This is a genomic window from Chryseobacterium oryctis (assembly GCF_025971925.1).
Lineage (GTDB): Bacteria > Bacteroidota > Bacteroidia > Flavobacteriales > Weeksellaceae > Chryseobacterium > Chryseobacterium oryctis.
In genome coordinates this window covers 1-57671 of sequence record NZ_JAPDHV010000004.1, presented here as the reverse complement: position 1 = coordinate 57671, position 57671 = coordinate 1, and the positions used below count along the sequence as shown (strand labels likewise).

Below are 57671 nucleotides of genomic sequence, written 5' to 3'. Positions count from 1 at the left end.
CGGTAGCCCCGCTTCCACCGACATTAAGTTCATTAGTAATTTGTAATGATCCGTTGACATGAAGAGTTTTTTGAGGAGTTGAAGTATTAACTCCTACTTGGGCATTGAAAAATAGAGGAAACATAAATATTCCTAATAATAAATTTCGTTTCATTTGTTATTTTATTTTTGTTAAATTATTTATATAAACATTCTTAACTATAATCTATTCAAGATTAAAATTTGTATCTTAAGAAAGAAAATTCAGCTATTATTTCGTAATTAATTATTAGAGTAAATATTCCAATTATATTTACTCTAATCTTAAGCTCAATGTATTATTTCCTTAAAGCAATTGAGATATAAAATAGATAAATCCTACTGTAATAAATCTTATTTAATCTACTTTTGTATATATCAAAAATTATTTCAGTCGCTTAATTGAAACTTGAGTCACAGGTCCTGAACCTGTAGTACCACTACTTAAATGTTTTATGATAAAATTTTCAGTATTTGAAGCTCTAAAAGAATATGTGTTTGAGGCTAACATTGGTACTGAGGTAATCAGACTATATGTCTGTAGTCCTCCGGTAGGCGCTGTATATACATCATTTACACGGGCGACCCATTTTCCTGCAGTATTATCCCAAACTCCTACAACAGGTACAGAAACATTTACTGTAGATATTTGTACGTTCATCAAAATCTGATATACTCCATCTTGTGATACTGTAAATGAGTTGGAAGTACTTGTTCCGGTATAGCGATTTTCATTATCTATGATCTCATTGGTCAAATTACCCAAAACATTAGGAGTTGTAGCACCAGCAGCACCTGTACCTGAGAAATCGGCAGACATTTGAAGCATTAGTTCCTGTGCAACCATAAGTTCACCATCTACAATAATAACTGTACCAGTAGATGTTGGCAAACCCGCCATATTTTCCCAAGTTGGAGGCAAACCCGGACCATTAGATTTCAATACCTGCCCCGCCAAACCGGCATTACCTGCGGTAGCCCCGTTTCCACCAACATTAAGTTCATTAGTAATTTGTAATGATCCATTGACATGAAGAGTTTTTTGAGGAGTTGAAGTATCTACACCTACTTGGGCATTGAGAAATAGAGGAAATGCAAATATTCCAAATAATAAATTTCGTTTCATGTGTTATTTTTTTAATTTTTATATTTTATACTAAATGTTTTCTCCAAATCAACAAATTATATGAAATTAATTATATAAAATCTATCGATTTAACAGATAGCATGCCACAAAAATATAAAAATTAAAACAATCACACAAATTCAAGCAAATAATAGATAAAATTCTATAAAACCCCAATAAAAACAAAAAAACAGGCAATAAAATCACCTGTTTTAACATTTATTCATCAAAAAGAGAATTAATATTCAAACAAAACACTTCCCCAGGTAAACCCGCTTCCGAAAGCTGAAAGAAGAACCAAATCCCCTCTTTTGATTTTGCCCTCTTCTATCGCTTCACTTAAAGCAATCGGAATAGATGCCGCAGTCGTATTACCGTACTTCTGGATGTTATTATGAATCTTTTCATCAGGTAAACCAAATTTTTGCTGTACAAACTGAGCAATTCTCAAATTCGCCTGATGCGGAATAAACATATCTAAATCTTCAATTGTTTTTCCTGCTTTATTTAAAGCTTCCTGCATGGTTTCAGGGAATCTTGTTACTGCGTGTTTGAATACGAAATTCCCATTCATGATAGGATAAACCTCTTTGTTGGTAACATTTTCTGGCTCTTTTCTCATTCTGTCACTCCATCCGTATTTAGAACCAGGGAATTGTGTGCACAATTCATCTGCATATTTACCTTCAGAATGCATATTTACAGCTAAAACATCTCCTGCATTTTCATCTTCAGTAGCAGAAAGAACAATAGCTCCTGCTCCATCTCCAAAAATTACAGAAACACCTCTGCCTTCATCAGAAAAATCAAGCCCGAAAGAATGAACTTCTGCACCTACAACCAAAATATTCTTATAAGTTCCCGATTTAATGAAAGCATTAGCAACACTCATTGCATACACAAATCCTGAACACTGATTTCTTACATCTAAAGCTCCGATTGTATCACAACCCAACATTTCCTGAAGAAGAACTCCACATCCTGGAAAATAATAATCTGGAGAAAGTGTAGCGAAAACAATATAATCAATATCCTGAGCAGTCATTCCTGCTTTTTCAATGGCTTTTTCAGCAGCTTTAAAACCTAGATAAGCTGTGGTTTCCTGAGAATCATTTCTATTTTTTCTGTGATGTCTTTCTTTGATACCTGTTCTTTCCGTAATCCATTCATCATTAGTAGTCATCAATTTAGAAAGGTCATCATTGGTAACAATATTGTCCGGAACATGAAATCCTATCCCTTTTATAGTACTTTTAATCATATAGTTTTTTAATTTTGGCAAATATAAAACTTATTTAAAACATAGTATTTCAAAATATTACTATTTTTACTTTATGCCAATTAATACAATATACGAAGCCCCAAAATGCGAATGGGTAGATGTTGAGGCTCCTACTCAGGATGACCTGAAATTTCTTCACGAGAAATATAAAATCAATAATCTTCTTTTGGAAGATACTCTGGATCCTAATCACTTGCCAAAATACGAGGAAGACGGAAATGTAAAATTTTTCCTGCTTCGTGAAAGTACCGAATTGGAAAGAAAAAGTCTCAACACCATTAGTGATATCAGTACCAAAATAGGAATTTTCATTCTGGGTAATACCATTATTACGGTTCATAGGATGAAAACAAGAAGTATCGCTGAAACAAAAAAAATATTCTCAGCTCCACAAAAAGAGGCAAGTCCACAGAAAATTGCGTTACAGATTGCTTTATTAATCATGAAAAGTTTTGATGATGAATCGGTAAGCCTCTTGGAAACTATGGATAATATCGAAAACGAAATTTTCCTTAAAAACACCAATCACACCAACCAAATCCGAAGATTGTATAAATTAAAAAGAAAATCGGGATTAAATTCAAGGGTTTTAACGATTTCTACGGATGCAATTGATAAATTCAGGCTACTTGATTTACAGGATTCTGAAGTGGTAGATTTAAAAGACAAGCATAAAGATGTTGTTGCCGATTTTGACCATTTAAATGCACAAATTACTAACTTAATCGGAATGTTTTTAGCTTTATCTGACCAAAAAGCTAATCAGGTAATGAAAGTTTTGGCTGTTTATTCAGTATATTTTTTACCAATCACCTTTATTGCAGGAGTTTACGGAATGAATTTCGACAACATGCCGGAACTCCATCACAAATATGGCTATTATATAACAATGGGAATAATGGCTTTGGTTGTAATCTGTACTTTTATCTATGCCAGAAGAAAACAATGGTGATTTTACGTAGCAATTTATGGTAAAAACCCTATGATTTTAAATTTTAATAATAACTAACTTTAAATATTAAAATCAGTTACCAATCGTTGTAATTATAGACGACAGCTCATAATTGCAAACAAAAACACCCAAAAAGCCATGAAAACTAATACCCTCAACAAAATTCTTGGAGAAGACATACTTTCTCCGGAATCTAAAGAAAAACTCAAAGTTTTACATGAAAATATCTCAACAAAAGAATTTTCGGATCTTTTGGACGCCGAAGATAACCAATATGTAGAGTTTGTACAGGAAGGAGGCGGAGTTTGGGGAAGCGCACTTGTCGGCTACCTTTACGGATTGGAAATTTTTGGAATTCGGTTTTTAAAAATTGCAGGAACAAGTGCAGGAGCAATCAATACAATGCTTATTGCAGCCTGTAAAACCAAAGAAGAATCTAAAAGTGAAGTCATTAAAGACATTCTTTTTAATTGGAATTTTGCAGATTTTATGGATGGAAAAAACTATGTAAAAACTACCATTCATGCGATGCTGAATAACAAAAATTTCATCAAAATAAATACGATTTTGGCGATTATCATCATGGTAATTCTCATCATCATTCCTTTTGCCTTTTCTTCCGAAACAATTTTAAAAGCCAAACTTTTATTTTTGATTCCGTTAATTCCTATTATTATTTTTCTGTTTGTTTTCAAAAAATTTTACAACGATTTCAGAAAACACAACAGCGGACTAAATCCTGGTAATACTTTCTTACAACAAATGACAGATGTGATGAAAGGCTTCGGAATAAAAACGGTTGCTGAGCTCAATGCAAAGTTTATTCAAAAAGAAAAAGACCTTAATCTGAATTATCGCTACGGAAACGGAACTGAATATTATGACATTACCCTAAAAAGCATTCAGGAAATTAAACACATAAATGCTGAACATATCGACGAAACCCGTTATAGAATCTTCTACGAAAGTGCATTAAATAACGAATATTACAAAAATAATCCTTTCTATAAACTTAAATCAGAATATATTGTCATCACAACCGATATCAATGCAAAAATAAAGGTAGAGCTTCCCACAATGGCAAATTTATACTGGTCGGAAGATGAATTGAAAAACATAAGTCCTGCCGAATTTGTAAGGGCTTCGATGTCTGTTCCGTTCTTTTTTGAGCCTTTTCAAAAGTCTATCAACAAAAATGATGACTCTGTAAAATACGCTTGGAAATTTTGGATGAACACGAAACCTGAAGACATCTACCCTGTCGGAATTTTCATTGATGGCGGAAGTATTTCTAATTTTCCGATAGATTTATTTCATGCAAGTGACATTTTTTATCCGAGAATGCCTTTATTTGGAGTAGAATTGACCAATGATTCTGATATTGCCTCGGAAAAAGGAAAAACAAGCGAAGAAATTATGAAATCTCCGTTTTCTTTTTCAGGAAATATATTGAGTACGTTGAAAGGGTTTAACGACAAATCTTTTCTTACCAAACATACATTTTACCATCAATTCAGCATTCAGTCTGTTAATTGCGGAAAGAGTAATTGGCTGAACTTTTTTATGAAAAAAGAAGAAAAAGAAGAACTTTTCAATCGCGGATTTCAGGCTGCCCTTGATTTTCTCAATCAATTTGATTGGAAAAAATACAAATACGAAAGAATGCTGCTCTCCATGAAAGAGAAAAAAGTTTTAAAACAGGAGGATACACCAACGGTGGGGTAAGGATTTTTGAGTATTTTTGGAAATACTAAAGAATATCACAAAATATGAAATACTTCTATCTTTTGATTTTGTTGTTTGTTTTAAGTTGTTCTAAAACAGAGAAAAAAATGATTTCAGAAAAAGAACTTCAACAGCAAAATGTCGCTTTTATAATTGATAATTCCATCACTATGATTTCTAAGGATTTTGAGCCTGACAAAATTACTGTCGTAAAAAAATTCATGGAAAATATTGTCAATAATAAAAAAGAAAATCAAGCATTTTCAATAGTTGTTTTTGCAGAGAACTCTTATATTTTGTGCCCCTTAACTAAAGATAAAGATGTATTATTATCAGCAATTAATAAACTAAATTTAGGTATATTCAAATTAAAACCGGGTACTAACTTTTCAAATGCATTATTAAACGGAATATCTTCTTTAAAAGCTGAAACAGATAACAAATCAATGGTTCTAATTACAGATGGAAATGAAAATAGAAAATCTTTTCCTCTTCATATTCCTGTTGAAGATGCTATTAAAAACAATATTGCCATCAATTCAATCATAATAACTCCAAAAGATTATCAAATATTACCAGAATCAGTAGACTCAAAAGGAAACTGGACTTTCCAAAAATTAAAAACAGAGCCTATTGACATTGCTAAAGTACAAGATATTTCTTCTAAAACAGGAGGAAAGTTTAATATTTTCTACACAAAAGAAGAGTTTTTAAAACTTGACTTTCAAAAACTTATTAATGAAACTCTACCCGCTAAAAACATAAAAATAGTACCTCAAACAAATGATGAACAACTAAACAAAATATATGAAAAAATTAAAATATCAAATGATAGTTTAGCTATAAAATTTATTCAAAACTAAAATAGCTAAACACCTGCTTTATTTTTCCAGAACTCGACTTCTTTTTTAAGTTCCATAATACGTTCTTCGTACTGTTCTATAAGCTTTTCAGAAGTGTTATAATTGTTCGTCTGGTTTTGAATTATACCACTTGATCTATCATTCGTCTGTTCATTATCACTATTTATTTGTACACTTCCTTCTTCTGGTTTTAAAATCTCGTCCATGCTTACTTCCAAAGAAGAACAAATATTTTCAATATGATTTACCCATGAATTGGTTTCTCCATTTTCTATTCGTTGATAAGTTGATCGTGAAATATGAAGTTTCTCCGCCAATTCTTCCTGAGAAAATCCTTTATTTTCTCTATATTTTCTTATTCTTTTTCCTATAGTTGTATTCATGGCTACCCATCTAATTATATAAAGCAAATATAAATTATTTTCAAAAATAATCAGGCATCAAAAATAATCAGGCATCAAAAATAGGGCATCATAATTAAATATTTATTCACACATTTGTAGAGTAATAAAAAAAGTATATATTTAACAATCAAAAAACAAATGTCTATGAAGAAAAATTTATTTCTCAGGCTATTGCTAATGTCAGCATTTGCCTTTATGCTACACTCCTGTGTACACGATGAGATTACTACCTCTGTAAATCCCCAATCTAAAGAATACCATTCTAAAAGTCTCTGGAAAGAAGATGAAAGGTACATCGAAAACGTGATGAAAGTTTTCGAAAAGTATGGTGACGAAAATTATTTTACAGCCAATTTCGGAAACATCTATTGGGATTATGCAATAACAATGGGAACAAAAGAAACCTTTCTGGAAGCTCCCGTTATAAAGAATGGCAAAGTAAATTTTATACTTGTTGTAGAGAAAGAGGGTGACAGAGTATTTTTCAGAAGAAAAAATAATGAAGAATCTAAAAAATTCTTTAATGCTTTGGTTTTCAACGACAGGAGCCGACACAAAATAACCGCAACAGACGGAGCGGCAAATACTTCACCAACCAACAAAGGATGTATTGTAATTGAAACAACATGGACATGGACTAATGATGACGGAAGCGCAGGACCAACATATACCTACATTGACATGTATTGCTCTGGTCCTTTATTGCCTTGTGAAAGCATATATCAAGGTGATGGTTGTGGGGGAGGCTCAACTGGAGGAGGAGGAACAGGAAGTGGTAGTAGTTCAGGAGGAGGAGGATTTCCTTATACTCCAGAAATCCAAAATTTTACAGATAATTGCTCAAAAGTAAAAACCTTAACTAATAATACTACTTTTAAAAGCAATATTACAAATTTAGAAGGGAAAACAAATCTAAAAGGAGAAACAGGCTACATCCAAAGAACTGATGGAAATTATACTTACCAAGATACAGCAGGACAAAACGAAACATCAAACACTTTATCTCTCCCTAAAGCTGATTTTCCTGAAAATAAAAACATTATGGGCTATATTCATACTCATGTTAATGATTATACTTATACAGACGAAGATGGCACCGAAATAACAAGAAAAGGAATTAAAATGTTTTCACCAGCAGATATAAAATATTTTATGGATATGCTTAAAAATGCTCAGGAAGCTGGAAGGCCTTTATCTGATGTATATGCTGTAATGGTAACCAGCAATGGTAATTACCAAATTAGGTTTACGGGAAATCAATATCAGATTAAAAGCTTTACACAACAGCAAATTAGTGACTTCACTAGAGATTTTCCCACATTTATGGAGAAATATTCAAATGATTTAGAGTCTGGTTTTTTAAACTTCATAAGCGAAAAAATGAATGTGAAAGCGACCAATCTTTATAAAATGGATTCTAATGGCACAAATTATGAAATAAAATTAACTGCCGAAAAAACTAAAATGACTTCCGGTTGCCCGGGTTAATAATTAAAATAAAAAATTATGAATAAAAAATTAAGTATTATTTGTCTTGCTATCTTCACTAATTGCTTTGCGCAGACTGTATCACTTGAAACAATGGCTCAATGTGAATTTGGAGCTTGCCCCCCAGCAACATATGTTAAGGATGTAAATAATTTATTGAATAAATATGTGGGAACATGGAAAGGTATGCTTGATGATAAAAATTATGAATTTAATTTTATAAAAAGAGAAAATTTTGGTTTTGAAGATAGTTTGAAAAAAGATAGATTAATTGGAAGATTAAAAATTACTAGCTCAAATGGAGTTATAGAATATGATAATTTTTCTCAACCAGATGATAAAACAAGTTTTTATGGACATAACCTTCAACCAGATTTAAAAGCATATATGGCTCGTTTTTCAGGTGGAAAATTAGGATGTATAGATTATGGATATGTTTATTTAAGAATTAAACCTGAAACGCCTAATAATATGACTGTAATATTTTTACCGGATAATGATATAGCGACAGAAGATTGTACTAATTTTAAAACGACCATACCAACTAAGAAAAATATTTATTTAACGAAACAATAATGATGAACAATAAAATCTTACTTATTATATGCGTGTCAATTAGTAATTTTATGCTCAGCCAGAAAATGAGCTTAAATAATATCGCATATTATGAGTTCGCTTTTTGTAATTCTCCACTTACAGTAGGCCTCCAGGAAAAGAAAAATAATAGATTCTCTGGTTCTATTTATGTTCATCTGGAAAAAAAGAAAAATAACAATATTAAAGAAATTAATAGAAACAAGAAAATACCTCCTAAACAAGCAAAAAGAATTATCTCAAAATTAAAAGAACTGGAAATTGATTTAGTTAATGAAAATTATGATGATGATTCTCTTGTTTATTTAGATGGTGATTATTTAACAATTAAAATTCTAAGAAAAGGAAATCTTGAAAAACTTTCTTTTGATGAAATTTACCCTGAAAGTAAACTCAAAATTGAAAAAACACCTTTAAGAAGTAAAATTCAAAATTGGCTTACTATTATTGATGATGAACTAAATTTAAGAGAACAATACTCAAAGATTAAATATAAACTAAACAAAGGAACATATTGTTACGATAGTGGAATAAGAAGCGTATGCTTTGAAAAAATAAAGCCTACTAAAAAATCAAAGCAATAAGACAAAAGCCTCATTTCAGAGGCTTTTCTCAAATGATAGTTTAGCTATAAAATTTAATCAAAACTAAACCTCCATCCACTTCGGGTTTTGTTTCAAAACCTCATTATAAACAGGGCAACTTTCATCATGGCAACCTTTCAAAAAACCTATACTCATCAGAAATTCATTAACGATTTCCCCGCCTGTAAATTTGAAAGTTTTTTTGAAAATCTTCATCCATTCTTGTAAAGTCTTAGGATGATGATATTCCAGCCATTTTTCGAATGAACCAAATTCTTTCTGTAATTCTACAATAGTTTTGGCATTTTCGATAGCTGCATTTACTTTCAATTTATTTCTAATAATTCCTGCATCATTTAAGAGCCTTTCTCTGTCTTTTTCTGTGTAATTTGCTACTTTCTGAATATTAAAATTATCATAAGCCTTCCTGAAACTTTCTTCTTTCTTAAGAATAGTTTCCCAGCTCAATCCCGCCTGATTGATTTCCATAATCAATCTTCCGAACAGCTCATTATCATCATGAATAGGAAAGCCATAATGATTATCATGGTAATTTTTATGAAGTTCTTTTCTACTTTCAGGCTGCATACCTTCAATTGCGGTGCAATAGCTCATTTATTTTCATTTTGTCTGTAAATATAAGTGAGTTTGCTGACAACTGTTTGTCAGTAGGTTTATTTTTTATATTATTTTAATTAAAGTCTATCAATAAAATCCAAATACATGGGTACACTTCTCTCAATCCATTCTTTAGAAGGATTCTGCTCAATTCCGTAAAAAACAAACGGTTCTTTATAATTTGCTTTTATATAATCAAAAGTAAGCTCAAAAGGTCTTGTAAGTTCTTTTATTGTGTATTTATATTTCCCCGTTACCTGAAATTCTTGTTCATCAATTCCTGCCGATATTGCCAAGGCAACTTTCTTTCCTCCTACTTTATAACCACTTTTACTTCCATAAGCCCAGCCATACAAAAGCACTTCATCAAACCATTTCTTCAAAAAAGGTGGACTGCTAAACCAATATAAAGGAAACTGAAAAATTATTTTATCATAAGATTCTATAAGTTCCTGTTCTTTTACAACATCAATTTTCTCATCCGGATAAGTTTCATATAATTGATGAACTACATATTTTTCAGGAAATTTATTTAATTCTTCAACCCATCTTTTATTGATTAAAGATTCTTCCATTTTGGGGTGAATTACAATTATTAATGTTTTCATATTTTAAATTTCTAATACAAAAATAATATGTGTAACTTTCATCTTATATATTGGCAACCAATTGTATGGTACTATAAAAAATGTAAGTAATGACTAAAATAAAAGAAACCTCCACAAATTTTTCAAATAAAAAAGCTCTTGCCGAAGAATGTCCTGAAGTCTACGCATCAAACATGATTGGCGGACAATGGTCTTTGGCAATTTGCTGTTATCTTATCAACGGGAAACTGAGATTTGGTGAACTGAAAAAGAAATTAGAAAACATTACAGAACGTATGCTTACCCTTCAGCTACGAAGATTGGAACGGGACAAAATTATTACAAGAACTGTTTATGCAGAAGTTCCTCCACGAGTTGAATATGAACTGACAGAAATAGGATATAAATTGAAGCCCATCATCGAAGAATTAGAAAAATGGGGAAAACTTCATAAAAAGATTCTTTAAATTAATCATTATTTAAAATAAAAAAACTCCAATTTTTGGAGTTTTTTATTGATTAACTTTAGTGCATTGCTTCACTTAAATCTATTTTTTCTTTACCTTTTCGTTCTTTTATGAACAAAATAAACGGAATACATATCAAAAATATTACTCCTAAATAAAGGAAAACATCCATATAAGATAAAACTGTTGCCTGTTTGGTTACCGATAAATCCAGCACTTTGTAAGCTGCATTTATGGCTGCATCGGGAGTCATGCCTTTTGAAATAAAACCAGCTTTCAGAGCATCAATTCTTTGCTGAACCTGAAAATCTGAAGAATCTAAATGAGAAATTAAATTCAATCTATGTTCCTGAGTTTCGTTGGCAATGAATGTTGTAATTGCTGCTATACCAAATGAACCACCAAGCTGTCTCATCATTCCCGTAAATGCTGCTCCCTGACCAATTTCCTGCCCTTTTAATGTACTTAATGATAATGACGTAATTGGAATAAACAATAAACCTAAACCTGCACCTCTTACAATCAGCATCCAGAAAAATGCTTCCTTACTTGTATCCGGTGTAAGAATTTTATAACCCCAAAAACTGTAGATGAAGAAAATAAATAATCCTAATGCCACAAGAATTTGCTGTTTTGCACCTCGAGATAACAGCCTTCCAATAATAGGCATCATGAAAGCTGTCGTTAATGCAGCAGGAATCATTAAAGCTCCTGACTGAAGTGCAGTCCAACCCAAAATACTTTGTGTATAAAGAGGTACAATAAATGTAGAGCCATATAATCCAAAACCTAAAACAAATGACATCACCGTACCAATCCTTAAATTTCCATTTTTCAAAACTCGAAGCTCTACAATCGGATATTTAAAAGTAAGTTCTCTCCAAAGAAATAAGATAAATCCTAAAACAGCAGCAATGGTAAATACGACAATCATTCCGCTTTCAAACCAATCTTCTTCATGTCCTCTTTCCAATATAAATTGTAATGAACCAACCGTAACTGCCAATAAAGCGATTCCTAACCAATCTACATCTGAAACTTTTCGTTTTTCGGCATATTTGGGGCTTCTCACAAATTGTAACGTCATTAAAGCGGCAGCAATTCCAATCGGAATATTGATATAAAAAATATACGGCCAACTGAAATTATCTACAATATATCCTCCCAATGGTGGACCTAAAGTAGGACCAATAATTACACCCAAACCATAAATTGCCTGAGCCATACTTCTTTTTTCAAGCGGATAAGACTCTGTAATGATAGTTTGTGATGTTACCAATAAAGCTCCTCCACCTATTCCCTGCATCAATCTGAAAAATACCAGTTCCCAAATATTGGTAGCATTTCCACATAAAAATGAGAAAATAGTAAATATAATGATGGAAGCAGCAAAATAATTTCTGCGCCCAAACTGCTGAGAAAGCCAACTCGTCATCGGAACAATGATAACATTCCCAATTGCATAAGCTGTAATCACCCAGCCCACCTCAGAAAGTGTGGCTCCAAGGTTACCTTTCATTTCGTTTAAGGCAACATTTACAATTGTGGAGTCCACAATTTCCAGCAAAGCACAAAGAATAGCCGTAATCGTAATGATTACTCTTCGGGCTCCATATTCTACTAATGAATCTTGCATAGTTGTAATAATGTAAAAAAGTGAATTATCAGTAAGGATTCAAACATTGGGTTAATTTTACTACTTCATCAAACCTTTATCATCGATTTTCCTCCAAAACAATCGATAATTCACTTATTTCACAGTTTTAAATATTATTTAAGCAAAACCACTGCTTTCACATTCATTCCTGTTCTTAATTTTTTTGCAATATTCTTATCAAGATTTACAAAATCAATTTTTACAGGAAGTCTTTGAACAACTTTCACAAAGTTACCGCTCGCATTATCCGGAGGAAGAATAGAAAATGTAGCTCCGGTTGCAGGTGAAAAAGAACTTACGACACCATCAAATTCTTTATCAGGAAAAGCATCAATCTCAATTTTCACTTTTTGACCTTCAAGCATTTTATCAACCTGAGTTTCTTTGAAATTGGCAACCACCCATTTTTGGTCATTTTTCACTAAAGCAAACAATTGAGCTCCAGCTTGTAAAAATTGACCTGCCTGAATCGGAACTTTGCCAACATATCCATCCTCTGGAGCTAATATTACCGTGTAAGAAAGATTCAATTTTGCATTTTCTACGTCAACTTCTCTCTGCTTCGCTACAGAATTTGCCACACTGATTTGCTGAGAACTTGCCGCAGTTTGAGAAGAAGCAATACCGGTCTGTTGAGCAATCTGATTTCTTTGGTCAATCAAAACCTGCAATTGTTTATCTGCCGTTTGTTTAGCCGCCAAAGCCTGTTCATATTGTTGTTGAGTTATAGAATGGTCTTTTACAAGATTAGCATATCTTTTTAAATCCTGACTCGTTTTCCAGACATTTACTTTTGCAGCTTCTATTTGTGCATTAGCTGTAGTTACAGCCGCTTGAGACGAACCGATATTTTTTGATGTAGCTGTTGTAGATGCTTCCGCTGTAGAAATATTACTTTTTGCAGTCGATAAAGCAGCCTGAGCTTGTTCTAAAGCCATCTTTTGGTCTCTGTTATCTAAAATAACCAATGTATCCCCTTTTTTTACAAACTGATTATCTTTTACTTTCACCTCTGCCACATACCCCGAAATTTTTGAAATTACAGGAGCCATATTTGAAGCTATCTGCGCATTATCTGTTTCTTCATGAGACTGTCCATAGGAATAAGCATTGTATCCGTAGATTCCTCCGCCTATTAAAACAGCTCCTAAAATTATTGGAAAAACTAAACTTTTCTTCTTTTTAGGTTCAGCTGATTGTGTATTATTATTTTCCATTTTTGGTATAGTTCTTAATTTTATTTTATTGTTAAAATTCCTGTAGTTTGTAATAGTTTTCTGTAAGCTAAAGCTGCATCCGCCTTTGCATTAATAACACCAACATTTGCTGCAATTTGGGCTGCATCAGCATCCAATAATTCTGTCATCGTAGCTAGACCATTATCATATTTATTCTTTGTAATTCTGTAGTTTTCATTAGCCTGTTCAGCAGATTTTTCAAAAACAGCAATTCTTTTTCTGGAATAATCCGTATTTTGGTATTCTCTGTTAACCTCTAACTTAATATTGTCATTTAATAATTCATCTGTTGCTGCCAATTGTTTTTCTCTTGCCTGAGATTGTTTTAAAGATGAATTTTCTTTCCAAAGATTTGAAAGATTGTAAGATACCCCTAAACCAACATTCACAGCATTATACACGGTAAGAAATTTTGGAATATCTGCTGCAACATATCCCCCTGTAAAAGCAATTGAAGGAAGATTTTCAGCTTTTGCAGCTTTTGTTCCCAATTCTGCTGCTTTTCTTTGCTGAGTCAATGCTTTTAAATCTTTACGATTTTCTTTAGCCTCAATCACATAAAAGTCTACAGGTTTTACATCATCTCCTTCATCAATATAGTTTTGGTCTACTTCAATTTCGGTGGTTTCGGGTATACCCAAAAGTAAATCCATATTGATATTGGCAATATTGTAATTGTTTTTAGCTTCCAATAATTGCAATTCTATATTTGATGTCTGAAGATTGGCTTTCAATCTGTCGTTTCTTGCAATTAATCCATTATTTTCCATTTTAAGAAAAGTTTCGTCCCTTTTTCTGGAAGCTGTCAGGTTTTCTTCTAATACTTTGATAGATTGATTAGCTTTAAACAAATTATTGTATGCCTGAGCAATATTATAAGCAATCGCAATCTTATCATTCTCTGTGGTTAACTTAGAAGCCTCTACCAAATATTTTGCAGATTCAATTCCATATTTTATTCTTCCTCCACTATAAATAGGAACACTAAGATTAGCCGAACCATAAAGCACCTGATGTACCTCCGGACCTCCTGCTCCGGAAACTCCCGGAAGTTTTATCTCCATAGTCGGTTTTATCGGAAGATACGTGTAACTTCCCGAAATCTTCAATTCCGGAAGCTGTCTGTTTTTGGCTTCCAAAAGATTTGCCGTAGCCTCTTCAATCTTTGCTGCATCTATCTTCAGACTTTTACTGTTTTCTATACCTAACTGTACGGCTTCATCAAGAGTCAAAGTTTTCTTCTCCTGAGCATTTATATTTGCAACGCCTATAAATAGAGCCAATGCAAGGACTGAGTTATTTATTTTTTTCATACCCTAAAAGGTCTTTTAATAAGTATTTTATATGTTTGTTAAGTTCTGTATAGTATTTTTCATCAAAGGTTTCTTCATCATCAGTATCATTCAAAAACTCTTTATACATATCCTTTGCATTGGATGCATAAAACAGAGTTCCACTTACCGTTGCATGAAGAAGATAAATTGGTGGATTTTTAGTGAAAATCCCTTTTGCAAGACCACTTTCTAATATCTTGGAATACATTGTTATAAATCCCATTTTTGTCTGCTTCAGAAACGCAACAATTTTTGGATTTTTTGTGTGAAGCTGTTCTCTTTGCATGATTCGGTAGAAACATTTATGGTGCCTAATTCTGTCTGAAAACTTATCTATTATTAATAGTATCTTTTCCCATTCATTAATATCTGTTCTCTCAATAATTTCTTTTGAAAAAAACTGGCTTTCATTCATTCTATATTCAAGTAATCCTTCATAAAGTTTTTCTTTTGAACCAAAATAATATGAAATCATAGAAATATTTACATTGGCAGCTTTGGCAATTTCTCTTGTTGAAGTTCCTTCAAAACCCTTTTCAGCAAAGAATTTTTCGGCAGCAAATAATATATTTTCTTCTTTCGAAACCATTCTATTATCAAATTTTGAGGTGGCAAATTTACACAAGTTTCAAAATAAATCAAACGATTGATTGATTTATTTGCATTAATTCTTTTTAACATTAATATACAACTAACTATCAATTATATATAAAAAAATAAATATCTAGTTTTTATAAAATAAAGACTAATGAAAAACCATAATTATTAAAAAAATCAATCTAAAGTAACACAATCAATAGATGTTATAAATTATTCAGATTGATTTTATTTCCTTCAATCAACCATCAAATCAGTATATCTTTGTCAAAAAATTAAACAAACGTTTATTCGTAATTATGAGAAAGATTAATGTATTATTAGGAGTTTTAGTTGCTGTTTCTTTTTAGGCACAACAGTTAACAACTAATACAGGAGCACCTGTAGGAGACAATCAAAATTCAAAAACAATTGGTAACAATGGTCAAGTCTTATTAGAAGACATTCACTTAATAGAAAAGTTGGCAGCTTTTGATAGAGAGAGAATTCCTGAAAGAGTTGTACATGCAAGAGGAGCTGGTGCATTTGGAGAATTTGTAGCAGACAAAGACTTTTCTGATGTTACTATGGCAGATTTTTTATCTAAAGCGGGTAAAAAAACACCTCTTTTTGTACGTTTTTCAACAGTAACTCACCAACAAGGCTCTCCTGAAACCTATAGAGACCCTCGTGGATTTGCCGTGAAATTCTATACAGAACAAGGAAATTATGATTTAGTAGGTAACAACTTACCTGTTTTCTTCATCCGTGATGCTATCAAATTTCCGGACATGGTACACGCATTCAAACCATCTCCAGTAACAAACGGAGCGTCAGATGCCAATCGTGTATTTGACTTCTTCTCAAATTTACCGGAATCTACACATATGTTAACTTGGTTGTTCTCTGATTACGGAATTCCTGCTAACTACCGTCAAATGGAAGGAAACGGAGTTCACGCTTACAAATGGGTAAACGCTAAAGGAGAAGTTACTTATGTAAAATACAAGTGGGTACCAAAACAAGAAGTTAAAAACCTTACTCAAGAAGAAGCTAATCAACTTCAGGCTACAGCAATTGAACATGCAACTTTAGATTTACGTAATGCTATCGAAGCAGGTAATTTCCCAAAATGGGATCTTTATGTTCAAATGTTGAAAAAAGAAGACTTCGATAAATTAGACTTCAACCCTGTTGATGTTACTAAAATTTGGCCGGAAACTGTTGCCAAATTAGTGAAAGTAGGTACAATGACATTGAACAAAAACCCTGAAAATTACTTCCAGCAAGTAGAACAGGCTGCTTTTGCACCTGGTACATTAGTTCCTGGAATTGAGGCTTCTGAAGACAAATTATTACAAGGTCGTCTATTCTCTTACTTTGATACTCAAAGACACAGATTGACAGGTAATTTCCAACAGATTCCTGTGAATGCACCTAAAAATTCTGTGAAAACATATAACCAAGATGGTTATATGTCTATAAGAGAGCAAAAAGGAGATGTAAACTATCAACCTTCTACAAATCTTCCTGAAGTAAAAGAGGATGCGAAATTTAAATATTCTAAGTCAGTTTTCCCAGCTGGATCTACAACTGCACAAGCTAAAATTGATAAAGAAAATAACTTCAAACAAGCTGGTGATTTATACAAATCATTCTCTAAAAAAGATCAAGATAACTTAATCAAAAACTTATCTGGTGCTTTAAACTCAGTGAAGAATAAAGTAATTGTTCACAAAATGATTGCTCATTTCTACCAAGCAAATACAGAATACGGAACACATTTGATGAAGGCTACAAATACTTCTATGAACGATGTAAAACAATATTTGCCAAAATAATATTTATTGAATTGGAGTCGATTAAATTCGGCTCCATCATTTTCAACAAATCATTAAAAAAAATGAAAAAGTTTATTTTAACATTAGCCTTAGTTGCTACAGTATATACAGTAAAAGCACAAGATCTATTTTCTGCAGCACGTGAAAATAATGTTGCTCAAATCGAACAATTAATCAGTTCAGGACAAGATGTAAATCAAGCCAATCAAAGAGGTTTTACACCATTGATTTTAGCTGTTTACAATAATAACAAAGAAGCAGCAAAACTATTATTGGAAAAAGGAGCCAATCCTAATGCAAAAGACGCTTCTGGCAATAATGCATTGATGGGTGCAGCTTTTAAAGGGTATCCTGAAATGGCAACTCTATTAATCGAAAACAAAGCAGATGTAAATCAAGTGAATTACAATGGTGCTTCTTCTCTCATCTTTGCAGTAACATTCGGTCAAAATGAAATTGCAAAAAAAATTATAGCAGCTGGTGCAGACTTAACTATTAAAGACAACAATGGAAAAACTGCTAAAGATCATGCTTTAATTCAAAACAATGAAGAAGCCTTAAAATTATTACAATAGTTTTTTTTCAGATATGTATTTTGTTTAGCTAAGACTTACTTCGGTGAGTCTTAGTTTTTATGAATATATCTGGAAAGTTTAATTCCTAAATCTGTCCAGATTATTTTAGGATTTCCGTTTCTTGTTAAATGCAAATCTGCCGTGCTTATTTCTTCTAGAATATTTTCAATATTAGCTCCACTGATGAATTTTGAAAAACCTGCCCAGTTGAATCCATTGGCATTAATTTTTTTATATACCAATTCTTCAGACTGATAATTTTGAAGCAAAGCCAATCTGAAAATTTCAGAACAATAATTCAAGAAGTTTTTTTGTTTTTCTCTGTTCCAACCTGCAATTTCTCTTGACCAAAAGATGATACTCTTTAAAAATTCAGGTTTCTTTTTCACCATGAAAGCATCGCGAACCCATTGAACAAATAATTTTTCAAATTCTTCATTCTTTGTTCCGGATTTCAGAAGTTTAATGGCATCATTCAAATCTCCTTGAGATTCATGCACAATTTCTTTTACCTTCTCCTCAGAAACATTGAAGTTTTTTTTAAGATAAAATTCTAAATCCTCGTCATTTATTCTTGGAACTTCTACCACCTGAGTTCTCGAAAGAATAGTCGGAAGAATATCATTTGTACTTTCAGCCGTAAGAAGAATAACCGTTTTAGCGGGAGGTTCCTCCAAAAACTTAAGAAATTTGTTGGAAGCAGCAACATTCATTTTATCAGCTCTCCAAACAATCAAAATTTTTGTTCCGCCCTCATAACTTTTAAGTGAAAATTTTTGGTTTTGATCATCAACTTCATCTGCTGAGATAAAAAGCTGTTTATTTTCGGACTCCAAAAAAGCCGTCCAGTCATCATAACTTGCATAGGGAGAAGCAAGAATCATTTCTCTGAACTCTTCAAACTTATTTTTGCTTAAAGAATTTTTGTTGTCTGTAAAAACCGGAAAACTGAAATGCAAATCTAAGTGATTCAGGTGTTCAACTTTCGAGGCAGCATGTTCATTTTCCTGGCTCAATACCTCTTTTGCATAGGCTAAAACCATTGGTAATGTACCATAACCCTCCTTTCCTACGAAAAGCTGGGCATGACTGACTCTATTTTCAGCGATACTTTCTTTAAGAAGTTTTTTCAGATTTTCTTGTCCTGCAATATTCTCCCAATTCATGTTTCAAAGATAAATAAATTTACTGAAGAGTATATTTATACCACCTCAATTTTGACGAAATGATACCAGAACGAGGTAATGCTAATTATTAATAATAAAACTATTTTTTATAAAATTTCTTAATTAAAACACTTCCTCTCCCCTCCTTAACAAACTTTAACCACATATAATTTTTACAATTCATTAATATTTAAGATATTTGCGCATTATTTTAAAAATAAAGAATGAAAAAAATCTTTGTAGTATCATTCATATCAGTTGGGTACTTCCTTAATGCGCAGAATTTAAGTAATTCGCCTTATGCAACTTACGGAATCGGAGATGTAAAATATGATAATACGATTGAAACTACCTCAATGGGTGGTATATCAACAGCTTACATTAGTGATTTTACCAGTAATTTTAACTTTGCAAACCCTGCGAACAATGCTAATTTTGAGCTTACAAGTATAAAACTGGAAGCAACCAACGAAAATAATTACTTCAAAACCAATTATAACGATACGAAGTCTACAAAGCACTCAACGTATCTTTCAAATATTTCATTAGCTTTTCCGTTGTCTTCAAAGATTAAAATGGGGCTTTCTTATCAACCGTATAGTTCAAAAAGCTATGATATTCTTCATTCAGAAACAACAAAAGATAATAGTGGAAACGACATAATCGTAGCCAATCGTTTTAAAGGAAGCGGAACTTTAAATACAGCTCAAATTGCCCTTGGATATAAAATTACTCCTGAATTTTCAGCTGGTTTAAGAGCTAATTTATACTTCGGTACTCTTTATGACACCAATGAGGTAGCGTATTCAAATGCTGAATTAATCAATGGATACGAAACAAAAAACAAAATCAAAAATTTTAACTTTACCCTTGGAGCTAGTTATCAGAAAATAAACCCAAGTACTGACCGTAAATTTACTCTTGGTGCAACCGCAACTTTTGGTAATACAAATGGTAACATGACTACTGATTATAAAAACAGTACTTATTATTATACTACTGGTGAAGAAAAAGCTGGCGAAAGCATTATTGAACAGAAAAGCACAGGTTCTAAAAACCTTCTTCCATTACAAGCATCTATTGGAGCTGGTTATGGTGAAGAAAACAAATGGTTCTTATCAGCACAGGTTGACTATAAAAAAGGAGAAACTATAAGCTATTTTGGAAGCACTTTTGACTTTGAAGACTCTTATAGAATTTCTGCTGGAGGTTGGTATTTACCAAACGTTAATAATTTTAGGAGTTATTTCTCAAGAATGGTCTACAGATATGGTGCTTTTTATGAAAAAGGGAATCTGAAAATCGCAGGTCAAAACATCAATAAATTTGGTATTTCGGCAGGTGTTTTACTTCCGTTCAAAAACAGCAGTATAACAAGAATGAGTGGTCTGGAGTTAGGTCTTGAAGTTGGAAAAAGAGGAACTCTTAACAATAACTTAATCAATCAGAATTATATCAACTTTAGAGTTGGCTTCAATTTTGCCGATAAATGGTTTAGAAAAACTCTTTATAACTAGAATGAATTTTATTCAAAACATATCATATAAAAATATAGCATGCCTTTTTAGTTGTGCTATATTTTTTATATTGACTTCCTGTGAAGAAGACCTTACAAAAGCAAACGGAAGCCAAAGTAAAAACTTCCCTTCTCAGATTATTAATAATGCTAATATCATCCAAAGAGATTCTGGGTTTGTAACCATGAGGGCAAAAGCTCCGATTATCGAAAAATATGAGCTTATTGACAGCCCTTATACCGTTGCTAAAAAAGGAATAGATATACAATTCTTTGATAAGAAAAAACCAAAAGTTCCCGGAACGATTAAAGCAAAATATGCCAAGTTTTACGACTACAAAAAATTCTACGAAGCCAAAGGAAATGTAAGAATCACCACCAATGAAGGTCAAAAATTCGCCATGCAAAGTGTTTTTTGGGATCAAAGAAAGAAACGTATTTATACCCATGACACAGTATTTGTAACCATGGAAGACGGCTCTACTCTAATTGGAGCAAAAGGAATGACGGCTAAAGACGACTTTTCCGAGTATACTTTTTACAAAAATACTGGAGATTTCAGTACTGCAAAAATTGCTGAATCTAAGAAATAATACGATATGATTTTGCACGCGATAGGTTTAATGTCTGGTACAAGTTTAGATGGCTTAGACATCTGCTTTGCAAAATTTGAGAAAACCAATTCCTGGAATTTCGAAATTATTAAAGCTGAGACAATTCCCTATCCTAAAAACTGGGAGGAAAAACTCAGAAACTCCATTCATTTATCCGCAGAAGAGTTATTGGAACTAAATGCTGAATATGGTTTTTATTTGGGAGAACTCACCAATGATTTTATTCAAAGAAATCAATTAGAAAACATTGACCTGATCGCTTCTCATGGTCACACGGTTTTTCATCAGCCCAAGAAAAAATTCACGCTACAAATCGGAGACGGAAGAGCCATCAAAATAGAAACAAATCTACCTGTAATTTACGATTTTAGAAGTCAGGATGTTTTAATGGGGGGAAACGGAGCTCCTCTAGTTCCAATCGGTGACGAATTGCTTTTTTCCCAATATGATGCCTGTCTTAACCTTGGAGGATTTTCAAATATTTCATTAAAATCAAATGGCAAAAGAATAGCCTTTGATGTTGCTCCTGTCAATATCGTTTTGAATAAACTCGTACAAAAATTCAATAAAAGCTTCGACGAAAACGGAGATTTGGCAAGAACAGGAAAAGTGGATGAGGCTTTGCTACAGAAGCTCAATTCACTAGATTTTTATAAACAATCACATCCAAAATCTTTAGGAATTGAATGGTGTAATGAAAGTATTTTTCCTTTGTTCGATAAACTTGAAGTTATTGATGTATTAGCAACTTTTACAGAACATATAAGTCAACAAATTGCTAATGTAATTAATGAAAACAACTTGTCTACAATTTTATTTACAGGTGGTGGAACTTACAACACCTTCATAATCGAAAAAATCAAAGCAAAAACAACGGCAAAAATCATTATCCCCGAAAAAAAAATCATTGATTATAAAGAAGCATTAATATTTGCTTTTATGGGCGTTTTAAGACTCATTAACGAAACAAATGTCCTTTCTTCAGCAACGGGAAGTACTCATAACCATAGCTCAGGAGTTATTGCATAAAAAAACCTTCATTTCTGAAGGTCAATTATCTTATTTATAAGCTTCGATTTTATCTGTCAAAGCATTGATGAAGTTTTTAAGAGGTTTTTCTACCATCATTTTAATGAAAGGGTTAAATTTTCCTTCAAACAACATTTGTACCTCAGTTTGGTTATCATTAATAGGATTCAAAGTTGCAGTCAATGAAAAATCCAAACTTGAACTTGCAGACTTCAAAACAGCTTTCTGATCATCTACTTCAGCTATTTTCAAAGCAATCTCAGGCATTCCTTGTAATCCAAATTTAAATCCATCTTCTCTTGGCTCAAATTTCTGAAGACCTTCCGGCATAAATTCTTTGTAGTTTTCAGCCTTTTTTAGAACTTCAGTTAATTCTTTAGATGATTTATTGACAATTATTTTTCGTCCTTCTAAATTCATTTTTTATTTTTGTATTTAAATTCTTAATTATTACAAATGTATAAAGTTTTTGTGAACGAAAAAAAATTATTGTTATCTAAGGAATATCAAAATCTCGAAAAACAGCTTAGATACGAAAGTTTCACAACTTTAGAGATGGCGGTAGATATACTGGAAAATACTTCTGCCAAAGAACTGAATGTTTACGGAGAAAATATTAATGAAATCTGGAGCCAGTTTCAAAATCTTTTCAGAATCATAGAAGCAGCCGGAGGAATTGTAAGCAACAGTAACGGAGAAGTTCTTTTCATCAAAAGACTCGGAAAATGGGATTTACCAAAAGGTAAAATGGAAAAAGGCGAATCCAGAGAAGAGTCTGCTGTAAGAGAGATAGAAGAAGAAACAGGTTTGAAGGATGTTGAACTTGTAAAATTCATCAATACAACTTATCATATTTACACAGAAAGAAACGGTGATAAAATTCTAAAATGCACTCACTGGTTTGAAATGAATTTTGATGGTGAAGACACCTCAAAACCTCAAATTGAAGAAGGAATAACAGAAGTTGCCTGGAAAAACGATTCTCTGATAGAAAATGAAGTTTTTCCAAACACATTCAAAAATATCAAACTTATTTTAAAAGAATTCTGGAGCAATAGAACTAAATAAATTCTATTGCTTTTTCTAATGCAATACCTCTGGAACCCTTTAACAAAACATTATCTGTCTGAATTTTATTCAGTTTTAAATAATCAATAAGTTCAGAAGTATTATCAAAAGCTGTTTCAGACCTGTTGATATTTTTGAAATTTTTCCCGACAGTAATTATCGTATTGAATCCTAGATTTAGGGCCAAATTAAGGATATCCTGATGCTCTTTCTCGCTCTCATCACCCAATTCAAGCATATCTCCGATAATAATTGTTTTTGAACCTTCAAAAGTGATAAAATTATTCAACGAAGCCGCCATTGAGCTTGGGTTTGCATTATACGTATCTAGAACTAAAGTTTTATCATCTTTCTTTACAACCTGAGAACGCATATTGGTTGGAGTATAATTCTCAATTGCATTTTTGATTTTATCAAACTTAATCCCAAAATATAACCCTAAACTTGCAGCAGCACAAAGGTTTGTAAAATTGTACTCTCCCGTAAGCTTTGAAACAGCCTCTTCATTCTGATAACTTAAACCTACGAAATGGTCTTTTGAAAATGCCGTAAAATCATAATTCGAAGACTCTTTTCCGAAAGTAATCTTAGGTGAATAATCCTCAGTTTTCTCTACCTGAATTGCATCATTTTCATTCACCAAAATAATCTGATTATGATTTTTTAAATAATCATATAATTCGGATTTTCCTTTAATGACTCCTTCAAAACCTCCAAAACCCTCCAAATGAGCTTTTCCAAAATTGGTAATATACCCATAATTGGGTTGAGAAATAGCGCATAAAGATTCAATTTCTTTCTGATGATTAGCTCCCATTTCTATAACAGCCATCTCATGATCCAGTTTAATGGATAGAATCGTTAACGGAACTCCAATGTGATTGTTTAGATTTCCAAAAGTATATTGTACATTGAATTTTTCCGAAAGAACAGCATGAATCAATTCTTTGGTAGTAGTTTTACCATTACTTCCCGTAAGCCCAATAATAGGAATTGAAAGCTGATTTCTATGATAAACAGCTAGTTTTTGCAAAAAATCTAATGTTGATGGAACATAGAAAATATTCTTAGCTATATTTTCAAAATCTTTTTGTTCAACAATTACCGCTAAAGCACCTTCATCAATAGCTTTTTCTGCCAAAGTTGCTGCATTAAAATTCTCTCCCGAAAAAGCGAAAAAAATATCATTTACCTCTATTTTGCGACTATCAATGGTGACTTTATTTGACTTTAAAAATAAAGCGTAAAACTCTTCTATATTCATGGTTCAAAAATAAAAAACCTTCCAAAATTTTGGAAGGTTTTTTAAAAATATTTTTGATAAATATTATCTTCTAGTTCTACTCTTATCGTTTCCTCTAGCATCTTGAGCTACACGGAACCCAACCCAGCCATATGCTGAATTCTGATTCTTATATCTTCTTTGCCCCGGATCTAACCAATAAGCTGTATCTTGCCAAGAACCTCCTTTCACAACTCTTACTTCGTTTGAAATAGCTGAAGTTCTGTCTTTAGTATCTTTTTGGAGAATTACTCTACCGCTACCATCTACAATAAATCTTCTTTGTGGAGAATTATACATATCAAAGGATGATGCAGAATCTGACGATGCTCTATAGTATTCTAAAGAAGATTGTCTGTCACCATCTCTGTAGTTTCTGTAATCAGCGATAGTTTGTCTTTCAAACTGACCTGGTAAATTTTTGTAAACTAATCTACCATCAGCTAAAGTGTCGTATTTAATATTTGTTTCGTCTATCATCTTGTAAGTTCCGTCTCCGTTTCTTACAATAGCCTGAGGCATATTTCCTCTATAATAGTTGAAGTCACTATATTCTTCATCAATAATTGGTCTGTAAACATCCGCAGTCCATTCTGCAACGTTACCATACATACCATAAATACCTAAATCATTTGAAGGATATTGTCTAACATCTGAAGTCTGAGCAGAACCATCATTCTTCCATCCTGGAATACCAGAATAATCTCCTCTTCCCATTTTGAAGTTTTCTAGGAACATACCTCTATCTCTTCCTTTAGTTCCTCTTAATCTTTCAATTTGAGTTTTTTTGCCAAGATATTGATTATACTCTCTATTTTTAGCCATACCAAGTGCTGCATATTCCCATTCAACTTCAGTAGGAAGTCTGAATTTTTGTACCATAGCAGCGTTAGGAGCTCTGTTTGCAGCTAATAATCTTTGGTTTGTAGTTTTCAAACCTGTTTTTTGCTGCATTCTTTGTTCATTTATATAACCTTGCATGTCTGGATCATTCGATTTGAATTTATCCATATTAAATGCAGTTCCTCCTTGGTTATTTGATTCGTTGATATACAAATCTTTAGCAATAATACCGGCTTGCATTAAAGCTTTTTCGTTTGCTCTATCTGTTAACCACTCACAGTATCTGTTTGCTTGAGTCCAAGAAACACCCACTACCGGATAGTAATCAAACTCTGGAGAACGGAAATAAGTTTCGTTATAATCGTTCCTAGAAAGTTTGTTATCCCATAACAAGGTATCTGGTAAAGCACCATTATAGATTTCCTTAAAGCTAGGATCGCTTGGTGGGAATACATACTTCAACCATGTAAGGTATTCGCGGTATTCATAGTTAGTAATTTCTGTTTCGCCGATAAAGAAAGAACTAACCTGCATTCTGCGAGGTGAATTATTCCAATCGTGCATAACATCATCTTTCACTAATCCCATTGTAAAAGTTCCACCTTCTACATATACCATTCCCGGCCAACCCTTCTGCTTTTGTTGCTTTCCTGCAAAAAACCAACCTTGTTTTTCGTTTGGTTTCCAACCTGTCTTGCTGACAAATTTTTTAGTACCGCCTCCTTTGCTAGTACCTGACCCTCCACAGCTGGTTAATGCAAGTGTAGAACTTAATGCTATTAATGAAAACAACTTTAGTTTTTTCATAGTCGATATAAATATTTTCAAAGTACAAAGAAAAAATAAATTATTCAATAAATCAAGTAAAGATTTGATTTTTTTGAAAAACGTTAACAAATTAATTTTATTGTATCACAAATTAATTATAAAATTTTCATTTATTTTGTAATTCAGAAATTTGATTAATAAACATGAGAGAAAAAATCACGCTTTTATTTCTATTTACCTTTGCTTCAATGCTTTGGTCCCAAAGAATCAATATTGAATGGAATGGTTCTAAAGTTCAGGACTTTGGTGAAACAAAATTAAATCTTCCAAATTTCAAAAATGAAGGTTTTTCTTACAACCAAAATAACATTTTTATTGTAACTGGACAAAAAATTGGAGAAAAACAATTAAAAATAACTAATCTAAATTGGGAAAACGTTTCTAATGGAGAATTGTATGAGCTTAATAAAGAGCTGATTCCTAGTTTTGAAGTAAAAGATATTGCTTATTATTATTTTGAGGGAGAAAGATATGCAAGTATCAATGTTTCTTTATTCAAGAATATAAAAGGCAGAATTCAAAGATTATCCTCATTCGATATTTCTGAAGGTTCTCCTGATATTTCAAAAAATATTAGCGCAGCAAAAGTAGGTTCTACGATAAACCCTCTATCTAGTGGTAATTTTTACAAAATCAAAGTTGATAAATCCGGTATTTTTAAAATTACCCGTCAGTTTTTACAAGATATCGGAATTAACCCAAGTTCTGTAAATCCTAAAAACTTTAGAATTTATGGCAATGGTGGAATAATGCTTCCTGAACACAATCAAGATACAAAGTATAGCGCTCTACAAGAAAATGCAGTACAGGTTGTAGGTGAAGACGATGGTGTGTGGAATGATGGAGACTATGCTTTATTCTACGCTCAGGGACCTAACGGATATAACCTTTATGATACTACAAACGGGAATGGTTTTAAAAGGCACGAAACTAGAAGCGATTCTAGCAACAATGTAAAAAATATTTATGAGGATTATTCATATTATTATATTACTTTTGATAAAGGACCTGGAAAGAGAGTTCAGCCTGTAGATGTAAATCTTCCTGCTACTCCTTTAATTACAAGATATGACAACTATCAAGTCATTAATAAAGACGAGAAAAACCTTTTAAAAGTGGGAAGAACTTGGGTAGAAGAAGCTCCTTTTACAACAGATAAAACTATTACATTTACGACAAACTCCCCTATTCAAGGCGGAGATGAAATAAGATACAGAGCTCAAGTAATAGGATATCATTCCCAACAAAACTCCATTACCTTTGATCTTAACACTCAAAATCCTGTGCCCTTTACCGTACCTACAAATACAACTGACTTTTCCTATGATTTCCATCCAATGACGTATAATGGTACCCTATCAAATTTAAGCGGCAATCAGATAACATTAAATATTAAACCCAATATTGCAACAAATCCTAACGGAACGTTTTACTTTAATTATGTAGAAGTTCAGTATAAGGAAGATTTGAAATTCAACGGAACTCAAATGAATTTCAGAGATTTTTCGCTCGTAAGCGGTGCAAATACAAATTATGGTTTCAGTATTTCAAATGCAACCGGAATGGAACAGGTATGGGATGTAACTGATATTACCAATGCAAACAGAAGGGTTAATAAAGCATCTGGAAGCAGTACTTTCAATTTTGGATATACTACATCTGACCAAAACTTCAATAATGAATTTGTGGCATTCAGAGCTGAAGCAGCTTTTAGTCCTCAATTTGTCGAAAGAATTACGAATCAAGACCTTTCTTCCTTACAAAATGTAGATTACTTGATTATTACAACCGCCCAATTGATGTCTCAAGCTCAAAGAATAGCAAACCATCACCAAACCAAAAATAACTACAATGTACAAATAGTTGATGTAAATAAAATCTATAATGAATTTGGAAGTGGAAGTAGAGACATTACAGCAATCAGAGATTTCGTCACAAAATTAAATACACCAACAGGTCGTCTAAAATACGTTTTCATTCTAGGTGATGCTTCATATGATTATAAAGACAGAATTGCCAACAATTCTAACGTAGTATCAAGTTACCAAAGTGAAGCTTCAGGTGATTTTATAAACTCATTCGTTACAGATGACTATTTTGTAATGACACAGCCCCAAACGGTAAATATGATTTATAGTAATTTACCGGATTTACCAATCGGAAGAGTTCCTGCTGCTAATATTACGGAAGCATCTAACATGATCGATAAAATTTTAGCATACTATAATTCTTTACCAGGGCAATCTACCCCTTTCGGTGAATGGCGTATGAAACTTGATTTTGTGGTTGATGATGATAGAGACGGAGGCTCTCCTTTCCACGATGTAATGAATACTTCTTTAGTAAATGTATTTGAGCAACCAGGTCAGACTCTAAAAGAATACAATGTAAGAAAGCTTTATCTAGATGCATTTCAGCAGCAAAGCACCGCAGGAGGTCCAAGATATCCTCAAGTAAATCAAGCAATAGCAAATGATATGAGTAACAGCTTATACCTTTTCTATTTTGGACATGGAGGTATTAATGGTTGGGCTCAGGAAAGAGTATTATCTGTAGATGAAATTCAAGCTGCTAACAATTTTTCAAACATATATAGCAGATTCCCGTTTGTTTCTACTATTACCTGTGAATTTACATTATGGGATGAGCCTGCTACAAACTCTGCTGGAGAACAGTTTATTAAACTAAAACAAGGAGGTCCTGCCACAATGATTACATCAAGCCGTGCAGTAGGTGTAGGATATGGTAGAGATTTTACTGGCTTGTTTACACAAAATATTTTCAAGCTTGAAAATGACGATTTTGCAACTTTAGGTATTGCTCATTTAAATGCAAAAAAACAAAGAAATGCAGATGGAAACCATTTAAAAGTAAATTTCTTAGGAGATCCTGCTATGAAACTTAGCAGACCTAAAAGATTATTAGCTATTGATGCTATCGAAACTCCTGTACCAGGATTAATAAGGGGGTTGGATTTTGTTAAAATTAAAGGTCATATCAAAAATGAAAACGGAACAATAAATACTACTTTCAACGGAAGAGTTGTTATTAATATTTTTGATAAGAGACTAAACAAAACAACCTTGAATAATGATGGAGGTATGACTCCTACACTTAACTATACAGAAGAAGGTAGCGCAATTGTAAAAGCATCAGGAACTGCCGTAAATGGGGTTTTCACTGTAGAGTTCTATGTTCCTAAAGATATTAACTATGCCGTAGGAGAAGGTAGAATCTTAGGTTATGCAGACAACAAAGCAACAGATGTATTCAATAATCAAGCTGTACAGGTTGGAGATATCAACCCGAACGGAATAAATGATAACGAACCTCCAAAAGTAAAGTTATACATGAACAATACCAACTTCGCAGACGGAGGTATTACCAACCAAAATCCAATGTTATTAGCATGTATTACTGATGATACTGGAATTAATTCCACTGGTTCTGGTGTTGGTCATGATATTACTGTATATTTGGATGGTCAAATTATTAACACCGTTATCTTAAATGATTTCTTTGCATCTGGAGAAGGAAATGGATGTTTAAACCCAAGTTTGGCAGATTATCAAAAAGGAAATGTTACATATCCTTTCAGAAATTTAGCTGTTGGGCAACACCAATTGACATTTAAAGTTTGGGATATAAACAATAATTCGACAACAGCTACGTTAAACTTTGAAGTTAAGGATGAGTCGGATCAACATTTGGTTATTAACAGACCATTAAACTGGCCAAATCCTTTTACCAATAAAACATATGTTCAGTTTGAGCATAATTGTGATGATATTTTGGATGTAAATGTTCAAATTTATACCATTACAGGAAAATTGGTAAAAACAATTTCACAGCCAGTAGTCGCAGAACCGTTCCTACAGGGCTTTAGAACGCCTCGCCAAGCAATAGAATGGGACGGAAGAGATGATTTTGGTGCTACAGTTGCAAAAGGTACGTATATTTTTAAGATATTTGCAAAAAGTCAAAATCAAGAAAAATGCAAAGGAAGTGCTACAGCTGTAGAAAAAATGGTACTTTTGAAATAAATTAAAATAATAACAGTAATAATATACATAAAAAACTGATAATATATAAAAGACAAGATATGAATTTAACTACTAAACTGCTTTTAGGAATTGGTTTGAGTGCTGGTTTTTTAGGCTATTCGCAAGATCTGAGTAAAATAAATCCAGTATTAACCGGAGCTCCTTTCCTAAGAATTGCTCCAGACGCAAGAGCTGGAGGTATGGGAGATCAAGGAGTTGTTACCTCTCCGGATGCATTTTCTCAATTCTGGAACGCAGCGAAATATCCTTTTAGCAGAACAAATTCTTCTGTGGGTGTTAACTATACACCTTATATGGGAAAACTTACGAATGATGTATTCTTATTATATGGTGCATTCCATAAATTTTTAGGTCAGGAAGAAAGATCTACAATCTCGGCAAGTATCTATTACTTTAATATGGGTGAAGTAGATTTGACTCAATTAGTAGGGAATGAAGTTGCACCAATGGGTACATCCAAACCAAATGAATTCTCTATTGATGTCGCTTATGGATTAAAACTTTCAGATTCCTATTCAATGGCAGTTACAGGTAGGTATATTCGTTCAGATTTAGGAGGAAGTTTCAATACAGATAATACTATAAAACCAGCAAACTCTTTTGCTGTGGATGTTTCAGGATACTACACTTCACCAAAATTCTCTAGCTTCGGCGGATATGATGGTAAAGTAAATGCAGGTTTTGCTGTTCAAAACTTAGGTCCTAAATTAGATTATACAGGAAATGAAGAATCGAGATCTTATCTTCCTACAATGGCTAGATTAGGTATTGGTTACGATATGTATCTTGATGATTTAAACAGAATCGGATTAAGTGTTGAAGGTTCTAAAATTTTGGTTCCGGGTTCTGAATATGTAGGAATGGATCCAAATACAAGAAAACCTATTTATGCGGTTCCAAATGTTGGTGTAATGCAAGGTATTGGAAAATCTTTCAAAAACAAAAACTCTATCATGTATAGTGGAGCTTTAGAATATTCTTATGATAATGCTTTTGCTGTAAGAGGAGGTTATTTCCACGAAAGTGAAGAACAGGGAGCAAGACAATTTGCTACTGCAGGTATCGGATTAAAATATCGTTCTTTCGGGCTTGATATTTCTTACCTGATCAATATGTCTAAAATTAACACGGCTTTAGATAACACCCTACGTTTCGGATTGACTTGGAACATCGGTGATGAAACATCTAACATTGATCGTTAAAAAAAAATATAACAAATAAGTATAGAAAAGTCTCATTTTTATGAGGCTTTTTTTGTTTTCTATAAGTATTTTTGTAGTATGAACTATTCTGCGGAACTTAAAAAATTCGTAACCAGCCAATATGTATATTCTTCTATCAGAATTACATTGGCTACCGTTCTGCCATGTTTAGTTCTCGCACACTTCGGAATTCTAAAAGAATATTTCCTTTTTCCTTTAGGGACAAGCTTTGTAGCATTAACAGACCAACCCGGTCCATTTATCAGAAGAAGAAACGCATTGACATTCGCCATTTTTTGCTTTGTGCTTGTAGCACTTATTGCAAGTTTGGTGATGAATTTCAAAATTCTTGTCTTTGCTGAGATTATTGTTTTCGGAATGTTCTTCTCTTTGATTGGGGTTTATGGTCAAAGATTAGCTGCCGTTGGTTCACTATCCTTAGTTGTATTGGCTATCTTTATTGATGGACATTTGACAGGAGCTAACATCCTCAAAAGTTTATTGATTTTCACATCTGGCTGTATTTGGTTTTTGTTAATATTCTTAATTGTTACAACTATTCAGCCTTACAAATTGGCGGGGCAAATGATTGGCGAAAATTATCTGCAATTGGCGGAGTTTTTAAAAATCAAAGCGGGATATTATCAAAAAAATCCTGACTACAGCAAACTTACAACACAGGTTATTGCAAAACAGATTGAAATAAAAAACCTTCAGGAAGATACCCGAGAAACGGTATTCAAAACAAGAACCATCGTTAATGAATCAACTACTACAAGTCGATTATTAATGTTGATGTTCCTGAATTCAATGGATCTTCATGAAAAACTGATGACCTCAGAAAGTGATTATGAAAAACTTCAGCAAAGTTTTCAGGACAGCACAATTCTGGTAAATATTCATCATTATCTGGAATTGCTTTCTGAAGAAATAACAAACATCGGAATTGCGCTACAAAGCGGAACAAGAGCTAAACCTTTATTTGATTTAGATACGGAATTAAAAAATCTTAATCATCATTTTTTTGACCTTAGAAACAAAGAACTCAATCCGAACAATCTGGAAAACTTCATGATTTTGCGTCAAATTTTGATGCGTATCAATGAAATTACTAAAGAAATTAATGAAATTTATAAAGTCTTTTCCCAAAATATAAAATTAGCAAAAAGTCTATCAACAGGGTTGGACTTCAAAAAATTCATGCCCAATGAGGAGAAACTTAATTTTAAAGTTTTAAAAAACAATATATCTTTTACATCTTCTCATTTCCGTCATGCTTTGAGAATTACGATAGCTCTATTGTTAGGATATTTATTTTCATTATTCGAATTTTTGGGGTTAGGTCATACCTATTGGATTATGATTACGATTACGGCAATTCTGAAACCCGCCTACTCTATTACCAAAAAAAGAAACCTTCTCCGACTTTACGGAACCATTTCTGGAGCCATCATAGCCTATACAATTTTATATTTTGTTCATATCAATCAGGTTTTGTTTACCATTCTGCTTTTAAGTATGATAATGTGTTTCAGTTTTCTGAAAGGCAGATACTTTTGGGCAGTATTTTTCATGACAATTTATGTTTTCCTAAGTTTTAATTTTTTAAATCCTGGAAATGTTGACGTTATATTTAAGGACAGAATTCTTGATACCGTAATTGCAGGAATCATTGCATCTTTTGTCTCTTATGTTGTTTTCCCGGTTTGGGAACACACTCAGAATCTGGATTTAATGAAAAAATCAGCAGAAAGTAACCTTATTTATTTTCAAAGTGTAATTGCAAAGTTTTTAGAAAATAATTTTGATATTGAAGATTATAAAGTAAAACGTAAAAATGCCATTATTTCATTGGCAAACCTTTCCGACAACTTCCAAAGAATGATTTCTGAACCTAAAAATCAAAGAAAAAAACTGGAAGTTGTTCATCAGTTTGTAGCAACCTCTCATCTTATTACAGCTTATACCGCATCGCTTTCTCAATATGTAAAAGGGAACGAAAAATATCCAGAAATAGACACCGAAAACTGGAGCAAAAAAATAACTGCAGAAATGCAAAAGGTAATAAATCTTCTGCATGATGAGAAAATCACTGAAACTTTAGTCAAAGAAAGTAAACTCGAGCCTGAAGATGAAGTGGAAGATCTTCTTATGCAACGTAAAAACGAAATTGAAGAAAACGAAATTGTAGACAGAAGAGATCCGAATAAAATTTCACATTTAACTGAGATAAAAAACATTCATGATGTTTTAGAACTCATCTATGACGTTACGAAAGAACAGAGAAAAGTGATTGAGAAGTACAAAAATGAAACAGCAACTATCAAAAGTACAGAACCTATTCCTCAACAATCGTAAAACAATAATCATCAAAAAATTTCACTCTTGCTTTCAACTCATCAGAAATAGTATCGTCATGCACACGGCATTGTATACTATCCAAATATTCTAGCTCAAAAGGTCTGACTTCATAATGTTTTTTAAGTGACCAAAATTTTGAATGATGAAGTTTGTACATACTTTCTTTTACACTCCAAATAATGGTATAAAAGGTTACAGCATTATTGGAAGGAATAAAACCCCTTTCATTTTCATAAGTAAACTTATCAATTACTCTCAAAATTTTAGGATTGAACTTTTCAATATCAATTCCTATTTTATTTTTAGAAATAGCAATTGCTGCAAAAGGAAAGGAATGAGTGATAGAAATTTCGGCATCTTTTGGAGACAAAAAAGGCTCTCTATCATTGTATAATATTTTCGAATCCGGCTTTAAACTTTTTAAAAGTTTGCGTACCATTAATACTTCCAATAATTTCTTCGGATGATAATCTTTTACTTTTTCAGCATTTTCTGGTTCTAAAAGTGTTTGGATGTTCAATTCTTCATTTTTGTCGTATTTCCATACGAGAATTTTGGCATTATGATCTGAAAAATCGCGATAAAGAGGCATTGATTTTTTTATTGGGCAAAATTACCAAAAAGAAAATTAATAAAATTGGTATTAGATTGTCATACAAATTAATTTCCCATTCAATAATCTTATCTTCAAGTGCAAGTATAATTTCCTATAACCAGACTTCAAGTCACGTTTTTTTATATTAATTATTAATTGTAATTTTGCATTCTATTTTTAATTTTTTGAATTTAAACTTATTCATCAACATATGAGTACTACAACACAATACGTTCCTTATAAAGTTAAGGATATTTCCCTAGCAGAATGGGGCAGAAAAGAAATTACCCTTGCAGAAGCTGAAATGCCAGGTCTAATGGCAATCCGTGAAGAGTATGGCCCCTCTCAACCATTAAAAGGTGCAAGAATCGCAGGATGTCTACACATGACAATCCAAACTGCTGTGCTTATCGAGACATTAGTAGCTTTAGGAGCTGAAGTTACTTGGTCTTCTTGTAATATTTTCTCTACACAAGATCACGCTGCTGCTGCAATTGCTGCTGCAGGAATTCCTGTTTATGCTTGGAAAGGTATGAACGCAGAAGAATTTGACTGGTGTATTGAGCAAACTTTGTTCTTTGGTGAAGACAGAAAACCATTAAACATGATTTTGGATGATGGTGGAGATTTAACAAACATGGTTTTTGATAAATACCCTGAATTAACTAAAGACATCAAAGGGCTTTCTGAAGAAACTACAACAGGGGTTCACAGATTGTATGAAAGAATGGCAAACGGAACTTTAGTAATGCCTGCAATTAACGTAAATGATTCTGTAACGAAATCTAAATTTGATAACAAATACGGATGTAGAGAATCTGCAGTAGATGCTATCAGAAGAGCAACTGACGTTATGTTGGCTGGTAAAAGAGTAGTAGTTTGCGGATACGGAGACGTGGGTAAAGGTACTGCTGCATCTTTCAGAGGAGCTGGTTCTATTGTTACGGTTACAGAAATCGACCCAATCTGTGCACTTCAGGCTGCCATGGAAGGTTATGAGGTTAAGAAACTAGAAAATGTAATCGAAACTGCTGATATCGTTATTACTACAACAGGTAACTTCAATATCGTAAGAGGTGAGCATTTCAAAAAAATGAAAGATAAAACTATCGTTTGTAACATCGGTCACTTCGATAACGAAATCGATATGGCTTGGTTAAACGATAACTATGGTTCTACAAAATATGAAGTAAAACCTCAAGTTGATATCTATAACGTAGATGGTAAAGAAATCATTATTCTTGCAGAAGGTAGATTGGTAAACCTTGGTTGTGCTACAGGTCACCCATCTTTTGTAATGTCTAATTCTTTCTCTAACCAGACTTTAGCTCAAATTGAACTTTGGACTAATTCTGCAGCTTACAAAAACGAAGTATACACACTTCCTAAAAAATTAGACGAAAAAGTAGCGGCTCTTCACCTTAAAAAAATTGGTGTAGAACTAGAAACTCTTTCTCCTGAACAGGCTAAATATATTGGTGTAGAGGTTGAAGGACCATTCAAACCAGAATATTATAGATATTAATATTTTTTAATCTTAATAAAAAACTCTTCAAGAAAAATTCTTGAAGAGTTTTTTTATGGTATACATAATCTAATTTTATTTACCGTATTTTCCCCATTTCATACATAATAAAATTTGTGATATATTTGAAATCTTAAAAAAAACATTAAAAATGAAAAAACAAAATGTATCAAATGCATTCGTAGCTGCCTCATGGATTGCTTTAGGAGCAGGAATGATTGGGTTTGTCGTAGGTCTTGCAAGAGCAGAAATGCAGCTCAATGAAAAAGGATATTATTTCACCATCTTACTTTATGGTTTATTTGCTGTCGTTTCTTTGCAAAAAGCCGTTCGTGACAGATTAGAAAATATTAAAGTTACTGATATTTATTATGGTATTTGTTGGTTTGCCACCCTATCTTCAATAGTTTTATTAGCTATCGGTTTATGGAATGCTACTATTCTTCCGAGTGAGAAAGGTTTTTATGCCTTTGCTTTTTTATTAGCCCTTTTCGGAGCCATTGCTGTTCAGAAAAATACACGAGACAATATGCTTCAAGAATAAAAAAAAGCTCCGATTATGGAGCATTTTTTATTTATCATACCGATTAGGATGCAGCTTTTTAACATCATCAACTGTTCCCAATACTTTATCTTTTAAAGAATCCTGATATTTTTGAAGTTTATCCGAAATTTGACTATCTGCACTTCCTAAAATTTTTGCAGCTAAAATCCCTGCATTCAATGCTCCATTCAAAGCTACAGTTGCCACAGGAATTCCTCCCGGCATTTGAAGAATAGACAATACAGAATCCCACCCATCAATAGAATTACTTGATAAAATAGGAACACCAATCACCGGTAAAGTGGTACAACTTGCCACCATTCCCGGAAGATGTGCAGCACCTCCTGCTCCAGCAATGATTACTTTCAATCCTCTTTCTTTGGCTGTTTTTGCATATTCAAACATCCTTTCCGGAGTTCTGTGAGCCGAAACCACAGTCAATTCATAAGGAATATCTAAACTTTTCAAAAAATTGGCTGCCTGTTCCATGATTGGCAAATCACTCTGACTGCCCATAATAATTCCGATCATATTACTTTTTTAGATATTCAAAGATAAAAAAAATGTGTGAGGTCGAAGGATAAACTATAAACCATAATCTTTTTCAAACACTAGGACAATCTTTCAATACCCAATTTCAATTTATTCGAAAGGCTAAGTAAATGGCTTACATTTTCTTTTTTCACTATAAAAAAGCCATAACTGTCTCCTAAAGTATCCATATTCATAAGTTCCAAACCTTTTTCTGACAATGCTTTTTGTACATATACAAAGAGATCATGGCTGTAGGTTTCTTCAGGATAATCAAACGTCCAATCTTCATCCAGAAAGTATTCGATAATTCCTTCCATATCTTCAGGATCAAATTTCCAGTCACTATGCCAATAATTATCTTCATGAATAATTTCAAATCTCAAAGGAAAATACCCATCATCATAATAATCTTCACCTTGTTCTTCCAATTCAGCAATGAGTTGCTCCTCATCCTTTTGCCATTGTTCATAAAAATATTGTGCTTGTTCTTCCGCATTATCTATTTTCCAATAATTAGTCATATCCAAGACCTCTCTAAAATCCTGCAATGTAGCATCTTTTGAAATAAGAACATTGGGATGCTTATTCAAAATTTCTTCATTAATAATAACTCCTGTTTCCTGCGACAATGCTGCCAAAACTTTTTCAAATCTTTCAATAAAAATCTCATCTTCCGGTTCAGGATTATTAATATCTCCCAAAAACTTTGCATCCAGCAAATCTTCAATTGTATAAATAAGACCTCGCGAATAAAAAATCCTGAAAGAATTAATCTCTTCTGCATTATTTTCACAAACGAAGAACAAGTAAAAACTACATTTTATCCTTTTAAAATGTCTTTTCTCATTTTCATTTGGATTCACATAAAAGTTGAAAATCATCAAATCATATTGTCTATTGTTTTCTATATCACTTTCAATATCAACAGGACTTATTTCTGCTTTTTCGTGAACAATATTTAACAATTCATAAAAGTTTTTGAACCCTTTTCGTTCTAAAACCTTCTCATCATATTCAGAATTTTGATAGGAATATGGAAACTCATACCATGTCATTTCTGCTTCTTTTTCAAACCCGTCCACAAACACACTCACTTGATTGGACTCATGAACAAGATACTGAAACAGATTATGAAAGGTTTGAAAATCAAAATTAAACTTAGTTTTAGACTGTTCTTTTTTCTTTCTTCTAAATGGATTCCACATATTGATTGATTCACTCTATTTAATTCTATTTTCCTAATCTATCGCTAAAATATAAAAACTAGCAATATCTTTGTTACACTTTACACCTTCGTTTTGAAAGATTACAAACTTCTTCTTGCCATAATCACCGTAGCCATAGTTTGGGGAACAACGTTTTTAGCCATTCGGGTAGCTGTAGAAAGCATTCCTGCTTGGTTTGTAGCAGGGATTCGCCAGTTTTTGGCATCAATTATTATTTTACTGATATTAATTTACAGAAAGGAATTTCGATGGATTGGCTGGAAAAACTTAGGCTATCAAATTATTTTTTCAACATTAATGCTTGTTGTAGCCAACGGCATGACAACGGTTGCGGAAGAAACGGTTTCGAGTAGTTTAGCATCTCTTATCAGTACAGCCTCTCCTATTCTCGTATTTTTAGGAAGTGTTGCACTTGGTATTCAAAAATTTAGCTTTAGGGCTTTAATAGGTGTTTTGATGTGTTTTGGCGGAATCCTTTTCATTTTTTGGGATGGTGTTAAAGATTTAGCCAATCCCGATTACAGAATGGGAATTATTTTCTTGTTTTGTGCTATTTCAGGATGGGCATCAGGAACTATTTTCACCAAAAAATTGAATATTCAAAGCGGAAATATTTCTTTGAATTTATTCTATCAGTTCTTATTTGCTGGAATTATACAAGTTATTTTTGCTTTCATATTTTCAGAAAACTACAATTTTGAAGATTGGACATTAAGAAGCGTTTCAGCAATGCTCTATCTTGCTATATTCGGTTCTGTGATTGCTTTTTTTGCTTTTCATTATGCATTAACTAAAATTTCTCCTGTTCAGGTCTCTATATTAGCTTACATCAATACAATTATTGCCATATTTTTAGGCTGGCTGATTTTAAATGAAAGCATTTCCGCTAAATTTATCGTTGCCGCTATTCTAATTATGTGTGGAATATTTATTATTAATTATAATCCAGAAGCATCAAAAAAACAAAAGATTAAATAATTTTACACTAAACTTTCGAAAATTCTTTTTATTTTTTTAGTATTTTTTCCTTATATTGTTGAAACAAGATCAACGATATGCTAAAAAATTTATTCGCAATTTTTTTTATTATTCTTTTTTTCATCGGTTGTAGTGACAAAAGAAAGGAAAACAACTTAAGCGTCAGAGAACAACAACTTCTTGAAAAAGAAAAACTTTTCGCACAGAAAGAATCTGAATATCAAGCCTTATTGAAAATGAGAGACAGTATTTTTTCTGAAAAAGATTCAGCTAATGTTATCAGTTGGCCAATAGAAATATCTGGCCTATGGAATGGTAAAACGATCTGCACAGAATCCAGCTGTACAGATTATGTAGTTGGCGATCAACGTACAGATATTTGGGAATTTGACCAAGACTCTACACAGATGATAACTAAAATTATCAGTAATAATAAACTGGTAAGAGTATATTCCGGGAAATTTGAAAATAACGAAATTAAATTATATTATAAGACTGATTCCACATCTCAAAAAAAGGTAGAAATGAATGTATTATTTAATGAGATTTCTGCGGAAAAAATAAAAGGTACAAGAACTATTACAATAGACGACAACTGTACAGCAAAATTCTCTGTTGAATTGCTACGTTCCACAAAATAAACACTTATGATTTTATTAAACATCCATAATCTGAGTCTTCCTATTGAAGATCCTGTCCTTAAATTTTTATTGGTTCTTATCATCATACTAGCTGCACCCTTGCTATTAAATAAAATCAAGGTTCCTCACCTTTTGGGGCTCATTATTGCAGGAGCTGTAATAGGACCTAACGGTTTTAATATTTTATCCAGAGACAGCAGTATTGTAGTAACCGGAACCACCGGATTATTATACATCATGTTTCTCGCAGGTCTGGAAATAGATATGGGAGATTTCAAAAAAAATAAATGGAAAAGTCTCACATTCGGAATTTATACATTCCTTGCTCCATTCGTTATAGGGTTTATCGGTGGATATTATCTTTTAAACTTCTCTCTTCTTACTTCAGTATTATTTGCAAGTTTATTCTCTTCACATACCCTTATTGCCTATCCGTTATTGAGTAAATTAGGAATTGTAAAGAATCTTGCTGTAAATATTACAGTAGGAGGAACAATGATTACCGATATTCTTGCACTCTTGGTTCTTGCCATTATCGTAGGAATGTCACAAGGAAATGTAGGAACAGAATTTTGGGTAAAATTATCTATCTCTTTTATTGTTTTCAGTTTGGTTGTTCTTCTGCTGTTTCCTATAATAGGAAGATGGTTTTTCAAAAAAGTTGATGATAAGATTTCCCAGTATATTTTTGTATTAGTGATGATTTACCTTGCGGCTCTTTTGGCTGAACTTGCCAGTGTAGAGGCTATTATTGGAGCTTTCTTTGCTGGATTGGCATTAAACAGGCTTATTCCTCATACATCATCATTGATGAACCGTGTAGAATTTGTAGGAAACGCCATTTTTATCCCCTTTTTCCTGATCAGTGTAGGAATGTTGATTGATTTTAAAGTTTTTTTCAAAAGCTGGGAAACTCTCGGCGTAGCCGCCATTATGCTGATTGCTTCCATAGGAGGGAAATACCTTGCTGCTGTTGCTACCCAGAAAACATTCCGTTTAACCAAAGAGGAGGGAAAATTAATTTTCGGGTTAAGTTCTGCTTCTGCGGCAGCAACTTTAGCTTCCGTAATGGTTGGATATAATATCATCCTTTCCGAAACCGAAACCGGAGAACCCATAAGATTACTAAATGAGCACGTTCTTAATGGAAGTATTTTACTGATTCTCATCTCATGTACTATTTCATCATTTATTTCATTGTCCAGCGGACAGAAAATTGCGGAGAGTGACAATGAAGATACAGTTTCAGGAAACAATCATGAAGAAGAAAATATTCTTCTTGCCCTTAATTATGAAAAGACCGTTGAAAGAATGGTTAATTTGGCAATCTTGATAAAAGATCACGAGAATACAGAAAATATCTTTGCTCTGAATGTAATTAATGAAGACAAAAATGAATCTTCTGTAAAAAATGCTGAAAAACTACTTCATCAGGCTGTAGATATTGCAGCTTCTACAGATGTAAAATTACAAGCTTTTAAGCGTTATGATAATGATGTTGTAAATGGAATTAATAATGTTATCAAAGAGCAGAAAGCCACAGACCTCATTATAGGTCTTGAGGATGAAAAAGGCTTCTCCCCTTCTTTTGTATATAACCTATATAACGGATATCTTCAGAATGATGATGTAAATGTTATGGTTTACCATGCAGCACAACCACTTTCCACCGTTAAAAAATACGCAGTAATGATTCCTGAAAACGCTCACAGGGAAGCAGGATTTTTTCATGCCCTTTTAAGAGTCTGGAATATTGCTAGAAATTCTGGCGCTACGATGGTTTTCTATACTCCAGAGAATATTATGGAAATATTACAAAGAATTATTAAAAAAGCCAATATTGAAGCTGAATTCATTATTATGCAGACATGGCGTGACGGTGAAAAAACAGCATCACAATTGCAAGAAGACGAAGCTCTTATTGTTTTTATGGCTAAACGTGGAATGAGGTCTTATATTCCACAAATGAGATTTATACCTGAGTTCCTGAATAAATATCTGAATAATAATAACTATCTTTTAATTTTTCCTTTCTCTGAGTTTGACAAAAACAATCCTGAAATACGATCTGTGGGAAATCATGGAGATTTTATGGAAATAGGGAATATCATTAAGAAAATTTTCAAATAAAAAAGACTGGCGAGAAGGCCAGTCTTTTTTATATCTTTATAGCTTATTCAGCAATTACTCTTACCATTTCTTTTACTTTCACCAGCTTCTCCATCAATTCTTCTCTGGAATCTGCCAAAACATTGATGTGTCCCATTTTTCTACCTGGTTTGGTTTCTGTTTTTCCGTAAAGATGAACGTATGTTTCGGGCATTTTTAAAACCTCATCCATTCCTTCATAAATAACCTTTCCGGCATGTCCTTCTGCTCCAACAAGATTAAGCATTCCACTATAAACAATAGCATCTGTATCTGCTAAAGGAAAATTTTTCACCACTCTATACATCTGTTCAAACTGAGAATTGGCATTTCCTTCTTGACTTTGATGACCCGAATTATGCAATCTAGGAGCTGTTTCGTTTACCCAAACTTTCCCTTCTTTATCTAAAAACAATTCTATCGCAAAAAGTCCAGGAGAATCTACAGCAGATAAAAATTTTGAAGCAATAACGTTAATTTGATTTTCTACATCTTCTGATAAATCATCTACAGGACAAACATTAAAATCTAAAAGATTCAATTTAGGATCGGCTACCATTTCAGTCACAGGGAAAGCTTTGGTTTCTCCATTTTCATTTTTAGCAACGATTATTGAAAGTTCTTTATCAATATCTACCAATTTCTCAAGAACAGAATCTTGTAACCAAAGATTTTTCATGTCTTCATTGGTACGAATTACCTGAACTCCTTTTCCATCATATCCTCCTGTATTCATTTTCTGAACAAAAGGCAATGACATTTTTATTTCGTCTGAGCTTCCGTCCATCACTTCAAATTCTGGACTCGGAATTTCATGTTTTTGATAAAATTTTTTCTGTAAAATTTTCTGCTGAATGGTTTTGATAATTTGAGAATTAGGAACCACTTTTACTCCTTGATTTTCGAGTTCTGCTAAAGCCTCTGCATTTACGTGCTCAATTTCTATAGTCACAACATCTTTATCCTTCCCAAAATTCAGAACCGTTTCGTAATCATTGAAATTACCTTGAGTAAAATATGAGATATTATGGCAAGGGGCATCCGAAGCCGGATCCAGTGTGTAAAATTCATCATCGTACTTCAATGCTTCCTGAATCAGCATTCTTCCAAGCTGCCCTCCTCCTAAAATTCCTATTTTCATTTTTTTCTTTTTATTTCTTTTTAGATTTATTTATTTGATTTAAATTTTATCAATTTTCAGATATCCCAATCCCATAAAATTTTTCTGGTTTTCTACATCCGATTTTTCTAAAACTATAGAATATTTTTCTTTCATTTTTTGAGGAAGAATATCATTTACATTATAAATATCATCAATATCTACCCCATGTTTATCATCAATATGACTTACAGCACCTTCAAAACCCATTGTTTTATAAAACTCTGTTTCTTTCACTCTTTTCACCACCTCACCCATTGAGTTTCCTACCATTAAGTGTTGTTCATGAAATTCTTCAAAAAAGCCTTTTTTATACCCTCCTAAATTGATGAAAAACAACTGTTCTTCTGATGTTTTTGTTCCTTTTTCTACAATTTTAACAGCGTATCCATCAGCAAATTTTACTTCCTGATAAGCGTCCAAATGTATTTTCCCTTCTGCTTCTTTCCAAAAATCCTTTATATCCGGTACTAAATCTTTTAGATTTTCAGCAATTCCGAAAAAAACATCATGCTGTTCAATATTTCTTCCTTTCGGAGTTGCACCAAGAATAATATAAAATAATTTCAGCTCATTTTCCATGATGCAAAAATACATCAAAATTATCTTTTTTAAAGTTTTGGCAAAATAGTGCAATAGTTTTATATTTGTAACATGTCAGAAATCATTATTCTCTTTCTGGGGGCAGTTTCGGCAGGACTTTTAGGTTCACTGACCGGATTAGGAGGAGGAGTTATCATAATCCCTTTATTGACGCTGGGTTTTGGCGTTCCTATGCACTATGCAATTGGTGCTTCACTTATTTCCGTTATCGGTACTTCTTCAGGTGCTGCAGTTGCGTTTGTAAAAGAAGGTTTTACCAATATGAGAATCGGAATGTTTTTGGAGATTGCTACAACAGCAGGTGCCATTGTGGGAGCTTTGGTTTCAGGAGCATTAAACCCTAATACAATCGGGATTATTTTTGCCAGTATCCTGATTCTGACCGTTATTTTAAATTTGAAAGGAAAACCCGACCATCAGGAACCTTTAATCAAAGGAAGCCTTGAGGATAAATTAAAATTATACGGAACTTTTCCTGATAAAGGAGTTGTGAAAAGTTATGCTGCAAGAAACACGGTTCCGGGATTTTTGATGATGATGTTTGCCGGTGCAATGTCCGGGCTTTTAGGAATTGGTTCTGGAGCACTGAAAGTTTTAGCCATGGACAATATGATGAAACTTCCTTTCAAAGTTTCTACCACCACAAGTAATTTTATGATTGGCGTAACTGCTGTAGCAAGTGCCTTAATCTACTTTCAGAGAGGTGAAATTATCCCTGTAATTGTAGCTCCGGTATTAATAGGTGTGGTTGTAGGTAGTTTTATCGGTTCAAAAACATTGATGGTTTCAAAAACAAAAAAACTGAAAACCTTCTTTGCCATTGTTATCACTATTCTCTCAATCTACATGATGTATAACGGTATAAACAAAAACTTCAGATAATGAAAAAGAACTTCACAGATGTGGATCTGAACCGCTCCGTTGGAAATCTTCTGAGGTTGGGAGTTATTTTATCCGTTATCACTTCATTAATCGGTTTTATTAAATTATTCTCAGAAGGTTTTAAAATGCCTGAAAAATACTCAAGTCTTGCCATAGGTTCTTCTTCTGAAAAAATATGGGGTGAGTTTTGGAGATCTCTTTGTCAAGGAGAAGGTGTCGCAATTATCCAATTGGGAATCCTGATGTTGATTTTCACACCTTTAATGAGAATTATTTTTGCATTAATCGGATATTTAAAAGAAAAAGACTACGTTTATGTAGTCATCTCTTCTATTGTCTTAGCCATTATGGCAATAAGCTTCTTCACAGGTTACGCTCACTAAAAATTATTCTTCATAAAACTCTAAAGGTAACCGATCCGGATCTTGGGTAAAGAAAAATTCTTTATCTGTAAATTCATCTATTCTGATTTCTTCACAAGCTAAACCTTTTTCTACTAATTCTTTCCTTTTTTCATTTACATTTTTAACAGAAAAAGCCAAATGTCTTAATCCACAAGCTTCGGGACGCGATGCTCTTTGCGGAGGATTGGGAAAAGAAAATAATTCGATTACATAATGGTTATCAATCGCTAAATCTAGCTTGTAAGACTGTCTTTCCTTACGATACACCTCCCGAATGATATTTAATCCTAAAATTTCAGTATAAAATTTCTTTGAAACCTCATAATCTGAACAAATAATAGCAATATGATGAATTTTCATTTTTTTAAAATTAATTTATGTTCTCACAATTATCCTTTCTTCTTGTGTCAATAAGATATTGAATTTTCCATTCTTCATTTTGTTTAACCAACTGAAAACTATTAGCTCCACAATGCGAAAATTTTCCTTTATAATAAAACGAATAAGGAGTAAACACACTCGCAAGATTTCCGTCTACATGAATAGCTTCAATTGTTATTCTTTCGTCCAAATCATCTTTAGAAGTTTTTGAAATTGAAGAAATAAAATCTGTAATGCTATCTGTTTTTACAGTTCCGTCTTTTGTAATAGTCTGCAAAATTGCATTTTCTGTAAAGGAAGATTTCAATAAATCTGGATTCACATTCTTCATTGCCAGAAAAAGATTTTTAATTGGTTTTTCAATTTCTTGATTTTGCTGTTGCCCAAAACTAAAAACTCCTAAAAATGAAAAAGCCACACATAATTTATACATAAATATTGGGTTTAATATTCAATAAATATAAACAAAAAACGAGCTAAAATAGCTCGTTTTCTATATATGAATTAAAAATTGAATTAAAATCTCATCACATCCTTCACTACTCCATTATTTTGAGTATGCTGTAAAAGTTCAGCTTCAATAAAAGATTTAATTTTATCTTCAGAACCGTTATTAGGGAATAAAAGATGAACATTAGCTCCTGCATCTAACGTAAAAAACAAAGGCAATCTTGTTTTTTTTCTGAAATCCCAAATTTTATTAATCACTTCCAAGGTTCCTGTTTTCATCAAAATAAAAGCAGGTTCGCTCATCATCATCATTGCATGAAGTGTAAGCGCTTCATGTTCAACCAACTTAATAAAGCCTTCTAAATCTCCGTTTGCCAAAATCTCCTTCATCGGTGTAAAATTCTCTCTGGCTTCCAAAAATCTTCTTTCAGCATACGGATTGGTTTTCATCAAACCATGACCTACCGTTGAAGAAACACTTTTCTGACCTTCATGAATCAGTAAAACCCAGTCATTAAAATCTTTAAAAATCTCGTGAATTTCTTCATTTGGATATTGCACCGCAAATAAATCTGAACTCCCTTTCACCTGAGATTCTCCCCAAACAACTAAACCATTGTACAAACTTCTACAAGCACTTCCGCTTCCCAATCTTGCCAAAAACGATGCCTTCCTCAAAGATTCTTCTTCAGATTCTTTTCCTGAAAATACCTCATCCAATTTCATTAAACATTTTGCAATAGCTCCGAATCCTGAAGCAGAACTTGCAATTCCTGAACTGTGAGGAAATGTATTTTCTGTTTTAATGATATATTTTCCCTTTAAAATCCAAGGAAGATATTGCTCTATATTTTTGAAATACTTTTCAATTTTCTCTGCAAATTTCACTTCTTCGTTGCCACCTAAAAAAGTCTGAACTGAAAAAGGTTCATTCACAAAAAACTCCATTGTAGTATTGGTTTTACAATGATTCAGAGTATAACTAATACTCGGGTTTGCAGGAATCTGATTATCGTATTTCCCCCAATATTTAATCAAAGCAATATTTGACGGGCAACTTTCAGAAACCGTTTGTGTACTTATAATAAAATTTTCTTTTCCTAGAAACTCCTGTGTTGTCATAATTTAGTTTAAACACCAATTTTTGTGGTTTGGTTTATTAATACATCTTCTCAATAATATCTGCATATTTTTTGAGAACAACATTTCTTTTTATTTTGAGGGTAGGTGTAATTTCACCTGTATTAATTTCAAATTCAGCAGGCATTAAAGTGAATTTTTTCACTTTTTCAAAATCTGATAAGTGAACCTGAAACTCATTAACTTTTTCTTTATAAAAATCAATAACTTCCTTCTTCTGAACGATTTCTTCCCAATTGGTAAACGGAATATTATTTTTAGCCAAATGGTCTTTTAAAAACTCAAAATTCGGTACAATCAGTGCAGAAACAAATTGTTTTCCTTCTGCTATAAGAACGATTTGTTGAATGAAATTATTATTGGTTAAAAGATTTTCAATCTGTTGAGGCGCAATGTACTTCCCGTTGGAAGTTTTCATTAAATCTTTAATTCTGTCTGTAATGATAAGATTCCCTTTTTCATCAAATTTCCCCGCATCACCAGTTTTGAACCATCCGTCTTCTGTAAAAACGGCTTTTGTATCTTCAGGTTTATTATAATATCCTTTTGTGATACCATTTCCTCTTGCCTGAATCTCATCATTTTCACCAATACGAATTTCTACCCCCGGTAAAGGACGTCCACACGTTCCATGCTCGAAATGTTTAAGCGGAAAAGCCGTTAATGTTGCCGTAGTTTCGGTAAGACCATATCCCACCGTGATATGTATCCCCATCGCTTCAAATAACTTTGTAACTTCCGGAGAAACCGAAGCACCACCACAAGGTAAAAACCAAAGTCGGCCACCCATTTTTTCTTTCACCTTACTGAAAACCAATGCTTCCGCAACGGATTTTTTTATTTTTAATCCGAATGGGATTTGTTTTTCCAAGCTTCTCAACTCTCCTGCTTCAGAACCAACTTTCAGTGCCCAATCAAAGATTTTTTTCTTCAATGATGAACCTTCCTCTGCTTTATCTAAGACTCCGGCATATACTTTTTGGAAAAACCTAGGAACAGCACACATCATGGTTGGTTTTACCTCTTCCAAAGCACTAGAAATATCTTTCGGATTTTCAAGGAAATATACTCTTGCTCCACCGTACAAACAAAGCAAACTCCAACTTCTTTCGAAAACGTGAGTCAAAGGCAAGAAAGCCAAAGAAAGCTCTTCTTCGAAATTTTTAAACTTAAAATATTCAAAATGAGCATCAAAAGCCTTGATAAAATTTCCGTGTGTAAGCATTACACCTTTTGGCGTTCCTGTAGTTCCTGAAGTATAAATCAACGTTGCTACATCATCATATTCTTTCTTGCAGATTTCAAATTTCGGGGAAGATTTAGCAATAAAATCTTCCAGATAAAAGCTATTGAATTCTTTTTTAATCCAAACGGCTTTTTTAGAAATAATAATATTTTGAAGACTACTTCCTTTCTGTAAAATTTCAAGAGAAGCATCATATTGCATCTGATTTCCGACTAAAATAATTTTAGACTGAGAATCATTAATGATATATTCTGCCTGTTCCGCATTATTGGTAGAATAAATAGGAACTGTGATAGCCCCGATTGACATAATTGCCAAATCAAAAATCATCCATTCACCCGAATTATCAGCATAAATTGCTACTTTGTCGTTCTCTTCTACTCCTGCATTTTTTAATGCATTAGCTGTTTTGAAAATAATTTCACTAAATTTTTTCCAGCTCAGTTCTTTCCAGCCATCATCTTTCTTCTTAAAACCAATTGCTGATTTTACAGGGTGTTTTTCTACATTTTTGATGATAATTGCTTCTGCAAGATTCATTTCTTCAGCTTTTTGTCGTTAATATAATTGTTAAGATGAAAATCAATACTTTCCTCAACAGGAATGAATTGATAATTCAGTCTTTCTTTTATTTTTTCATTTGATATAATATTTAGTGATGAAATGGCTTCTATATTTGATTTTGTAATAATTCTGAGTGAAGGAATCAACCATCCGAAAAGCGTATTTGCCAACCTTCCCATATTCAGTTGAAATTTGGATAATATTTTAGCTTCTTTCAAACCTAATTTTCGTCTGATTTGTTGTCCTAATTTTGCATATTTTTTATTTTCAGAAACAATGATAAAACGTTCTCCGAAAATATTTTTTTCCATTAACTGAACACTTATCGCTGCGACATCTCTTACATCTACATAACTCGTTCCTCCTGAAAAAGTAAAACTGTTTTTTTCAAATGTCGGAAAAATGTCTCCACTACTATTTCCCCAGTTACCGCTTCCGATAATCATTCCGGGATTGATGATAATGGTATTCAGACCTTCTGCAGATGCTCTCCAAACTTCCATTTCGGATAAATGCTTTGAAATTGCATAGGCAGAATGTTCTATTTTGGGATTAAAATCAGACTCTTCATCCAATTCTCCTTTTTCATTAAAATTATCAAGAACAGCGATGGAACTTATATGTAAAAATTTTGTAACTGTTGAGCCTTCACAAGCAAAAAGCAGATTTTCGGTACCTTTAATATTGGTATGGTACATCTCTTTTTCATCTTTCGGGTGGAAACTTACCTTTGCAGCACAATGATAAACTTCTTCCACACCTTTCAAAGCATTTTGAAGAGAGTCAATATCATCAAAATTCACGTCCACCCATTCAATTTTACCAAAAATCTCGTCCGGATTTTGAACATAAAACCGAAAGGAATGCAGTACTTCATTCAAATTGCTTGTCGGTCTTTTGGCAGCACGTACTTTTTTCCCTTTTTTCAAAAGTTCCAAAACTATTATTCTTCCTAAAATTCCGGTTGCGCCCGTTACAAAAACCATCAAATTATATTTCTACTTGATTGTTGACTAAATTATGACAATATTTTCTAATCGGCAATTCATTAAAAATCACCCGAAAATAGCAACTGCAAATTTGCGATTTTTCGAGGAGAATTCAACCCTATTTTACTAATAATATGAAAATTAATTCAATATTTTACAAAACAAAAACCTTTCGGAAAGAAAGGTTTTACATTATATATCTTTTAAGCTAAAATTATTCTTATGCCAAGACTACATTATCCCTTCTCGGAGCCTTGTCACACAAAACATCTGCAATGCTTTTGGAAATGAGATTTCCTTCGGTAAGATTATCCAACCAGAAAAATTCTCCGGCTGCATTTATTTCAATAAAATAATATTCGTCTTGAGGAGATACAATAATATCTAATGCGCCATAATCTACATTATAAACATCTAAAAGCTCCAAAACTTTATCTTCAACATCTTTCGGAAGTTGGGTTTGCTTCCATTTATCAATTAAATTCACCCCATCTTTTCTCCAATCTACTTTAGCTTCATCAAACTGTTGAGAATCAATTTCAAAAGCAAAAACATCACGACCTACAACCGTCACACGAAACTCTCTTTTCTTCTCAATCATTTTTTGAAACTGCATTGGACAATAAAGTAAACTATCCAATTCGTCTAACTTTTCTTCATTTACAACATTTGTAAAGACAACATTTTCTACCCCATCTTCATAAATTGCAAAACCTGTCTGCATTTTCGCAACAACATTTTTATGTTTTAATATAAACTTCTTGGCTTCATCGGCACTGTTTGTGATGCAGGTTTCAGGAACTTTCAACCCGATTTTATCGGCAATTTTCAGTTGTTCTTCTTTACTATCTAATCTTCTGTACACACTAGGCTTACCCAAAGAATACACATCTATTGACTCTAAAAATCCGAAAAGTGTATTTCTAATTTCTCCCATCGCTGCACCATAAAATTTAGGCTCAAGCTCATCTTTCAAACCTCTTCCGATATTGTAAGCTCTTCTGTACCAAACTGCGGAAATATCATCTAATCGATGTTTAGCATCAGTAGTTTCAAGAAAAGTTTCCCATTTCCCGTTTTGAAAAGATGTTGTAAGTTTATTATTTAGAGGATACAGGTCAACATCAAAACGAATAACTTCACATTCATTTTGAGCAATATATTCTGTTACTTTCTCTATTGAAAAATTATCTGCTGTATGAGTTATAATTAAGATTTTATTCATTGGTATTCATTCTTTTTATAAGATTATCTGCTATTCTTTGCGCAATGGGAAAACCAAGTTCTTTTTGAAGCATTCCCCACTCTCCCTGAGGATTTACTTCAAGAAAATAATATTCTCCGTCTTTTCCTTTAATCATATCAATTGCTCCGAAATACAATCCCATTTCTTGCATCATTGAGGCAAGGTTTTTCTCAATATTTTCCGGTAACTGATATTCTGACCAAAAGTAATTTCCTTGGGCGACTCTCCAATCTGCATTGTCACTGTTATTAATTTTACCTGTAAAAAAATCTCCGTCTACATAGGTAATTCTTAATTCATATTCTTTATCTATGTAAGGTTGAAAAATCATAGGACAATACATAATATCTGATATAAATTCTAAATTTTCTTCCTGTATAATAGTGGTAGAAAGCAGATTTTCGCCACTCATAGATTTGGTAAGAACTCCATGAAGTTTGGCTATTGCTTTTCCGTTACATACATCGCTAAAAAAGTGTCTAATTTCACTTTCATCATTCGAAAAAATCGTTTCAGGAATAGTTAAATTATTTCTTTTTGCAATCTTTAGTTGATACATTTTATTAATATCTATTTTTTCTTCAAGATCTAAAGGATTTATCCAAGGAATGTCTTGTAAAATCGTCAACAAATTATTTCGAAGAGATACATATTCTTTAAGAAATATCTTTTCAAAATTTTCGTCCAACTCTTCCGGAACGGAAATCTTCCATGATTTACGATGCCAAACACCTTTTACATCTTTAGAATTGAGACAGTTTCCAAACTCATCAATAAGAGTAAATGAATCATGATTTATACTTATCTTCTGAAGATGATTGAGTCTATCGGAATTGAGCCTGAAATATGGTATATTTTGAGATTGTAAGTACTCAAAGAAAATATCAACATTATAAAAATCTTGAGAATGAGTGATACAAAGAATCATTAACAGTTCATTTATTAAAAAAGGAAACTTAGAACTAAGCTTCCTTTCTTATAGTTTTTAATATTATTTTATATCTACGCTATAATCAATAATTATTTTATTCTGCATACTTTACATCATCATCTCCATCAGAAGGATATTTCTGAGTATGTTCCAAATCCAAAGTCGGTCTTGTTACAGAATCATATTCAGGAATTGTTACTGTGTCCTTTAGAGGAAGAGTTGTAGAACCCCCTGTTACAGTTGCAGAATCTTTAATTTGCTTTTCTAGAAATGAAGCAAAAAATGGCTTTTTCTTCGAGTTTTTGTTTTTCATGTTTAAGTTATTAGTTATAAATTGTTATTAATTAGACAGTCTGAGTGTCTTCATCTCCGTCAGAAGGATATTTCATTGTTACATTATCCCCTCCTGGTTTTGTAACATTATCTGCTAAAACAGAAGTTACATTATCCAATAGAACAGAAGTAATACCTCCTCCCTGAACTCCTTTTGGCTCTTTAACTTGTTTCTCTAAAAACGAAGCAAAGAATGGCTTTTTTGAATTTTTCTTTTCCATTTTTTCAATATTTAATGATTAACGATGACTAAAATATCAAAAAAAATTCACTCAACGAAGAAAAATTAAATTTTTAAGAAAATTTTAACTATTTAACAACAATAAAAACATTATATTAACTTAATTCTAAAAATAACTTAATAACATTAGCAAAATCAACAGGATTTTCTGCCTGAACCCAATGTCCTGCATTTTTCACAGTTACAATTTTCGCTTTTGGAAATTGTTGTTTAATAGCATACTCATCCTGGGGTAAAATATAATTTGATTTCTCACCCGCAATAAACAACGTTTCACCTTCAAAAACACCAAATTTTATTGCATTTGAGACAAATTCAGCATATTTTTCGGATAATGTTTTAAGATTAAACCTCCAATTCAATTTCTTATTATCATCCCAATACAGATTTTTAGCTAAAAACTGAATTGTTGATTTTTCAGGAATATATTGAGTTAAAACAGCTTCAACTTCATTTCTTGAATTAACAGTATTAAAATCCACACTTTCCAGAGCCTTAATAACACCTTGATGATGTGGAGGATATGCTTTTGGAGAAATATCTACAACAATCAGTTTTTCAACCATATTAGGATACCTTATAGCAAACTGCATCACAGCTTTCCCACCCAAAGAATGCCCCAAAATATGAGCTTTTTGAATTCCGTAATGATTCATATAATTAGCGATATCATCAGCCAAATCATCATGAGACATACTTTCAGAATGAAAACTCCTCCCATGATTTCTCAAATCAATAAGATGAACAGGCAAAAACTCTCCTAAATCTTTACCAAAGCTCCCCCAATTATCAAGCATTCCGAATAATCCGTGAAATACCAAGAGCGGTGTAGACGAAAGATTTTCGCCAAATATTTTTGAATGTAAAATTTCCATATTTTTTTTATAAGATATTAAAAATCAAAAGTCAAGAAATTACTTTAACTTCTAATTTTCCCATTTTGCCAATCTCTTCAGATAAGCCTGAACCGTATTTTCCAATCCCATATAAAGAGCCTCGGAAATCAAAGCATGACCAATAGAAACTTCCAATAAATTCGGGATATTATCCGCAAAATATTTTAAATTCTCTAGGCTCAAATCATGTCCCGCATTTAAACCTAATCCAAAATCCGTGGCTACAACTGCTGTATCATAATATGGTTTAATAGCCTGTTCTTTATTTAATAAATAATTCTTAGCATAAGCTTCCGTATAAAGCTCAATTCTATCAGCTCCGGTTTTTGCAGCATTTTCTACTAATTCAGGATTAGGATCAAGGAAAATCGAAGTTCTGATTCCAGCATTTTTAAACTCGGCAATAATTTCTGTAAGAAAACTTAAGTGCTTTATGGTATCCCAACCCGCATTAGAAGTAATAGCATCATCCGCATCCGGAACCAAAGTTACCTGCTCTGGCTTTATCTCCAAAACCATGTCAACAAATGAACGATGAGGATTTCCTTCAATATTAAACTCTGTTGTTATCAAAGGCTTCAGATCATAAACATCTTTTCTTGTTATATGCCTTTCATCAGGTCTTGGATGAATTGTTATTCCCTGTCCGCCAAACTCCTGAATCTTCATTGCAGCTTCCGTCACACTTGGCGTTTCACCTCCTCTCGCATTTCTTAATGTTGCAATTTTATTAATATTTACACTTAATTTTGTCATGATACAAAAATAAAAAAAACCCAACTCAAAGTGGGTTTTTAAGTCAAATATTTTCAATTATACTTTTACACTTACCTGCATCACTTGTAAGTCAAATTCTTTTGACGCAACAAGCAAGTGATCAAAAATATCTGCCTGAATTTGCTCAAAATGTTCCCACTTAGAATCGTTAGCAAAACAATAAATTTCTAAAGGTAGACCCTGTGGAGTTATTTCAAGTTGGCGAACCATCATCTTTCCTTCTTTATCAACATCAGGATCGTTTTCAATATATTTTTGTGCGTAATATCTAAAAACACCAATATTGGTAAGCTGACTTCCGTTTACAATTTTATCTTTATGCTTCAGGTTTTCTTTTTCTTTTTTCAATTCACTCTCTTTTCTTTCGAGATATTCTGAAATCAGATTAATTTCCTTTAAACGCCCAATATCTTCATCTGTTAAAAATTTGAATGAATTGATATTAAAATAGATTGACTTCTTGATACGCCTTGTATTAGACTCAGACATCACCTGTAAGTTTTTAATCTCTGTTGTTAAAAAATCATAGGTCGGAATGGTAGAAATTGTTTTATCAAAATTTTGAATTTTCGTTGTTAAAAGACTAATATCCAAAATATTTCCTTCAATATTATATTTAGGAATCCCAATCCAATCACCAACTTTCATGTTTTTTGAAGTTGCCACATGAATCCCTGTTACAAAACCCAAAATAGTATCTCTGAAAACTAAAACCAAAACAGCCGTAATAGCTCCTAGACTTCCAAGAATAGTACCTCCTTTTATCCCAAAAACAATACAAATACCTACGATTGAAAAAATAAATATTCCGAAAATCTTCACTGTTTCAGAAATAGCATTCAAAGCCATTATTTTATAATAATCCTGCTTAATTATAAAATAGTTTCTAAATGCTGACAACGCCCTATAAAGCAAACCCGCTAAAACTAATACAATTGCAAGATCTATAATCCTTTCTAAAAAAGCAAAGCTTTTTCTATGCCTCCAGAAAATGGAATACAATGCATAACTTCCAAAACCCAATGCAATCAAATGACTTAAAGAATTAGTCATTCTTGATTGATAAATTGATTTTAAAATAGGAAATCTCTCTTTATTAAAAAATAGTTTAAACCCACCATTTATAACAAATTTCAAGATTACATCTATTAAATAGACAAGAATTGCAAGAAAAAGAAATTTCAGCAATATCTGAAGTGGCAAAACGAAATCATTATGCACATTATCTTTTATAAAATAATGGATTACATCACTAAAGTTTTCTAGAAAATTTTTGGTATCTTGTATTTCGTCTTTCATTAAAACAAATTTAGGAAAATTAGACTTGATTTTACATTACTAACATTAAATTTCATTAGCAATTTCCATCCCAAAGAATTAGACTTTAAAACAAATTTTCTTTTTCATATCTTGCATTATAATTAAAAAAAATGGACACTACATTAATTAATATACTTTGCCTTATACTATTATTCATAGGAATATTAGGAACTTTCTTACCTGTTTTACCCGGGTTATTATTAAGTATCTGTGGGTTATTAATCTACAAATTCGGGACAGATGCAGATTTATCCATTTTATACATTTGGGTTTTTGGAGCTTTAACTCTCTTTTCTGTAGTTTTAAGCTATGTAATCCCGGCAAAAACAACTAAAAAATACGGAGGAACCCGTTGGGGAAGCATCGGCTCTATCATCGGAACCATTGTCGGAATATTTTTACCCATTCCATTAGGTTTCTTAGCGGGAATGTTTGCCGGAGTTTTTATTGGAGAATTACTTCACGACAGCAAAGACATGAAAAAAGCCTGGAAATCAACAAAAGGAGCACTAATTGGCTTTATTTACGGAACAGGATTTAGTTTTGTAGTTGGTGTGGCAATGTTTTTGGTAGTATTACTAGATATACTTAACGTTATTTAATAACAAAATCATGATACACAAAACCATTATATTCAGTTTAGGATTATTAACCTTAGCGAATTGCAATGCTCAAAAGGAAACAAAAATCCTCACCAATACTTCAGCTTCACAAACACAATCAACACCTACCAATAAAGAAAACGAAATTATCTATTTTAAGGAAGGTGAAAATAAATTTTTGAAGCAATACGATATGAACGTCACTTTCAAAGACGTTTCCGAAGACAGCAGATGCCCAACTGACGTTCAGTGTATCTGGGCAGGAGTTGCTGTTGCTAATATTGAAGTAATGGGACTTTCTACCCGACCTGTCACTCTCAATCTTGCTACAATGGATAACACCAGCCGAAACCTCTCCAAATCAGCCCAATTTAACGGATATACAATCTCACTGAGAGAAGTAACACCTTATCCGAACTTCAAAGACGGAGCAGGTGCCTTAAAAGGAAAATATCAAATAGGAATTTCCATCAAAAAGACAGAAGAAAAACCTACCATGAAATAGGCTTCTTTCCTTTGGAAACCAAATATTCATTAATTTTTGAAAATGGTTTACTTCCAAAAAAACCTCTGTATACAGAAAACGGAGAAGGATGTGCCGATTTCAAAACAAAATGCTTAGTCGAATCTATGAGTTCGGCTTTTTTTTGCGCAAAAGCTCCCCACAAAACAAATACTACATTTTCTTTTTTATCCGAAATTTCTTTAATAATAAAATTAGTAAACCTTTCCCAACCCAAATCTTTATGAGAATTCGGGGAATGTGCACGAACCGTTAAAGTTGCATTCAACAGCAAAACCCCTTGTTTTCCCCAATCATCCAATTCTTTTGAAGTTCTTACGATTCCCAAATCATCCTTTAATTCGATAAAAATATTTTTAAGAGAAGGTGGTGCTGTAACCTGCTCAGAAACCGAAAAACACAAACCGTTCGCCTGAAAGTCATTATGATAAGGATCCTGACCAATAATTACAACTTCCACCTCATCAAAAGGTGTGATTTCTAACGCTCTGAAAATCTGATTTTTCGATGGAAAAACTTTTGTGGTAGCATATTCTTGCTTTACTTTCTCCCAAAGAGTTGTAAAGTATTCTGTATTTTTTATCGGGGTTAAAATTTCTGTCCAAGTCATGATGCAAAAATAATTAATAATAAAGAATATAAGAAACATTCTATCAATCCTTCCTGTTTAAAAATCAATTATATCTTAAACTTCTAAAAGATATTAAACTACACCACTTCTACTATAATTTAACTTTTCACATTCATATCAGCAAAAAAAAGCGCGTGACTTTCATCACAAATTTTGAGGCTCTTCTTTGCATGATTTATTTTTTTAACAATTTCTTTTCAGAATAAAAATCATAAAGTTCAACTTCGTCAAAAATAAATATTAAAAATAATATTAAAAAT

At 32.6% G+C, this 57671-nt stretch carries 56 protein-coding genes and 1 pseudogene (1 of these 57 running past the window's edge); 25 read left to right on the top strand and 32 right to left on the bottom strand.

The features are described 5' to 3' along the window. The 3 genes from OH806_RS09955 to OH806_RS09945 form a co-directional block, all read right to left on the bottom strand. Window positions 1-154, bottom strand: partial view of a hypothetical protein gene (locus OH806_RS09955; RefSeq protein WP_264743531.1) — the 5' portion only. 401 nt of this gene lie to the left of the window's left edge; the window shows 154 of its 555 coding nt (coding positions 1-154); its start codon is at window positions 152-154; its stop codon lies beyond the left edge, outside the window. A gap of 249 nt (window positions 155-403) precedes the next feature. Further along, entirely contained in the window at window positions 404-1144 is a 741-nt protein-coding gene (locus OH806_RS09950; RefSeq protein WP_264743530.1) for a hypothetical protein, read from the bottom strand. Window positions 1145-1382: 238 nt separating this feature from the next. After that, entirely contained in the window at window positions 1383-2405 is a 1023-nt protein-coding gene (locus tag OH806_RS09945; protein ID WP_264743529.1) for a 3-oxoacyl-ACP synthase III family protein, read from the bottom strand. A gap of 73 nt (window positions 2406-2478) precedes the next feature. Here OH806_RS09945 and OH806_RS09940 point away from each other — a divergent pair, with 73 nt between their 5' ends. The 3 genes from OH806_RS09940 to OH806_RS09930 all read left to right on the top strand — a co-directional run bounded on the left by OH806_RS09940 (window position 2479) and on the right by OH806_RS09930 (window position 5966). Beyond that, window positions 2479-3378, top strand: a complete 900-nt coding sequence (locus OH806_RS09940; RefSeq protein WP_264743528.1) for a magnesium transporter CorA family protein — start codon at window positions 2479-2481, stop codon at window positions 3376-3378. 138 nt (window positions 3379-3516) lie between these two features. Continuing rightward, window positions 3517-5103 carry a patatin-like phospholipase family protein gene (locus tag OH806_RS09935; RefSeq protein WP_264743527.1) on the top strand — a complete coding sequence of 529 codons (1587 nt, stop codon included), beginning with the start codon at window positions 3517-3519 and terminating at the stop codon, window positions 5101-5103. A gap of 44 nt (window positions 5104-5147) precedes the next feature. Beyond that, window positions 5148-5966 carry a vWA domain-containing protein gene (locus OH806_RS09930; RefSeq protein WP_264743526.1) on the top strand — a complete coding sequence of 273 codons (819 nt, stop codon included), beginning with the start codon at window positions 5148-5150 and terminating at the stop codon, window positions 5964-5966. Window positions 5967-5971: 5 nt separating this feature from the next. On the opposite strand, the gene OH806_RS09925 is transcribed toward OH806_RS09930, so the two are convergent. Then, the gene (locus OH806_RS09925; RefSeq protein WP_264743525.1) at window positions 5972-6349 is read right to left on the bottom strand and encodes a helix-turn-helix domain-containing protein; all 378 of its coding nucleotides are present in this window, start codon (window positions 6347-6349) and stop codon (window positions 5972-5974) included. Window positions 6350-6514: 165 nt separating this feature from the next. Between OH806_RS09925 and OH806_RS09920 the strand changes: the two genes are divergently transcribed. From OH806_RS09920 to OH806_RS09910, 3 genes are all read left to right on the top strand, one after another. Further along, the gene (locus tag OH806_RS09920) at window positions 6515-7858 is read left to right on the top strand and encodes a hypothetical protein (RefSeq protein WP_264743524.1); all 1344 of its coding nucleotides are present in this window, start codon (window positions 6515-6517) and stop codon (window positions 7856-7858) included. Between the two features lie 18 nt (window positions 7859-7876). Next, on the top strand, window positions 7877-8434 hold the full coding sequence (locus tag OH806_RS09915) for a DUF6705 family protein (RefSeq protein WP_264743523.1): 558 nt from the start codon (window positions 7877-7879) through the stop codon (window positions 8432-8434). 65 nt (window positions 8435-8499) lie between these two features. Then, window positions 8500-9036 carry a hypothetical protein gene (locus OH806_RS09910; RefSeq protein ID WP_264743522.1) on the top strand — a complete coding sequence of 179 codons (537 nt, stop codon included), beginning with the start codon at window positions 8500-8502 and terminating at the stop codon, window positions 9034-9036. Window positions 9037-9099: 63 nt separating this feature from the next. On the opposite strand, the gene OH806_RS09905 is transcribed toward OH806_RS09910, so the two are convergent. Next, complete coding sequence (locus OH806_RS09905; protein WP_264743521.1) at window positions 9100-9651, bottom strand: DNA-3-methyladenine glycosylase I; 552 nt, start codon at window positions 9649-9651, stop codon at window positions 9100-9102. A gap of 80 nt (window positions 9652-9731) precedes the next feature. Beyond that, window positions 9732-10262, bottom strand: a complete 531-nt coding sequence (locus OH806_RS09900; protein WP_264743520.1) for an NAD(P)H-dependent oxidoreductase — start codon at window positions 10260-10262, stop codon at window positions 9732-9734. An 89-nt stretch (window positions 10263-10351) separates the two neighbouring features. Here OH806_RS09900 and OH806_RS09895 point away from each other — a divergent pair, with 89 nt between their 5' ends. Further along, complete coding sequence (locus tag OH806_RS09895; RefSeq protein WP_264743519.1) at window positions 10352-10708, top strand: winged helix-turn-helix transcriptional regulator; 357 nt, start codon at window positions 10352-10354, stop codon at window positions 10706-10708. A 58-nt stretch (window positions 10709-10766) separates the two neighbouring features. Here OH806_RS09895 and OH806_RS09890 read toward each other — a convergent pair whose 3' ends face one another. The 4 genes from OH806_RS09890 to OH806_RS09875 all read right to left on the bottom strand — a co-directional run bounded on the left by OH806_RS09890 (window position 10767) and on the right by OH806_RS09875 (window position 15526). Beyond that, a complete protein-coding gene (locus OH806_RS09890; RefSeq protein ID WP_264743518.1) occupies window positions 10767-12344 on the bottom strand; it encodes a DHA2 family efflux MFS transporter permease subunit in 1578 nt (525 codons plus the stop codon). Between the two features lie 134 nt (window positions 12345-12478). Then, window positions 12479-13582 carry an HlyD family secretion protein gene (locus tag OH806_RS09885; RefSeq protein WP_264743517.1) on the bottom strand — a complete coding sequence of 368 codons (1104 nt, stop codon included), beginning with the start codon at window positions 13580-13582 and terminating at the stop codon, window positions 12479-12481. 20 nt (window positions 13583-13602) lie between these two features. Further along, complete coding sequence (locus OH806_RS09880; RefSeq protein WP_264743516.1) at window positions 13603-14916, bottom strand: TolC family protein; 1314 nt, start codon at window positions 14914-14916, stop codon at window positions 13603-13605. After that, window positions 14900-15526: a TetR/AcrR family transcriptional regulator gene (locus tag OH806_RS09875; RefSeq protein ID WP_264743515.1), complete on the bottom strand. Its 627-nt coding sequence runs from the start codon at window positions 15524-15526 to the stop codon at window positions 14900-14902. The genes OH806_RS09880 and OH806_RS09875 overlap by 17 nt, the downstream gene beginning before the upstream one ends. A gap of 358 nt (window positions 15527-15884) precedes the next feature. Here OH806_RS09875 and OH806_RS09870 point away from each other — a divergent pair. Both OH806_RS09870 and OH806_RS09865 read left to right on the top strand, forming a co-directional pair. Continuing rightward, window positions 15885-17354: pseudogene (locus OH806_RS09870) on the top strand (catalase); the annotation flags it as partial. A gap of 62 nt (window positions 17355-17416) precedes the next feature. Next, window positions 17417-17929 carry an ankyrin repeat domain-containing protein gene (locus OH806_RS09865; RefSeq protein ID WP_264743514.1) on the top strand — a complete coding sequence of 171 codons (513 nt, stop codon included), beginning with the start codon at window positions 17417-17419 and terminating at the stop codon, window positions 17927-17929. Between the two features lie 50 nt (window positions 17930-17979). Here the strand turns inward: OH806_RS09865 and OH806_RS09860 are convergent, their stop codons facing one another. Then, window positions 17980-19095: a DNA polymerase III subunit gene (locus OH806_RS09860; RefSeq protein WP_264743513.1), complete on the bottom strand. Its 1116-nt coding sequence runs from the start codon at window positions 19093-19095 to the stop codon at window positions 17980-17982. Between the two features lie 224 nt (window positions 19096-19319). Here OH806_RS09860 and OH806_RS09855 point away from each other — a divergent pair, with 224 nt between their 5' ends. Genes OH806_RS09855 through OH806_RS09845 form a run of 3 tightly spaced genes read left to right on the top strand, consistent with a single transcriptional unit; the run spans window position 19320 to window position 22254 of the window. After that, the gene (locus OH806_RS09855; protein WP_264743512.1) at window positions 19320-20612 is read left to right on the top strand and encodes a hypothetical protein; all 1293 of its coding nucleotides are present in this window, start codon (window positions 19320-19322) and stop codon (window positions 20610-20612) included. Window position 20613: 1 nt separating this feature from the next. Continuing rightward, window positions 20614-21204 carry an LPS export ABC transporter periplasmic protein LptC gene (gene lptC, locus OH806_RS09850; RefSeq protein ID WP_264743511.1) on the top strand — a complete coding sequence of 197 codons (591 nt, stop codon included), beginning with the start codon at window positions 20614-20616 and terminating at the stop codon, window positions 21202-21204. A gap of 6 nt (window positions 21205-21210) precedes the next feature. Beyond that, window positions 21211-22254, top strand: a complete 1044-nt coding sequence (locus tag OH806_RS09845) for an anhydro-N-acetylmuramic acid kinase (RefSeq protein WP_264743510.1) — start codon at window positions 21211-21213, stop codon at window positions 22252-22254. 30 nt (window positions 22255-22284) lie between these two features. On the opposite strand, the gene OH806_RS09840 is transcribed toward OH806_RS09845, so the two are convergent. Further along, complete coding sequence (locus OH806_RS09840; protein WP_264743509.1) at window positions 22285-22674, bottom strand: YwqI/YxiC family protein; 390 nt, start codon at window positions 22672-22674, stop codon at window positions 22285-22287. A gap of 36 nt (window positions 22675-22710) precedes the next feature. Here OH806_RS09840 and OH806_RS09835 point away from each other — a divergent pair, with 36 nt between their 5' ends. Beyond that, complete coding sequence (locus OH806_RS09835; RefSeq protein ID WP_264743508.1) at window positions 22711-23322, top strand: NUDIX domain-containing protein; 612 nt, start codon at window positions 22711-22713, stop codon at window positions 23320-23322. Here the strand turns inward: OH806_RS09835 and OH806_RS09830 are convergent. Next, on the bottom strand, window positions 23315-24586 hold the full coding sequence (locus OH806_RS09830) for a UDP-N-acetylmuramoyl-tripeptide--D-alanyl-D-alanine ligase (RefSeq protein ID WP_264743507.1): 1272 nt from the start codon (window positions 24584-24586) through the stop codon (window positions 23315-23317). The genes OH806_RS09835 and OH806_RS09830 overlap by 8 nt on opposite strands. 63 nt (window positions 24587-24649) lie before the next feature. After that, window positions 24650-26254: a gliding motility lipoprotein GldJ gene (gldJ, locus tag OH806_RS09825; protein ID WP_264743506.1), complete on the bottom strand. Its 1605-nt coding sequence runs from the start codon at window positions 26252-26254 to the stop codon at window positions 24650-24652. A 164-nt stretch (window positions 26255-26418) separates the two neighbouring features. Between gldJ and porU the strand changes: the two genes are divergently transcribed. The 3 genes from porU to OH806_RS09810 all read left to right on the top strand — a co-directional run bounded on the left by porU (window position 26419) and on the right by OH806_RS09810 (window position 33899). Then, window positions 26419-30318, top strand: a complete 3900-nt coding sequence (gene porU / locus OH806_RS09820) for a type IX secretion system sortase PorU (RefSeq protein ID WP_264743505.1) — start codon at window positions 26419-26421, stop codon at window positions 30316-30318. 59 nt (window positions 30319-30377) lie between these two features. Beyond that, entirely contained in the window at window positions 30378-31541 is a 1164-nt protein-coding gene (porV, locus tag OH806_RS09815) for a type IX secretion system outer membrane channel protein PorV (RefSeq protein WP_264743504.1), read from the top strand. 78 nt (window positions 31542-31619) lie between these two features. Continuing rightward, window positions 31620-33899, top strand: a complete 2280-nt coding sequence (locus OH806_RS09810; RefSeq protein ID WP_264743503.1) for an FUSC family protein — start codon at window positions 31620-31622, stop codon at window positions 33897-33899. Here the strand turns inward: OH806_RS09810 and OH806_RS09805 are convergent. Further along, window positions 33880-34494: a 4'-phosphopantetheinyl transferase family protein gene (locus OH806_RS09805; RefSeq protein WP_264743502.1), complete on the bottom strand. Its 615-nt coding sequence runs from the start codon at window positions 34492-34494 to the stop codon at window positions 33880-33882. The genes OH806_RS09810 and OH806_RS09805 overlap by 20 nt on opposite strands. A gap of 214 nt (window positions 34495-34708) precedes the next feature. Between OH806_RS09805 and ahcY the strand changes: the two genes are divergently transcribed. Together ahcY and yiaA are read left to right on the top strand one after the other, a co-directional pair. After that, window positions 34709-36022: an adenosylhomocysteinase gene (gene ahcY / locus OH806_RS09800; RefSeq protein WP_264743501.1), complete on the top strand. Its 1314-nt coding sequence runs from the start codon at window positions 34709-34711 to the stop codon at window positions 36020-36022. Between the two features lie 151 nt (window positions 36023-36173). After that, window positions 36174-36566, top strand: a complete 393-nt coding sequence (gene yiaA / locus OH806_RS09795) for an inner membrane protein YiaA (protein ID WP_264743500.1) — start codon at window positions 36174-36176, stop codon at window positions 36564-36566. Window positions 36567-36593: 27 nt separating this feature from the next. Here the strand turns inward: yiaA and purE are convergent, their stop codons facing one another. Both purE and OH806_RS09785 read right to left on the bottom strand, forming a co-directional pair. Then, entirely contained in the window at window positions 36594-37097 is a 504-nt protein-coding gene (gene purE, locus OH806_RS09790) for a 5-(carboxyamino)imidazole ribonucleotide mutase (RefSeq protein WP_264743499.1), read from the bottom strand. Between the two features lie 80 nt (window positions 37098-37177). Beyond that, window positions 37178-38305: a DUF6630 family protein gene (locus OH806_RS09785; protein WP_264743498.1), complete on the bottom strand. Its 1128-nt coding sequence runs from the start codon at window positions 38303-38305 to the stop codon at window positions 37178-37180. A gap of 93 nt (window positions 38306-38398) precedes the next feature. On the opposite strand from OH806_RS09785, the gene OH806_RS09780 reads away from it, so the two are divergent. The 3 genes from OH806_RS09780 to OH806_RS09770 all read left to right on the top strand — a co-directional run bounded on the left by OH806_RS09780 (window position 38399) and on the right by OH806_RS09770 (window position 42075). Then, on the top strand, window positions 38399-39304 hold the full coding sequence (locus OH806_RS09780; RefSeq protein WP_264743497.1) for a DMT family transporter: 906 nt from the start codon (window positions 38399-38401) through the stop codon (window positions 39302-39304). A 77-nt stretch (window positions 39305-39381) separates the two neighbouring features. After that, window positions 39382-39945, top strand: coding sequence for a hypothetical protein (locus tag OH806_RS09775; protein ID WP_264743496.1), 564 nt, complete (start codon window positions 39382-39384; stop codon window positions 39943-39945). 6 nt (window positions 39946-39951) lie between these two features. Next, window positions 39952-42075, top strand: a complete 2124-nt coding sequence (locus OH806_RS09770; RefSeq protein ID WP_264743495.1) for a cation:proton antiporter — start codon at window positions 39952-39954, stop codon at window positions 42073-42075. Between the two features lie 43 nt (window positions 42076-42118). On the opposite strand, the gene OH806_RS09765 is transcribed toward OH806_RS09770, so the two are convergent. Both OH806_RS09765 and OH806_RS09760 read right to left on the bottom strand, forming a co-directional pair. Beyond that, a complete protein-coding gene (locus OH806_RS09765) occupies window positions 42119-43234 on the bottom strand; it encodes a 5-(carboxyamino)imidazole ribonucleotide synthase (protein ID WP_264743494.1) in 1116 nt (371 codons plus the stop codon). 39 nt (window positions 43235-43273) lie between these two features. Next, window positions 43274-43822 carry a DUF1543 domain-containing protein gene (locus OH806_RS09760; RefSeq protein ID WP_264743852.1) on the bottom strand — a complete coding sequence of 183 codons (549 nt, stop codon included), beginning with the start codon at window positions 43820-43822 and terminating at the stop codon, window positions 43274-43276. An 84-nt stretch (window positions 43823-43906) separates the two neighbouring features. Between OH806_RS09760 and OH806_RS09755 the strand changes: the two genes are divergently transcribed. Both OH806_RS09755 and OH806_RS09750 read left to right on the top strand, forming a co-directional pair. Further along, window positions 43907-44737: a sulfite exporter TauE/SafE family protein gene (locus tag OH806_RS09755; RefSeq protein WP_264743493.1), complete on the top strand. Its 831-nt coding sequence runs from the start codon at window positions 43907-43909 to the stop codon at window positions 44735-44737. Beyond that, window positions 44737-45120: a DUF1634 domain-containing protein gene (locus OH806_RS09750; RefSeq protein ID WP_264743492.1), complete on the top strand. Its 384-nt coding sequence runs from the start codon at window positions 44737-44739 to the stop codon at window positions 45118-45120. The genes OH806_RS09755 and OH806_RS09750 overlap by 1 nt, the downstream gene beginning before the upstream one ends. A gap of 3 nt (window positions 45121-45123) precedes the next feature. On the opposite strand, the gene gloA2 is transcribed toward OH806_RS09750, so the two are convergent. From gloA2 to OH806_RS09690, 12 genes are all read right to left on the bottom strand, one after another. Next, window positions 45124-45501 carry an SMU1112c/YaeR family gloxylase I-like metalloprotein gene (gloA2, locus tag OH806_RS09745; protein ID WP_264743491.1) on the bottom strand — a complete coding sequence of 126 codons (378 nt, stop codon included), beginning with the start codon at window positions 45499-45501 and terminating at the stop codon, window positions 45124-45126. Window positions 45502-45511: 10 nt separating this feature from the next. Then, the gene (locus OH806_RS09740) at window positions 45512-45955 is read right to left on the bottom strand and encodes a nuclear transport factor 2 family protein (RefSeq protein WP_264743490.1); all 444 of its coding nucleotides are present in this window, start codon (window positions 45953-45955) and stop codon (window positions 45512-45514) included. A gap of 83 nt (window positions 45956-46038) precedes the next feature. Beyond that, window positions 46039-47094, bottom strand: a complete 1056-nt coding sequence (locus OH806_RS09735; protein ID WP_264743489.1) for a diphosphomevalonate decarboxylase — start codon at window positions 47092-47094, stop codon at window positions 46039-46041. A 37-nt stretch (window positions 47095-47131) separates the two neighbouring features. Beyond that, on the bottom strand, window positions 47132-48898 hold the full coding sequence (locus OH806_RS09730) for an AMP-dependent synthetase/ligase (RefSeq protein WP_264743488.1): 1767 nt from the start codon (window positions 48896-48898) through the stop codon (window positions 47132-47134). After that, window positions 48895-49908, bottom strand: a complete 1014-nt coding sequence (locus OH806_RS09725) for an NAD-dependent epimerase/dehydratase family protein (RefSeq protein WP_264743487.1) — start codon at window positions 49906-49908, stop codon at window positions 48895-48897. The genes OH806_RS09730 and OH806_RS09725 overlap by 4 nt, the downstream gene beginning before the upstream one ends. Before the next feature lie 223 nt (window positions 49909-50131). Next, window positions 50132-51136 (bottom strand): MvdC/MvdD family ATP grasp protein, encoded by a 1005-nt coding sequence (locus OH806_RS09720; RefSeq protein WP_264743486.1) that lies wholly within the window; start codon window positions 51134-51136, stop codon window positions 50132-50134. Further along, window positions 51129-52085, bottom strand: a complete 957-nt coding sequence (locus OH806_RS09715) for an MvdC/MvdD family ATP grasp protein (protein WP_264743485.1) — start codon at window positions 52083-52085, stop codon at window positions 51129-51131. The genes OH806_RS09720 and OH806_RS09715 overlap by 8 nt, the downstream gene beginning before the upstream one ends. Window positions 52086-52182: 97 nt before the next feature. After that, entirely contained in the window at window positions 52183-52401 is a 219-nt protein-coding gene (locus OH806_RS09710) for a microviridin/marinostatin family tricyclic proteinase inhibitor (RefSeq protein ID WP_406567620.1), read from the bottom strand. Window positions 52402-52432: 31 nt separating this feature from the next. Next, a complete protein-coding gene (locus tag OH806_RS09705; protein ID WP_264743484.1) occupies window positions 52433-52642 on the bottom strand; it encodes a microviridin/marinostatin family tricyclic proteinase inhibitor in 210 nt (69 codons plus the stop codon). Between the two features lie 115 nt (window positions 52643-52757). Beyond that, window positions 52758-53537: an alpha/beta fold hydrolase gene (locus OH806_RS09700; protein ID WP_264743483.1), complete on the bottom strand. Its 780-nt coding sequence runs from the start codon at window positions 53535-53537 to the stop codon at window positions 52758-52760. Window positions 53538-53588: 51 nt separating this feature from the next. After that, window positions 53589-54314 carry a pyridoxine 5'-phosphate synthase gene (locus OH806_RS09695; RefSeq protein WP_264743482.1) on the bottom strand — a complete coding sequence of 242 codons (726 nt, stop codon included), beginning with the start codon at window positions 54312-54314 and terminating at the stop codon, window positions 53589-53591. Between the two features lie 57 nt (window positions 54315-54371). Then, window positions 54372-55634, bottom strand: coding sequence for a mechanosensitive ion channel family protein (locus OH806_RS09690; RefSeq protein ID WP_264743481.1), 1263 nt, complete (start codon window positions 55632-55634; stop codon window positions 54372-54374). A gap of 131 nt (window positions 55635-55765) precedes the next feature. Here OH806_RS09690 and OH806_RS09685 point away from each other — a divergent pair, with 131 nt between their 5' ends. Beyond that, window positions 55766-56257: a DUF456 domain-containing protein gene (locus OH806_RS09685; RefSeq protein WP_264743480.1), complete on the top strand. Its 492-nt coding sequence runs from the start codon at window positions 55766-55768 to the stop codon at window positions 56255-56257. 10 nt (window positions 56258-56267) lie between these two features. Beyond that, complete coding sequence (locus OH806_RS09680) at window positions 56268-56762, top strand: hypothetical protein (protein WP_264743479.1); 495 nt, start codon at window positions 56268-56270, stop codon at window positions 56760-56762. Here OH806_RS09680 and OH806_RS09675 read toward each other — a convergent pair. Next, a complete protein-coding gene (locus tag OH806_RS09675) occupies window positions 56749-57390 on the bottom strand; it encodes a uracil-DNA glycosylase (protein ID WP_264743478.1) in 642 nt (213 codons plus the stop codon). The two genes, OH806_RS09680 and OH806_RS09675, sit on opposite strands and share 14 nt — an antisense overlap. Window positions 57391-57671 lie beyond the last annotated feature (281 nt).

Bases quoted from the DNA above. Each gene is read 5' to 3' on its own strand.
- OH806_RS09915 (WP_264743523.1), top strand. From the start codon at position 7,877: ATGAATAAAAAATTAAGTATTATTTGTCTTGCTATCTTCACTAATTGC.
- OH806_RS09855 (WP_264743512.1), top strand. From the start codon at position 19,320: ATGAAAAAAATCTTTGTAGTATCATTCATATCAGTTGGGTACTTCCTT.
- OH806_RS09830 (WP_264743507.1), bottom strand. From the start codon at position 24,586: ATGAATATAGAAGAGTTTTACGCTTTATTTTTAAAGTCAAATAAAGTC.
- purE (WP_264743499.1), bottom strand. From the start codon at position 37,097: ATGATCGGAATTATTATGGGCAGTCAGAGTGATTTGCCAATCATGGAA.
- porV (WP_264743504.1), top strand. From the start codon at position 30,378: ATGAATTTAACTACTAAACTGCTTTTAGGAATTGGTTTGAGTGCTGGT.
- lptC (WP_264743511.1), top strand. From the start codon at position 20,614: ATGAATTTTATTCAAAACATATCATATAAAAATATAGCATGCCTTTTT.
- OH806_RS09770 (WP_264743495.1), top strand. From the start codon at position 39,952: ATGATTTTATTAAACATCCATAATCTGAGTCTTCCTATTGAAGATCCT.
- OH806_RS09840 (WP_264743509.1), bottom strand. From the start codon at position 22,674: ATGAATTTAGAAGGACGAAAAATAATTGTCAATAAATCATCTAAAGAA.
- gldJ (WP_264743506.1), bottom strand. From the start codon at position 26,254: ATGAAAAAACTAAAGTTGTTTTCATTAATAGCATTAAGTTCTACACTT.
- OH806_RS09755 (WP_264743493.1), top strand. From the start codon at position 43,907: ATGTCAGAAATCATTATTCTCTTTCTGGGGGCAGTTTCGGCAGGACTT.
- OH806_RS09705 (WP_264743484.1), bottom strand. From the start codon at position 52,642: ATGGAAAAGAAAAATTCAAAAAAGCCATTCTTTGCTTCGTTTTTAGAG.
- OH806_RS09925 (WP_264743525.1), bottom strand. From the start codon at position 6,349: ATGAATACAACTATAGGAAAAAGAATAAGAAAATATAGAGAAAATAAA.
- OH806_RS09675 (WP_264743478.1), bottom strand. From the start codon at position 57,390: ATGACTTGGACAGAAATTTTAACCCCGATAAAAAATACAGAATACTTT.
- OH806_RS09865 (WP_264743514.1), top strand. From the start codon at position 17,417: ATGAAAAAGTTTATTTTAACATTAGCCTTAGTTGCTACAGTATATACA.
- OH806_RS09680 (WP_264743479.1), top strand. From the start codon at position 56,268: ATGATACACAAAACCATTATATTCAGTTTAGGATTATTAACCTTAGCG.
- OH806_RS09710 (WP_406567620.1), bottom strand. From the start codon at position 52,401: ATGAAAAACAAAAACTCGAAGAAAAAGCCATTTTTTGCTTCATTTCTA.
- OH806_RS09885 (WP_264743517.1), bottom strand. From the start codon at position 13,582: ATGGAAAATAATAATACACAATCAGCTGAACCTAAAAAGAAGAAAAGT.
- OH806_RS09775 (WP_264743496.1), top strand. From the start codon at position 39,382: ATGCTAAAAAATTTATTCGCAATTTTTTTTATTATTCTTTTTTTCATC.
- OH806_RS09765 (WP_264743494.1), bottom strand. From the start codon at position 43,234: ATGAAAATAGGAATTTTAGGAGGAGGGCAGCTTGGAAGAATGCTGATT.
- yiaA (WP_264743500.1), top strand. From the start codon at position 36,174: ATGAAAAAACAAAATGTATCAAATGCATTCGTAGCTGCCTCATGGATT.
- OH806_RS09720 (WP_264743486.1), bottom strand. From the start codon at position 51,136: ATGAATAAAATCTTAATTATAACTCATACAGCAGATAATTTTTCAATA.
- OH806_RS09715 (WP_264743485.1), bottom strand. From the start codon at position 52,085: ATGATTCTTTGTATCACTCATTCTCAAGATTTTTATAATGTTGATATT.
- OH806_RS09930 (WP_264743526.1), top strand. From the start codon at position 5,148: ATGAAATACTTCTATCTTTTGATTTTGTTGTTTGTTTTAAGTTGTTCT.
- OH806_RS09805 (WP_264743502.1), bottom strand. From the start codon at position 34,494: ATGCCTCTTTATCGCGATTTTTCAGATCATAATGCCAAAATTCTCGTA.
- OH806_RS09690 (WP_264743481.1), bottom strand. From the start codon at position 55,634: ATGAAAGACGAAATACAAGATACCAAAAATTTTCTAGAAAACTTTAGT.
- OH806_RS09920 (WP_264743524.1), top strand. From the start codon at position 6,515: ATGAAGAAAAATTTATTTCTCAGGCTATTGCTAATGTCAGCATTTGCC.
- OH806_RS09730 (WP_264743488.1), bottom strand. From the start codon at position 48,898: ATGAATCTTGCAGAAGCAATTATCATCAAAAATGTAGAAAAACACCCT.
- OH806_RS09845 (WP_264743510.1), top strand. From the start codon at position 21,211: ATGATTTTGCACGCGATAGGTTTAATGTCTGGTACAAGTTTAGATGGC.
- OH806_RS09945 (WP_264743529.1), bottom strand. From the start codon at position 2,405: ATGATTAAAAGTACTATAAAAGGGATAGGATTTCATGTTCCGGACAAT.
- OH806_RS09940 (WP_264743528.1), top strand. From the start codon at position 2,479: ATGCCAATTAATACAATATACGAAGCCCCAAAATGCGAATGGGTAGAT.
- OH806_RS09890 (WP_264743518.1), bottom strand. From the start codon at position 12,344: ATGCAAGATTCATTAGTAGAATATGGAGCCCGAAGAGTAATCATTACG.
- porU (WP_264743505.1), top strand. From the start codon at position 26,419: ATGAGAGAAAAAATCACGCTTTTATTTCTATTTACCTTTGCTTCAATG.
- OH806_RS09785 (WP_264743498.1), bottom strand. From the start codon at position 38,305: ATGTGGAATCCATTTAGAAGAAAGAAAAAAGAACAGTCTAAAACTAAG.
- OH806_RS09935 (WP_264743527.1), top strand. From the start codon at position 3,517: ATGAAAACTAATACCCTCAACAAAATTCTTGGAGAAGACATACTTTCT.
- OH806_RS09735 (WP_264743489.1), bottom strand. From the start codon at position 47,094: ATGACAACACAGGAGTTTCTAGGAAAAGAAAATTTTATTATAAGTACA.
- OH806_RS09725 (WP_264743487.1), bottom strand. From the start codon at position 49,908: ATGGTTTTTGTAACGGGCGCAACCGGAATTTTAGGAAGAATAATAGTT.
- OH806_RS09895 (WP_264743519.1), top strand. From the start codon at position 10,352: ATGACTAAAATAAAAGAAACCTCCACAAATTTTTCAAATAAAAAAGCT.
- OH806_RS09910 (WP_264743522.1), top strand. From the start codon at position 8,500: ATGAGCTTAAATAATATCGCATATTATGAGTTCGCTTTTTGTAATTCT.
- OH806_RS09875 (WP_264743515.1), bottom strand. From the start codon at position 15,526: ATGGTTTCGAAAGAAGAAAATATATTATTTGCTGCCGAAAAATTCTTT.
- OH806_RS09880 (WP_264743516.1), bottom strand. From the start codon at position 14,916: ATGAAAAAAATAAATAACTCAGTCCTTGCATTGGCTCTATTTATAGGC.
- OH806_RS09700 (WP_264743483.1), bottom strand. From the start codon at position 53,537: ATGGAAATTTTACATTCAAAAATATTTGGCGAAAATCTTTCGTCTACA.
- OH806_RS09950 (WP_264743530.1), bottom strand. From the start codon at position 1,144: ATGAAACGAAATTTATTATTTGGAATATTTGCATTTCCTCTATTTCTC.
- OH806_RS09900 (WP_264743520.1), bottom strand. From the start codon at position 10,262: ATGAAAACATTAATAATTGTAATTCACCCCAAAATGGAAGAATCTTTA.
- OH806_RS09695 (WP_264743482.1), bottom strand. From the start codon at position 54,314: ATGACAAAATTAAGTGTAAATATTAATAAAATTGCAACATTAAGAAAT.
- OH806_RS09740 (WP_264743490.1), bottom strand. From the start codon at position 45,955: ATGTATAAATTATGTGTGGCTTTTTCATTTTTAGGAGTTTTTAGTTTT.
- ahcY (WP_264743501.1), top strand. From the start codon at position 34,709: ATGAGTACTACAACACAATACGTTCCTTATAAAGTTAAGGATATTTCC.
- OH806_RS09810 (WP_264743503.1), top strand. From the start codon at position 31,620: ATGAACTATTCTGCGGAACTTAAAAAATTCGTAACCAGCCAATATGTA.
- OH806_RS09860 (WP_264743513.1), bottom strand. From the start codon at position 19,095: ATGAATTGGGAGAATATTGCAGGACAAGAAAATCTGAAAAAACTTCTT.
- gloA2 (WP_264743491.1), bottom strand. From the start codon at position 45,501: ATGAAAATTCATCATATTGCTATTATTTGTTCAGATTATGAGGTTTCA.
- OH806_RS09685 (WP_264743480.1), top strand. From the start codon at position 55,766: ATGGACACTACATTAATTAATATACTTTGCCTTATACTATTATTCATA.
- OH806_RS09905 (WP_264743521.1), bottom strand. From the start codon at position 9,651: ATGAGCTATTGCACCGCAATTGAAGGTATGCAGCCTGAAAGTAGAAAA.
- OH806_RS09835 (WP_264743508.1), top strand. From the start codon at position 22,711: ATGTATAAAGTTTTTGTGAACGAAAAAAAATTATTGTTATCTAAGGAA.
- OH806_RS09750 (WP_264743492.1), top strand. From the start codon at position 44,737: ATGAAAAAGAACTTCACAGATGTGGATCTGAACCGCTCCGTTGGAAAT.